At 33.7% G+C, this 45,093-nt stretch carries 48 protein-coding genes and 1 pseudogene; 24 read left to right on the top strand and 25 right to left on the bottom strand.

Annotated elements, in window-relative coordinates; translation table 11 throughout:
* The first annotated feature begins 462 nt into the window (after positions 1 to 462).
* Entirely contained in the window at positions 463 to 627 is a 165-nt protein-coding gene (locus AAEO57_RS19975) for a hypothetical protein (protein ID WP_341694797.1), read from the top strand.
* A gap of 339 nt (positions 628 to 966) precedes the next feature.
* On the opposite strand, the gene hemN is transcribed toward AAEO57_RS19975, so the two are convergent.
* The 8 genes from hemN to prfB all read right to left on the bottom strand — a co-directional run bounded on the left by hemN (position 967) and on the right by prfB (position 8,782).
* Positions 967 to 2,331: an oxygen-independent coproporphyrinogen III oxidase gene (hemN, locus tag AAEO57_RS19970; protein WP_341694796.1), complete on the bottom strand. Its 1,365-nt coding sequence runs from the start codon at positions 2,329 to 2,331 to the stop codon at positions 967 to 969.
* Between the two features lie 136 nt (positions 2,332 to 2,467).
* The gene (locus AAEO57_RS19965) at positions 2,468 to 2,938 is read right to left on the bottom strand and encodes a hypothetical protein (RefSeq protein ID WP_341694795.1); all 471 of its coding nucleotides are present in this window, start codon (positions 2,936 to 2,938) and stop codon (positions 2,468 to 2,470) included.
* A 108-nt stretch (positions 2,939 to 3,046) separates the two neighbouring features.
* A complete protein-coding gene (locus tag AAEO57_RS19960; protein ID WP_341694794.1) occupies positions 3,047 to 3,394 on the bottom strand; it encodes a hypothetical protein in 348 nt (115 codons plus the stop codon).
* Positions 3,395 to 3,509: 115 nt separating this feature from the next.
* Complete coding sequence (locus AAEO57_RS19955) at positions 3,510 to 3,932, bottom strand: DoxX family protein (RefSeq protein WP_341694793.1); 423 nt, start codon at positions 3,930 to 3,932, stop codon at positions 3,510 to 3,512.
* Between the two features lie 120 nt (positions 3,933 to 4,052).
* Complete coding sequence (locus AAEO57_RS19950; RefSeq protein ID WP_341694792.1) at positions 4,053 to 5,681, bottom strand: acyl-CoA carboxylase subunit beta; 1,629 nt, start codon at positions 5,679 to 5,681, stop codon at positions 4,053 to 4,055.
* Between the two features lie 136 nt (positions 5,682 to 5,817).
* Positions 5,818 to 6,816: a UDP-3-O-(3-hydroxymyristoyl)glucosamine N-acyltransferase gene (lpxD, locus tag AAEO57_RS19945; RefSeq protein ID WP_341694791.1), complete on the bottom strand. Its 999-nt coding sequence runs from the start codon at positions 6,814 to 6,816 to the stop codon at positions 5,818 to 5,820.
* Positions 6,817 to 7,149: 333 nt separating this feature from the next.
* Positions 7,150 to 7,596 (bottom strand): peptide-methionine (R)-S-oxide reductase MsrB, encoded by a 447-nt coding sequence (gene msrB, locus AAEO57_RS19940; RefSeq protein WP_341694790.1) that lies wholly within the window; start codon positions 7,594 to 7,596, stop codon positions 7,150 to 7,152.
* Positions 7,597 to 7,683: 87 nt separating this feature from the next.
* A protein-coding gene (gene prfB, locus AAEO57_RS19935) for a peptide chain release factor 2 (RefSeq protein ID WP_341694789.1) occupies positions 7,684 to 8,782 on the bottom strand; the annotation gives its coding sequence in 2 pieces (ribosomal slippage) (positions 7,684 to 8,718 and positions 8,720 to 8,782; 1,098 coding nt in all).
* A gap of 151 nt (positions 8,783 to 8,933) precedes the next feature.
* Here prfB and AAEO57_RS19930 point away from each other — a divergent pair.
* Entirely contained in the window at positions 8,934 to 9,953 is a 1,020-nt protein-coding gene (locus AAEO57_RS19930; protein WP_341694788.1) for a threonine aldolase family protein, read from the top strand.
* Positions 9,954 to 10,044: 91 nt separating this feature from the next.
* On the opposite strand, the gene AAEO57_RS19925 is transcribed toward AAEO57_RS19930, so the two are convergent.
* On the bottom strand, positions 10,045 to 10,365 hold the full coding sequence (locus tag AAEO57_RS19925; RefSeq protein WP_341694787.1) for a YbaB/EbfC family nucleoid-associated protein: 321 nt from the start codon (positions 10,363 to 10,365) through the stop codon (positions 10,045 to 10,047).
* Between the two features lie 147 nt (positions 10,366 to 10,512).
* On the opposite strand from AAEO57_RS19925, the gene AAEO57_RS19920 reads away from it, so the two are divergent.
* Positions 10,513 to 12,573: a S9 family peptidase gene (locus AAEO57_RS19920; protein WP_341694786.1), complete on the top strand. Its 2,061-nt coding sequence runs from the start codon at positions 10,513 to 10,515 to the stop codon at positions 12,571 to 12,573.
* Positions 12,574 to 12,643: 70 nt separating this feature from the next.
* Positions 12,644 to 13,684 carry a cysteate synthase gene (gene capA / locus AAEO57_RS19915; protein ID WP_341694785.1) on the top strand — a complete coding sequence of 347 codons (1,041 nt, stop codon included), beginning with the start codon at positions 12,644 to 12,646 and terminating at the stop codon, positions 13,682 to 13,684.
* 64 nt (positions 13,685 to 13,748) lie between these two features.
* Here the strand turns inward: capA and AAEO57_RS19910 are convergent, their stop codons facing one another.
* The 4 genes from AAEO57_RS19910 to AAEO57_RS19895 all read right to left on the bottom strand — a co-directional run bounded on the left by AAEO57_RS19910 (position 13,749) and on the right by AAEO57_RS19895 (position 16,239).
* Positions 13,749 to 14,399, bottom strand: coding sequence for a response regulator (locus AAEO57_RS19910; RefSeq protein ID WP_341694784.1), 651 nt, complete (start codon positions 14,397 to 14,399; stop codon positions 13,749 to 13,751).
* Positions 14,389 to 15,048, bottom strand: coding sequence for a sensor histidine kinase (locus tag AAEO57_RS19905; RefSeq protein WP_341694783.1), 660 nt, complete (start codon positions 15,046 to 15,048; stop codon positions 14,389 to 14,391). Before AAEO57_RS19905 ends, AAEO57_RS19910 begins: the two co-directional genes overlap by 11 nt.
* Before the next feature lie 98 nt (positions 15,049 to 15,146).
* Positions 15,147 to 15,794 carry a hypothetical protein gene (locus AAEO57_RS19900; protein ID WP_341694782.1) on the bottom strand — a complete coding sequence of 216 codons (648 nt, stop codon included), beginning with the start codon at positions 15,792 to 15,794 and terminating at the stop codon, positions 15,147 to 15,149.
* 7 nt (positions 15,795 to 15,801) lie between these two features.
* Complete coding sequence (locus tag AAEO57_RS19895; RefSeq protein WP_341694781.1) at positions 15,802 to 16,239, bottom strand: hypothetical protein; 438 nt, start codon at positions 16,237 to 16,239, stop codon at positions 15,802 to 15,804.
* 267 nt (positions 16,240 to 16,506) lie between these two features.
* Here AAEO57_RS19895 and AAEO57_RS19890 point away from each other — a divergent pair, with 267 nt between their 5' ends.
* From AAEO57_RS19890 to AAEO57_RS19870, 5 genes are all read left to right on the top strand, one after another.
* The gene (locus tag AAEO57_RS19890; RefSeq protein WP_341694780.1) at positions 16,507 to 17,370 is read left to right on the top strand and encodes a hypothetical protein; all 864 of its coding nucleotides are present in this window, start codon (positions 16,507 to 16,509) and stop codon (positions 17,368 to 17,370) included.
* A gap of 19 nt (positions 17,371 to 17,389) precedes the next feature.
* Positions 17,390 to 17,794 (top strand): hypothetical protein, encoded by a 405-nt coding sequence (locus tag AAEO57_RS19885; RefSeq protein WP_341694779.1) that lies wholly within the window; start codon positions 17,390 to 17,392, stop codon positions 17,792 to 17,794.
* A gap of 18 nt (positions 17,795 to 17,812) precedes the next feature.
* Positions 17,813 to 18,532, top strand: a complete 720-nt coding sequence (locus tag AAEO57_RS19880; RefSeq protein ID WP_341694778.1) for a hypothetical protein — start codon at positions 17,813 to 17,815, stop codon at positions 18,530 to 18,532.
* A 63-nt stretch (positions 18,533 to 18,595) separates the two neighbouring features.
* Positions 18,596 to 18,937: a hypothetical protein gene (locus AAEO57_RS19875; protein ID WP_341694777.1), complete on the top strand. Its 342-nt coding sequence runs from the start codon at positions 18,596 to 18,598 to the stop codon at positions 18,935 to 18,937.
* 10 nt (positions 18,938 to 18,947) lie between these two features.
* The gene (locus AAEO57_RS19870) at positions 18,948 to 20,621 is read left to right on the top strand and encodes a S8 family serine peptidase (RefSeq protein ID WP_341694776.1); all 1,674 of its coding nucleotides are present in this window, start codon (positions 18,948 to 18,950) and stop codon (positions 20,619 to 20,621) included.
* Between the two features lie 45 nt (positions 20,622 to 20,666).
* On the opposite strand, the pseudogene AAEO57_RS19865 reads toward AAEO57_RS19870, so the two are convergent.
* The 4 genes and pseudogenes from AAEO57_RS19865 to AAEO57_RS19850 all read right to left on the bottom strand — a co-directional run.
* Positions 20,667 to 21,056, bottom strand: a pseudogene (locus tag AAEO57_RS19865) (peroxiredoxin family protein); the annotation flags it as partial.
* 18 nt (positions 21,057 to 21,074) lie between these two features.
* Positions 21,075 to 21,836: a DUF4369 domain-containing protein gene (locus AAEO57_RS19860; RefSeq protein WP_341694775.1), complete on the bottom strand. Its 762-nt coding sequence runs from the start codon at positions 21,834 to 21,836 to the stop codon at positions 21,075 to 21,077.
* Positions 21,837 to 22,097: 261 nt separating this feature from the next.
* On the bottom strand, positions 22,098 to 22,538 hold the full coding sequence (locus AAEO57_RS19855; RefSeq protein WP_341694774.1) for a KTSC domain-containing protein: 441 nt from the start codon (positions 22,536 to 22,538) through the stop codon (positions 22,098 to 22,100).
* Between the two features lie 187 nt (positions 22,539 to 22,725).
* Positions 22,726 to 22,971: a hypothetical protein gene (locus tag AAEO57_RS19850; RefSeq protein WP_341694773.1), complete on the bottom strand. Its 246-nt coding sequence runs from the start codon at positions 22,969 to 22,971 to the stop codon at positions 22,726 to 22,728.
* Positions 22,972 to 23,052: 81 nt separating this feature from the next.
* On the opposite strand from AAEO57_RS19850, the gene AAEO57_RS19845 reads away from it, so the two are divergent.
* The 10 genes from AAEO57_RS19845 (at position 23,053) to AAEO57_RS19800 (ending at position 31,426) form a co-directional block, all read left to right on the top strand.
* Entirely contained in the window at positions 23,053 to 23,595 is a 543-nt protein-coding gene (locus tag AAEO57_RS19845; RefSeq protein ID WP_341694772.1) for a hypothetical protein, read from the top strand.
* On the top strand, positions 23,595 to 23,741 hold the full coding sequence (locus AAEO57_RS19840; protein WP_008467810.1) for a hypothetical protein: 147 nt from the start codon (positions 23,595 to 23,597) through the stop codon (positions 23,739 to 23,741). The genes AAEO57_RS19845 and AAEO57_RS19840 overlap by 1 nt, the downstream gene beginning before the upstream one ends.
* 94 nt (positions 23,742 to 23,835) lie before the next feature.
* On the top strand, positions 23,836 to 24,069 hold the full coding sequence (locus tag AAEO57_RS19835; RefSeq protein WP_423972156.1) for a hypothetical protein: 234 nt from the start codon (positions 23,836 to 23,838) through the stop codon (positions 24,067 to 24,069).
* On the top strand, positions 24,041 to 24,439 hold the full coding sequence (locus AAEO57_RS19830) for a YchJ family protein (RefSeq protein WP_341694770.1): 399 nt from the start codon (positions 24,041 to 24,043) through the stop codon (positions 24,437 to 24,439). Before AAEO57_RS19835 ends, AAEO57_RS19830 begins: the two co-directional genes overlap by 29 nt.
* Before the next feature lie 107 nt (positions 24,440 to 24,546).
* A complete protein-coding gene (locus AAEO57_RS19825; protein ID WP_341694769.1) occupies positions 24,547 to 25,665 on the top strand; it encodes a vWA domain-containing protein in 1,119 nt (372 codons plus the stop codon).
* Positions 25,666 to 25,824: 159 nt separating this feature from the next.
* Positions 25,825 to 27,288 carry an AAA family ATPase gene (locus AAEO57_RS19820; RefSeq protein WP_341694768.1) on the top strand — a complete coding sequence of 488 codons (1,464 nt, stop codon included), beginning with the start codon at positions 25,825 to 25,827 and terminating at the stop codon, positions 27,286 to 27,288.
* Between the two features lie 104 nt (positions 27,289 to 27,392).
* Complete coding sequence (locus tag AAEO57_RS19815; protein ID WP_341694767.1) at positions 27,393 to 28,067, top strand: response regulator transcription factor; 675 nt, start codon at positions 27,393 to 27,395, stop codon at positions 28,065 to 28,067.
* A gap of 1 nt (position 28,068) precedes the next feature.
* On the top strand, positions 28,069 to 29,472 hold the full coding sequence (locus AAEO57_RS19810) for an ATP-binding protein (RefSeq protein WP_341694766.1): 1,404 nt from the start codon (positions 28,069 to 28,071) through the stop codon (positions 29,470 to 29,472).
* A gap of 77 nt (positions 29,473 to 29,549) precedes the next feature.
* Positions 29,550 to 30,269, top strand: a complete 720-nt coding sequence (locus AAEO57_RS19805; protein ID WP_341694765.1) for an adenine nucleotide alpha hydrolase family protein — start codon at positions 29,550 to 29,552, stop codon at positions 30,267 to 30,269.
* 209 nt (positions 30,270 to 30,478) lie between these two features.
* Positions 30,479 to 31,426 carry a bestrophin family protein gene (locus AAEO57_RS19800; RefSeq protein WP_341694764.1) on the top strand — a complete coding sequence of 316 codons (948 nt, stop codon included), beginning with the start codon at positions 30,479 to 30,481 and terminating at the stop codon, positions 31,424 to 31,426.
* An 86-nt stretch (positions 31,427 to 31,512) separates the two neighbouring features.
* On the opposite strand, the gene AAEO57_RS19795 is transcribed toward AAEO57_RS19800, so the two are convergent.
* Positions 31,513 to 32,940, bottom strand: coding sequence for an aminotransferase-like domain-containing protein (locus AAEO57_RS19795; RefSeq protein WP_341694763.1), 1,428 nt, complete (start codon positions 32,938 to 32,940; stop codon positions 31,513 to 31,515).
* Positions 32,941 to 33,041: 101 nt separating this feature from the next.
* Here AAEO57_RS19795 and AAEO57_RS19790 point away from each other — a divergent pair, with 101 nt between their 5' ends.
* From AAEO57_RS19790 to AAEO57_RS19775, 4 genes are all read left to right on the top strand, one after another.
* On the top strand, positions 33,042 to 33,953 hold the full coding sequence (locus AAEO57_RS19790; RefSeq protein WP_341694762.1) for an EamA family transporter: 912 nt from the start codon (positions 33,042 to 33,044) through the stop codon (positions 33,951 to 33,953).
* A 96-nt stretch (positions 33,954 to 34,049) separates the two neighbouring features.
* A complete protein-coding gene (locus tag AAEO57_RS19785) occupies positions 34,050 to 34,904 on the top strand; it encodes an EamA family transporter (RefSeq protein ID WP_341694761.1) in 855 nt (284 codons plus the stop codon).
* A gap of 469 nt (positions 34,905 to 35,373) precedes the next feature.
* On the top strand, positions 35,374 to 36,660 hold the full coding sequence (locus tag AAEO57_RS19780; RefSeq protein WP_341694760.1) for a Glu/Leu/Phe/Val family dehydrogenase: 1,287 nt from the start codon (positions 35,374 to 35,376) through the stop codon (positions 36,658 to 36,660).
* Between the two features lie 147 nt (positions 36,661 to 36,807).
* Positions 36,808 to 38,031 (top strand): sterol desaturase family protein, encoded by a 1,224-nt coding sequence (locus AAEO57_RS19775; protein WP_341694759.1) that lies wholly within the window; start codon positions 36,808 to 36,810, stop codon positions 38,029 to 38,031.
* A 171-nt stretch (positions 38,032 to 38,202) separates the two neighbouring features.
* Here the strand turns inward: AAEO57_RS19775 and AAEO57_RS19770 are convergent, their stop codons facing one another.
* The 4 genes from AAEO57_RS19770 to AAEO57_RS19755 form a co-directional block, all read right to left on the bottom strand.
* Positions 38,203 to 39,102, bottom strand: a complete 900-nt coding sequence (locus AAEO57_RS19770; RefSeq protein ID WP_341694758.1) for a hypothetical protein — start codon at positions 39,100 to 39,102, stop codon at positions 38,203 to 38,205.
* Positions 39,103 to 39,239: 137 nt separating this feature from the next.
* The gene (locus AAEO57_RS19765) at positions 39,240 to 39,674 is read right to left on the bottom strand and encodes a DUF6526 family protein (RefSeq protein ID WP_341694757.1); all 435 of its coding nucleotides are present in this window, start codon (positions 39,672 to 39,674) and stop codon (positions 39,240 to 39,242) included.
* A 73-nt stretch (positions 39,675 to 39,747) separates the two neighbouring features.
* Positions 39,748 to 40,335: a DUF4142 domain-containing protein gene (locus AAEO57_RS19760; RefSeq protein WP_341694756.1), complete on the bottom strand. Its 588-nt coding sequence runs from the start codon at positions 40,333 to 40,335 to the stop codon at positions 39,748 to 39,750.
* A gap of 86 nt (positions 40,336 to 40,421) precedes the next feature.
* A complete protein-coding gene (locus AAEO57_RS19755) occupies positions 40,422 to 40,916 on the bottom strand; it encodes a DNA-deoxyinosine glycosylase (protein ID WP_341694755.1) in 495 nt (164 codons plus the stop codon).
* Positions 40,917 to 41,069: 153 nt separating this feature from the next.
* Between AAEO57_RS19755 and AAEO57_RS19750 the strand changes: the two genes are divergently transcribed.
* Entirely contained in the window at positions 41,070 to 42,095 is a 1,026-nt protein-coding gene (locus AAEO57_RS19750; protein WP_341694754.1) for a helix-turn-helix domain-containing protein, read from the top strand.
* A 611-nt stretch (positions 42,096 to 42,706) separates the two neighbouring features.
* On the opposite strand, the gene AAEO57_RS19745 is transcribed toward AAEO57_RS19750, so the two are convergent.
* The 3 genes from AAEO57_RS19745 to AAEO57_RS19735 form a co-directional block, all read right to left on the bottom strand.
* Complete coding sequence (locus AAEO57_RS19745; protein ID WP_341694753.1) at positions 42,707 to 43,108, bottom strand: hypothetical protein; 402 nt, start codon at positions 43,106 to 43,108, stop codon at positions 42,707 to 42,709.
* Positions 43,109 to 43,305: 197 nt separating this feature from the next.
* Entirely contained in the window at positions 43,306 to 44,088 is a 783-nt protein-coding gene (locus tag AAEO57_RS19740) for a hypothetical protein (RefSeq protein ID WP_341694752.1), read from the bottom strand.
* Between the two features lie 100 nt (positions 44,089 to 44,188).
* Positions 44,189 to 44,749 carry a hypothetical protein gene (locus tag AAEO57_RS19735; protein WP_341694751.1) on the bottom strand — a complete coding sequence of 187 codons (561 nt, stop codon included), beginning with the start codon at positions 44,747 to 44,749 and terminating at the stop codon, positions 44,189 to 44,191.
* Positions 44,750 to 45,093: the final 344 nt, after the last annotated feature.

Here is a 45,093-nt window from a genome sequence, read left to right as displayed (position 1 = left end):
CTTTTTTTTGAAAACAAAACTTTACTAAAAAAATAAACCTCCTTTAAATCGCTTTAAAAGAGGTCTCTTTTTATGTTTTTTTTTATAAAGTTTATTTTTTAAGGAGGGTTGTGCAACAGCTACGTGTGTTGGCGGTTCGGCTTTTCTTTTTTATTCAGTTTTCTTTATGCGATTAGCGATGTCACTTATTCTTTTTGATTGTACTGAAAGTATAATACTTAAAATTAAAATGCTACCTAGATAAAGTGAAATACCGTTTGCCCTATATTCATTGTAAAATAATTGTCCTGGTGAAGAATAATTTGTGAAGTAAAAAATAACTTCTCCCCAAATAAATACAAATAGAAAGTAAGCTAAACATTGTAAAAATTTTGATATTTTAATAAGTTGACTTATTTCATTCATATAAAGTGGTTTATAATTCCGCGACGTCAAAGCGAATTAAAATTAAAAAATTAAGTTATGTTAGAAAATACAAGTTCAGAAAAACTTCAAAGTAAAGCATTACAATTCGCCAAACTTTTAAACGGTTTGTCAATTACAGATGCTAGATATATTATTCTTTTTATCTCGCAAAACTTAGACAGACAATCTATAGTTGCTTTTGAAGCACGTCCAATTGACTAATTTCCGAAGCTATTGTAGACCAAGGCAGTTGAGATATAAAAACAATATGGTTTCCATCTTCATCTTTTACGTCCATTGTAATTTTAGTTCCAATCGTGGAATCTTCAATAAGTGCAATATTATTTATGTTAATAGTTTTGTTTCCTGTAGTTGTTTGTACGTCGTAAAATTTAGATTCTTTCATATTTATTTTTTAACTGTTAATTCTCGCTTTCGTTTCGGTTCTATCAAACTGACGGCTAACTTGTTTCGTCTTATATTTTTCCAAATATAATCTTTTTCGGTTTAAATTACCTGTAACATAAAATATCCATTCATAGTAAAAACAACCATTTCTTTTTAAACCGTCATCGAAAACAAATTAGTCTCCGGTGATTTTCTTTTTAAATGCAAATCAAAAGCCATACAGATATTGCGTACAAATGGTCTTCCGGCTTCTGTAATGCTGATTTTATTGTTTTCAATTACAATTAACTGATCTCTTTCCATTTCGTTTAAAGACATCAAAACATCCGGAAGTTCTTTAAAATATAAAAAATCTGCACTCCAGGAAGTTTCAAGAGTGCAGGTCAAATTAAGGATGTGTTTTCTAATAATCAGGTCTTCATTATTTAAAATATGACCTTTCACGACCGGAAGCTGGTCTGCGTCTATCAATTGATAATATTCTTCAAGATTCTTATTGTTTTGTGCAAAACTGTACCAGCTGTCGCTAATAGAAGATACGCCTAAACCAATCATCAATTGTGTTTTGGAGGCGCTGTAACCCATAAAATTTCTATGTAATTCTTTATTATGTGCAGCTTTATACAAACTATCAGAGGCTAAAGCAAAATGATCCATACCAATTTCATGATAGCCATATTTTGAAAGTAATTTTTTTCCGGTTTCGTATAGTTCTCTTTTTTCGGCATCTTTTGGTAAGTCCTCGTCGTTAAAACCGCGCTGTCCGTTTCCTTTAATCCACGGCACATGTGCATAACTGTAAAAAGCCAGTCGGTCCGGTTTTAAGGAATTTGTTTTTTCAACAGTGTCAATAACATTTTCTATGGTCTGAAAAGGCAGTCCGAATATGATATCATGTCCGATAGAAGTGTAACCAATTTCTTTTGCCCAGAAAGTAACCTTGGCTACATTATGAAACGGCTGATTGCGATGAATCGCTTTTTGTACTTTTTCGGCATAATCCTGAACGCCAAAACTTACCCTGCGAAAGCCTAAATCATAGAGTTTTTTTAGCTGTTCGTAAGTTGTATTGTTGGGATGACCTTCAAAACTGAATTCGTAATTTTCAGCTTTCTCGGCTAAATTAAAAATGCCGTTTATGAGGTTCTCTAAATTGTTTACAGAGAAAAAAGTAGGGGTTCCGCCTCCCAGATGAATTTCTTTTATAATGGGCCTTTCAGAAAGTAAATTGCAATACAGACTCCATTCTTTTAAAACAGCCTGAATGTATTTTTCTTCGACAGAATGGTTTTTTGTAATTCGTTTATTGCACCCGCAAAAAGTACACATGCTTTCACAAAAAGGTAAATGGATGTACAAACTGATTCCATTTTTTGAGTTGCTTTCTGCGAATGATTTTTGGAGTGATTCTATCCATTTTTGCTGGGTAAAATCGTTTTCATTCCAATAAGGAACAGTTGGATAACTCGTGTATCTTGGTCCCGGAACATTGTATTTTTGAATCAGTGAAATTTCCATAAAAAACAATTTAGGAATCAAAATTACTTTATCACTTTAAAAATTAAAATGATAAATATCATATTACCCATTAAAAAAAAGAGACTCATTTACGAGCCTCTTTTCTGAATTAAATAACTAACTAACGTGAAATGAATCAAATGGAATCCTGAATAATTTTAAGCCATTTTTTTGCAAACTGATGATCCTGATAAGCGCTTATCTGCTTGATGCGATCATCATCGAAATCATAGAATGGTATGGTAATTTTTTTTGAACTTTCTTTTTCCTGAAACTCAAAATCTATTTTAAGAATAGTGTCAGAGTTTCCTTCAGTAGTTAAAACCAGTTTACAGGACGAAACGCTTTTTAAATCGACATAAATCGATTCCTGTTGTTTCGGATTGAAATTCATCAGGATAAACTTTCTATTTTTGGAGTCAATAGTAAGTGTTTTATTGTTTTGAGATTCTGTCAAATCAAAATGCTCAGGATTGTTTGGATTGAATTTCTTTTTGATATTCAGTATTTTAGATTTGTTTGCAGCGCTTGATCGTGCAGAAAAATAAATAGGAATGGCTACTATGATCGCAATCACAATACCTATTATAGTGATACTTGTTTCCATGATTTTTAAATTTGGTAAATAATATGAAATTGTAAACAGTTTTCAGGAAGAAAACAGTTCAGTAGTTACGGAAAAGAATTCTTTCCGCCCAAAATTTCATAGATTTATCTACCAAAAAAAGTGGAAGGCATAGAGCAGTAATGCTATTTTTTTGCTCTGAATAGAAAATTGACGCGTTAAGTCAAATGATGTTTTGATACTTTTATGCTGCGGAAGAATAGGCAGTAAAGAGTCGAACCATTTAATAATTACAGGATAATCTGTTTTGATGCTGGCAGCAAATTGATAACTACCCTGAGGCTGAATAAAGGCTGATGAATCGGCAATGTCTTTAGAGAAATTGCTGTCCGTCTTTTGGTTTTCAGTTTTTTGTACAGGAAGGTCGTATGCCTGAGAGGCAAAAATTCCCATCATCAAAAGTGATACAAAAATAACGGTTTTACGAATCCAGTCCATGGCGGCGAATATAGTTCATAAAACACAATTAAGAAAATTTAAATTGCTAATTACTTCTTAAAAAAACGTTTTTTATAATTTATCCCCAACTTAATGAGTTGGGGATAAATCTATCTTATTGCTGCATTTTGAAGTAATAGTCTGCAGAATGTTTTCCTCCTCCATAGAATAAAAAGAAGATACAAAGTAATAATACAATTATAGCCAGAATCAGGCTTTCGGAGTGCATACGTCCCATAAAATTGATAAGTACGGCACCAAATAATACAGGCAACTGCGCAGCAATTGCCCAACGGGTCAACAGGCCAAAGACAATCATTATTCCGCCAATCATGTGAGCAGGGGCGATGTAATGCAAAAGAAACATTCCGCCTCCATACTGATCAATAGGAGAAATCAAATCATGCAGGTACTGAGCATTCGTGACAAACGAAACGCCTTTCATAAATAAAAAAACACCCAAAACAATACGTACTAAATCCAATGGTAAATAAGTGTGCGCATTCGCCCATTTATTCAAACTTTTTACATTTTCCATGATGCTACCGGATTAAAAATTATATACTAAGTTACTAATTTTTAATCAGATATTTATTTTTAATAGCCTGAAAATAAGTTTTTTACTTTTTATTTAACGTCTTGTTGAGAATTCCTAAATCTAAACCTGAATCACTCCTAAGTTAAATTGTTTCTCAATAGGAGCGTGATTCGCAGCTTCGATTCCAAGCGAAATCCAATTTCGGGTCTCTAACGGATCAATGATTGCATCTGTCCACAACCTTGAAGCGGCGTAGTAGGGTGAAGTCTGCTCGTCGTAGCGTGCTTTTATTTTGTTGAATAGTTCTGTTTCTTTGGCTTCGTCTACTATTTCTCCTTTCGCTTTAAGCGAAGAAGCCTCAATTTGTGCCAATACTTTTGCAGCCTGCGTTCCTCCCATTACGGCAAGTTCTGCACTTGGCCAGGCAAAAATTAATCGGGGATCATAAGCTTTTCCGCACATGGCATAGTTTCCTGCTCCATAAGAATTTCCGATAATAACAGTAAATTTTGGCACAACAGAGTTACTTACGGCATTTACCATTTTGGCGCCATCTTTAATGATTCCGCCATGTTCAGACTTTGAACCCACCATAAATCCGGTAACGTCTTGTAAAAAAACCAACGGAATTTTTTTCTGATTGCAGTTGGCAATAAAACGAGTGGCTTTATCCGCACTGTCTGAATAAATAACGCCTCCAAACTGCATTTCACCTTTTTTGGTTTTTACGACTTTTCTTTGGTTGGCAACAATCCCGACAGCCCAGCCGTCAATTCGTGCATAACCTGTAATTAGAGATTGTCCGTAACCTTCTTTATAAGCTTCAAATTCAGAATTGTCTACTAAACGTTTGATGATTTCCATCATATCATATTGTTCGGTTCTGGCTTTTGGAAGGATTCCATAAATTTCATTAGGATCTAAAGCAGGTTTTTCAGCTTTGATTCTGCTGAAACCAGCTTTATCAAAATCACCAATTTTGTCTACAATATTTTTGATTTTATCTAAAGCGTCTTTATCATCTTTAGCTTTATAATCGGTCACACCTGAAATTTCGCAATGTGTAGTTGCACCGCCTAAAGATTCATTATCAATGGTTTCACCAATTGCAGCTTTTACCAGATAACTTCCTGCAAGAAAAATACTTCCTGTTTTGTCTACAATTAAAGCTTCGTCGCTCATAATTGGCAGATAAGCACCACCGGCAACGCAGCTACCCATTACGGCAGCGATTTGAGTAATACCCATACTGCTCATTTGAGCGTTGTTTCTAAAAATACGTCCGAAATGTTCTTTATCCGGAAAAATTTCATCCTGCATTGGCAGATAAACTCCCGCGCTGTCCACAAGATAAATGATCGGAAGTCTGTTTTCTATTGCGATTTCCTGAGCACGAAGGTTTTTCTTTCCTGTGATAGGAAACCAGGCTCCGGCTTTTACAGTAGCGTCATTGGCAACCACAATACATTGTTTTCCTTTAATGTAACCAATTTTAACGACAACACCTCCTGAGGGACATCCGCCGTGCTCCTGATACATTCCTTCGCCGGCAAATCCTCCAATTTCAATACTTTTAGAATTTTCATCCAATAAATAAGCGATTCTTTCACGCGCCGTCATTTTACCTTCAGAGTGTAACTTTGCGATTCTTTTTTCACCCCCGCCTAATTTTACTTTGGCAAATTTTTGTTTTAATTCAGAAAGTAAAAGTTTATTGTGATCTTCGTTTTTATTGAAGTTTAAATCCATGATGTAGTATTGATTTTGAAAAATAGTGTTGGCTAATTTACAAAATAGAAGTTAATTTCGAAGCGTTATAAATTGCCGTAAACAAAAAAAACAGAAGTTTTCAGCTTCTGTTTCTTACTATTAATAGATGATTAAATTATTTTTTGGATTCACAAACCATTCGTTTCAAAATAGCCCATTGTTTTAATGCATCCCGAGCCTCAACAGCGGGGTATCCTAGCATGGTTTTTCCGGCTGCAATATCACCTGTAACCCCTGATCCGGCACCAATTACAGCTCCGTCTCCAATCGTAGTGTGGTCTTTTATAGAAGCGCTTCCGCCAATAATAACGCCATTACCTAATGTTACAGAACCTGCTAAACCACTGTTTCCTGCCATAATACAGAACTTTCCGAGTTTGCTGTTATGTCCAATTTGAACTAAATTATCAATTTTACAGCCATCTCCCAGAATTGTTGAGCTGAATTTTCCACGGTCAACGCAGGAATTTGCCCCAATTTCAACTCCGTTTCCAATGATTACATTTCCAATTTGTGGAATTTTTACCAGCCCTTTTTCGCTGCATGGACGAAATCCAAAACCATCGGCACCAATTGTCGCATTTGGGTGAATAATACAATCGTTCCCAATATGACAACGCTCACGAACTACGGTTCCCGACCAGATAATGGTGTTTTTACCAATAGTACATTCGTCTAAAATTGTAACGTTAGGGTAGATAGTAACATTGGCACCAATTTCAACTTTTGGACCAATGTAACAGCCGGCACCTATTTTTGCGCCTTCAGCAATAATTGCAGTTTCATCAATCGTTGCTGTTTTATGGATGTTTGTGTGGAATATTGGAGTAGGCGGAGCAAAAAGAGCCAGAATTTGAGACATGGCCAAATCGGCATTTTTTACTTTAATGAAAGCACGATTCTCCCCTGGTTCAATTGAAATATCTTCATTAACGACTGCTACTGAAGCATTTGATGCTGACCAGTATTTTTCGTATTTTTTATTTCCTATAAATGAAATTTCCGAAGTTGTTGCTTTTTCTAATTGTTCGGTTGCTGTTATACTTTGAGAAGTAGAGCCGTATATTACGCCATTAATCACTTCATTAATTTCTTGAATTGAATAGGATTTCATTGAATATTTAATTGGACTTAGAGTTAATTTTTGCCAAATAAAATGAATTAGATTTTAATTACCTAATTAAATTTTCAGGTTTCTTAATAAAAATTAAAAATAAAAGCCTAAATATTGAAAAATTAACATTTTGACTATTAATTTTTTAAAACTTGTTTAAATATTTGAAGGTGTACTTATTGTGTTTTAAGGAGAATTATCTTAAAGTTATATGAGTGTGAATATTTTTTTTTATTGTTAAGTACAGACTTACATTTGTTTTGTTAATTGATTTATTTTGTGAAGATTAAAAAAAAGCGATTCCCTTTTTTAGAAGGAAATCGCTTAGTATAATTATTCTTTGATTTTGGATAACGAAACAGCATTGATACAATATCTTAAACCACTGGGTGGAGGTCCATCCGGAAAAACATGTCCTAAATGTGCATCGCATACATTACAGGTTACTTCTACACGAATCATTCCGTATGATTTATCGGCATGATATCCAATCGCATTTTCTTTGATTGGCTGAGTAAAAGAAGGCCATCCGGTTCCTGATTCAAATTTTTCAGAGGCATCAAAAAGCAGCGTGCCACAGCATTTACATTCGTAGATTCCCGGGTCAAATAAACTGCAAAGTTCGGAACTAAATGATCTTTCGGTACCTTTTAAACGTGTTACCTGAAATTCTTCAGGCGTTAGAAACTGTTTCCATTCTTCCTCCGTTTTCTCAACTCGTTTTTCAGGAGTTGGATTTCCTTTATTTGTAAAATGAATTACATCGGCCCATTTTATCATAACTAATTTTTTTAAGTTTTCAGTCTCAGTTCAGTCTCAGTATTCAGTCTCAGTTAACTGAAAACTGCGACTGAATACAGTCAATTCCTATTCTTCCTCTTTCTGTCCCATCATCATCAGATAGGCTTTGAGGAAAGGATCAATATTTCCGTTCATTACACCATCAACATCGCTGGTTTCGTAACCTGTACGGACATCTTTTACTAATTTATAAGGTTGCATTACGTAATTACGAATTTGCGAACCCCATTCAATTTTCATTTTTCCGGCTTCAATATCAGCACGTTGTGCCTGTTGCTTTTTTAACTCAATTTCATACAATTGAGAACGAAGCATTTGCATAGCGCGCTGTCTGTTGTCTTGCTGCGAACGAGTTTCAGAACATTGAATCTGAATTCCGGTTGGTTTGTGAACCAATTGGACTTTCGTTTCAACTTTGTTTACGTTCTGCCCTCCGGCACCGCTGGAACGAGAAGTTGTGATCTCAATATCCGCAGGATTAATATCAATTTCAATACTGTCATCGACAAGAGGATAGACATAAACAGACACAAATGAAGTATGGCGTTTTGCATTACTATCAAAAGGCGAAATACGAACTAAGCGGTGTACGCCATTTTCTCCTTTTAAATATCCAAAAGAATAATCTCCTTCAAATTCTAAAGTTACGGTTTTAATTCCGGCTACATCGCCTTCCTGAAAGTTAAGTTCTTTGATTTTGTAACCATAACTTTCTCCCCACATCATGTACATACGCATCAGCATTCCGGCCCAGTCACAGCTTTCAGTTCCGCCAGCTCCTGCAGTTATTTGAACTACAGCGCTCAAACTGTCGCCCTCGTCAGAAAGCATGTTTTTGAACTCAATATTTTCTATATGAGACTGAGTTACATCATATTGTTCGTCGAGCTCGTCTACAGAAAGTTCTCCTTCTTTATAAAAATCATAAGCAAGCTGCAATTCGTCTGTAAGAGAGACAGCTTTATCATAATCTTCAATCCATTTTTTCTTGTTACGAAGATTTTTTACAATATTTTCAGCTTCTTTTGGATTGTTCCAAAAGTCTGGTGCAAAAGTTTTTTCTTCTTCGTTTGCAATTTCGATTAGCTTGGCATCAACGTCAAAGATACCTCCTCAACGCACCAAGGCGCTCCACAATACCTTTTACTTGTTCGGCTGTTGTCATAAATTAATTACTAAGTTTTATATGTTTTTTAGAATTATTACGTTAATTTGGTTCTGTAGAAATTCGCAAGTTAAAATTATTAAAACAGGCAAGTAATAACTAACAGTAATACGTAATTTTGCGTACAAAAATAAGATATAGTTTTTAGAATATGGAAATAAATTTAATTAGCGACACCATTACTAAGCCTAGCTACGAAATGTTACAGTATATGTTCAACGCTCATGTTGGCGATGATGTATACAGACAGGATCCGACGGTTATCGAGTTAGAGACCAGAGTGGCTGAGTTTTTTGGTATGGAAGCTGGACTTTTTTTCCCCTCTGGAACTATGGCGAACCAAACCGCTATTAAATTACACACACAACCCGGAGAACAATTAATTGCAGATAAATACGCTCATATTTATCACTATGAAGGCGGTGGAGTTTCTTTTAACAGCGGAGTTTCATGCTGTTTGTTAGATGGAGACCGAGGTATGATAAATGCGGCTCAGGTGGCTGCAGCAATCAATGATCCGGAGTTTTATCACACTCCGTTAACGAGTTTAGTTTGTGTTGAAAATACTACGAATAAAGGTGGTGGAGCCTGTTATGAATTAGAAGATTTAAGAGAAATAAAAAAAGTTTGTGAAGCTAATAATTTGAAGTTTCATCTGGATGGAGCCAGAATTTGGAATGCATTGGTAGCAAAAAGACAAAATCCGAAAGAATTTGGAGCTATTTTCGATACTATTTCGGTTTGTTTATCAAAAGGATTAGGTGCTCCAATAGGCTCTATTTTGCTTGGAACCAAAGTAGATATTCACAGAGCGTTAAGAATCAGGAAGATACTGGGTGGGGGAATGCGTCAGGTTGGTTATTTGGCAGCAGCAGGTTTATATGCGTTGGCACACAATATTGAGCGAATGGCCGAAGATCATAGAAGAGCTAAGGAAATTGCAACAGTTTTAAAAACAAAGTCTTGGGTGGCTGCTATTGAGCCTGTAGAAACTAATATTTTGATTTTTTCATTGGCCGAAGGTTACAGCGATCAGTTGTTGATTGAAAAGTTAAAACAGAAAAATATACTTATAAGTTCATTAGGACACAATAAACTTCGAATTGTTACACATTTGGATTATAAAGAAGTGATGCATACTTATGTAATTGACACGCTTCAGAAGTTCTAAGTAGTTTTCTGTTTCAGGTTTATTTTGTTTCAAGTTTCAGGTTTTGTATCAGTGATTAACTTGAAACTTGAAACTTGAAACAAAAAAAAAATTACTTAAAAAGATTATCCATTCCCGGAATCATTGGCATATCCATTTTTGCAACTGCGTCAAGTTCTTGCTCGTTTATGCTTGTTGCTTTTTCGATAGCTTTATTTAGGGTTACGATTAAATAATCTTCCAGTTGTTCTTTGTCTTCTAACAAAGAATCATCAATAGAAACTGTTTTTATTTTTCGGCTGGCAGTAATAGTAACTTTCAATAATCCGTCAGTGCTTTGTTCATCAATTAAAACAGTATCCAAACGCTTTTTTGTATCTTCAATTTTTTGTTGGGTTTCTTTAAGTTTACCCATCATTCCCATTAAATCCATTTTTTGTTTCTTTTTTAAATTATTTCATACAAAATTAGTATATTGCTATAGGATTACAATAAAATATTTTATGAAAAAATTAATTTTCGTTCTGTTGTGATTATACTATTTTTGCCTTTCTTATTAAAACTAATGCTTAATTAATCAATGCAAAAAGATATAGTAGCTCCAAAAGCAAAAGAAATTCCTAAATCATTAAAAAAACATAAAGAAACCCGAATCGATAATTATTTTTGGCTTAACGATCGTGAGAATCCTGAAGTTATTGATTATCTCAACAAGGAAAATGATTACTATGAGAAGATGACTGAGCATACCAATGCGCTACAAGACTCTTTGTACGAGGAAATGAAAGCCAGAATTAAAGAAGATGATTCGTCTGTCCCTTATTTTTATAATGGATATTTTTATATCACACGTTTTGAAACCGGGCAGGATTATCCTATTTTTTCCAGAAAAAAAGGAAGTCTTTCAGCAGATGAGGAAATCATGTTTGATTGCAATGAAATGGCAAAAGGGCATGCTTACTTTAAATTAGGTGGTCTGAGCATAAGTCCTGATAATAAATTTGCGAGTTTTGGAACTGATGTTGTAGGAAGGAGAATTTATACCATTCAGGTTAAAAATTTGGAAACAGGAGAAATTTTAGCTGATAAAATCGAAAATGCAACCGGAGGATCAGTTTGGGCAAATGACAATAAGACCATTTTTTATGTCAGACAAGATGAGGTTACATTACGTTCTGATAAAGTATTCAGACATAAATTAAATACAGATTCAACAGCAGACGTTTTAGTTTTTAATGAAACAGACGATACGTTTAATGTTTCAATTAGTAAAGAAAAATCAAGGAAATATATTGTCATCGGTTCAGGAAGTACTTTGACAACAGAGTACAGAATTCTGAATTCGGACAATCCGGATGGTGAATTTGAAGTATTTCAGACAAGAGTTCGTGGTTTAGAATATAGTATTTCACACTACGATGATTCGTTTTATATTTTGACGAATAAGGACAAGGCAACAAACTTCAAGTTGATGAAAACACCGGAAAACAGAACAGAGAAAAAATTCTGGAAAGATCTGATTCCGCATCGTGAAGATGTTTTACTGGAAGATATTGAAATCTTCAAAAATTATTTAGTTATTGAAGAGCGTTCAAACGGTCTGAATCATATCAGAATTATGTCCTGGAGTGGTGAGGAAGATTATTATTTGCCTTTTGGAAGCGAAACTTATAATGCCTATACCACAACAAATATTGATTTTGATACCGATATATTGCGTTACAGTTATCAGTCGCTGGCAACGCCGTCTTCTGTAATTGATTTTAATATGAAGACTAAAACGAAAGAAATCTTAAAAGAACAGGAGGTTTTAGGAGGCAAATTTGATAAAGAGAATTATATTGAAGAGCGTATATGGGCTACAGCAAGAGATGGGGTAAAAGTGCCTGTTTCTATGGTTTACAGAAAAGGACTGGAGAAAAACGGAAAAAATCCTTTACTGCTTTATGCTTACGGATCTTATGGAATTACGATGGATACGTATTTTTCGTCTACGAGGCTTTCGCTTTTAGACCGCGGTTTTGTGTATGCGATTGCCCATATTAGGGGAGGTGAGGACTTAGGAAGACAATGGTATGAAGACGGAAAACTGTTAAAAAAGAAAAATACCTTTACAGATTTCATCGATTGCTCTAAATTTGTAATAAACGAGAAATATACTTCTGAAGATCATTTGTATGCAGAAGGAGGATCAGCCGGCGGACTTTTGATGGGAGTGATTGTAAATGAAGCTCCTCAGTTGTACAATGGTATTATAGCTCAGGTTCCGTTTGTAGATGTTGTGACAACAATGCTGGATGACAGTATACCTCTGACAACAGGAGAATATGATGAGTGGGGAAACCCAAACAATAAAAAATATTATGATTATATGTTATCGTATTCACCTTATGATAATATAAAAGAACAAAAATATCCTAACATGTATGTCTCAACAGGATTGCACGATTCGCAGGTGCAATATTGGGAGCCTGCAAAATGGGTGGCCAAACTTAGAAGTTTAAAAACAAATGATTCTTTATTGTTTTTGAATACTAACATGGATGCTGGTCATGGTGGGGCTTCGGGACGTTTTCAGGCTTTAAAAGACTTAGCGAAGGAATTTAGTTTTTTATTAGATTTAGAGAAAATTAAAAGCTAATTAGAAATTTTTTGTTAAATTTGCAACGTATCAGGGTAATTTAAAAATACCTTCGATTAACTATTTTTTTATGAAAGAAGAAATAAATGCTTATAATAACGTTTTAGAATTAATTGGCAACACACCGCTTATTAAACTAAATAAAGTCACCGAAGGGTTAGAAGGAAATTTCTACGCAAAGGTAGAAGCTTTTAATCCGGGACATTCGTCAAAAGATAGAATAGCATTATATATCCTTGAAGAAGCGGAGAAAAGAGGAATTTTATCTCCAGGTGATACCATAATTGAAACGACGTCAGGTAATACAGGTTTCAGTTTGGCTATGGTAAGTATTATAAAAGGTTACAACTGTATACTGGCAGTAAGTTCAAAATCTTCGAAAGATAAAATTGACATGTTGAGGAGTTTAGGAGCAAAAGTGTATGTTTGTCCGGCTCATGTTTCTGCAGACGACGAAAGATCTTATTATAATGTAGCAAAACGTTTACACGAAGAAACAAAAGGTTCAGTTTATATCAATCAGTATTTTAATCAATTGAATATTGATGCCCACTACAATACTACAGGTCCTGAAATCTGGCAGCAGACAAAAGGAAAAATAACGCATCTTATTGCCTGTAGCGGAACAGGAGGAACGATCTCAGGAACTGCAAAATTCTTAAAAGAACAAAATCCAAATATTAAAATCTTAGGGGTTGATGCTTTTGGATCGGTTTTGAAAAAATACCACGAAACAAGAGAATTTGATACTAAGGAAATTTACCCCTACCGTATTGAAGGTTTAGGTAAAAACTTAATTCCGTCTGCAACTGATTTCGATATTATCGATAAGTTCATGAAAGTTACAGATGAGGAAAGTGCCCATACAGCCAGGGAGATCACCCGTAAAGAAGGTTTGTTTGTAGGTTATACTTCAGGAGCTGTGATGCAGGCTATCAAACAATATGCAGAGGAAGGTGAGTTTACCAAGGACAGTAATATAATTGCTATTTTTCCAGATCATGGTTCACGTTATATGAGTAAAGTATTTAGCGATGACTGGATGAATGAACAAGGATTCTTCGATAGTGTTAATGAAGAAGAAGCTCAAAAAATTGAATTTGTAAAATAATTTATTTTAAATATATAAAAAAAACCTGTTTAGAAATAAACAGGTTTTTTGTTTTAGTTTGCCACTATACTAAAATGATTTTGTTTTTGACAGCGTATAAAACCAATCCAATTCGGGTTTTGATTTCCAGTTTGTCAAATAAACATTCCCGGTATCCGTCAATTGTTTTTGGACTTAAACACATTTCTGAAGCAATCTCTTTATATGTTTTTTCGCTGCAGGCATGTTTTATAAAAGTGATTTCTCTTTCTTTTAAATTAATTTTTTTAGAATCATCATTAGCTTTTTTGACCAACATTCCGGAAACTAATTCTGTAAAATAAAACCCTTTTTCAATTACAGAAATAATGGCATCTTTAAAAATTTCGGGCGAAGTATCTTTTAGTAAATAACCTTTTGCTCCGTTAGTTATCATTTTGATAATGATCTCTTCGTCATCGTTTACTGAAAGGGCAATTACTTTTAGATCTGGTCTGTTTTCTTTTATCCATTTCATAGTGCTTACACCATCCAATACAGGCATGTTGACATCTAATAGAATCAAATCGATTTCTGCGCTTGTATTTTCTTGTAAATAGGAAATGAATACTTTACCATTTGCAAAATGATTGGTAACCTCGAAATCTTTAAAACTGTTGATTAAAAGCTCTAAGGATTGTGAAAAAAGCTGATGATCATCTACAATAATAATTTTATTTTTAGTGTTAGGTTTCATTGTTTTCGGTTAAGGGATATTCTAAAGTTACGGTAGTTCCTGATGAATCTGATTCCATTATTAAGGCTGCCCCAATTAGTTTGGCTCTTAATTTCATGTTGTTTAAACCCAGTCCGGAATTTAGCTGAGCTGTATCATAGCCAATTCCGAAATCTTTCATTTTTAATCGAAAAAGGGAGTCAGTGGTATTAATATTTACTTCAAATAAGTCACTGTGTGAATGCTTAAGACTGTTGTGCAGCGCTTCCTGAAAAATTCTATAAATAAATAAATCGTGTTCTTTGCTGATCTGAGGTATTTCTCCTGTAAGAGTATAGTTGTACTGGATGCTTTTTAATTTTTTTATACGCTCAAGATCTTGTTTTATGGCTTCGATGAAATTGCTCTGCAGTAAATTATCCTTATTGATTATGCGGGATAAAATTCGTATCTCGTCTAATGATTTGGCTAATATTTCTTTAAGGTCATTCAGTTCATTGACTAAAACAGGCTGACCTGCATTAATATACCTGTTGAGCTGCATGATACCAACAGAAATAATCTGACCTATATTATCGTGAAGTTCTTTGCTGATTTCACTTAAGGTCTGATCCTTAATTTCAATCCTGGTTTTAACCAATTCAGACTGAAAATACATCTCTGATTCCATTTTCTCAACCATGTAATTGTTTTTCTTCTTTAAAAAATAAAAGAATATAACAAGCAGGGTTATTAGTAAAGTTAAAAAAACAATACTTAACGAAATGACTAATAGTTGTATTTCTTTTCGCTCCATAAAAATCCGATAATATAGCAGCTGTGTGCCAATGCATTTAAAATGAACACTACCAGACTAAAAATGGATTCGTCATGTTTAATCAAAATCCAGTTTAAAGCAAGCATAAAGGGCAGAAATGGTACATGAAAAACTAAAATTCCTAATATGTACCAAAAAAAAACCGATTTTTTAAAATTTAATATTTTGTCTGAATTAAAAATTTCTACTAAATACAAGCAGGATAATATCATAATTAAAAGGACTCCAATGGCAAAACTGTAAGTGTATGAATGGTTTAGATCTTCTTTAAAATATAAAGTATTTAGAAAAAATGATACAATAAAAAGTATAAAACTTAATAACCCTACTTTTCGATGATTTGGCTTTGATAAAATACTCCTTATAAGTAATATATAGGCGGAAAAACTGACCAGCATATAAAAATTAAATACATAATAATTTAAGATGCCTGTCCATGCAGTAAAATAATATCCCACTTTTTCTATTACAGCAGAAAACCATATCAAAATTACTAAAAATTTAGCTTTCTTGACAGGAAGTTTATGCCATGAAATCAAACCAATGATTCCTGAAGCCAGAGCTAAGTAGACAGTATAAAATCTTAAAAATTCAAACATGATTTTTCTAATATGTTAGTTTTGGCGGATTACCGATACTTCCATAATTCATTGGTTCAAGACCTGGTATTTCTTCATCTGCGCTTTCACGAACTAAAGCAAGAGGTTGTATATTGTTTGTTGTTGCAGGTATTTTGACTCTTTTTCCTGTAGCTGTTAAAAAAATGGTCGATAAACCTGCTTTTTCAGCATATTTTTTTTCATCAGGATACACACCAAAGTAAAATCGTATTCCGTTTACATTATATCCTTTCTTTTCTCCTTTTGCTTTTGCGTAATCAATATAATTTTCGAGTTCCTCTATAGAAAACCAAACGGCATTTGCATCTTCTTTTTGGATGTATTTCGAAATTATTCTTGCCCGGTATTTCATAAAATTCAAATGTAATTCCTTAGCAAATTTTTTTGTGATTAACTGACTCGGTCTTTCAGATTTCTTTTCCATTTTTTTAATTGTTAATTGGTTATGTTGTTGTTAAATAGTGATTTGTGTAAATCAATGAAGCAAAATTATTTTAAATTCTTACAAAAACAAAGGGGAAATACACCCTTTTTTTGTAGGGTAAATTTATTTAAAAAAATGGGTGCAAAGACGGTTTTGTAAGAAAATAAATAAAATGAATTTTACATCGTTCATTTGGTGCACAAAATGAACAGGTGAAATCTGAAAAACCTGTTAAAAGAGTAAGAGCTAATTATAATACTAAAAATTATGAGTTTATATCATGAAGTTTTTCAAGGAGAATCATTCAGCGAAGACAATTATTTTGAAGCTGTAAGATATGTTTTAGGGCCTGAATATTCAAATTTGAGCGAAAACGAATTAGAGGATGTTCTATTATCAAAAGTAGATCAAATGACTGAAAGTGAGGCAGAAGGGTTTTGGTCAAGTTTAGGAAATGTGGCAAGTAATATTGGTTCCGGAGTTTTGCGTGGTGTTTCTGCAGTGGCTCCAATAGTAGGCACTGCTGTCGGAACTTATTTTGGTGCTCCGCAAATTGGTGGTGCAGTAGGAGGTTTAGTAAGTAATCTGGCAGGAGCGGGAAGCGCTGCATTAGACAATAGCCGCCAGCCGCAACGAAGACCTGTATCGCCACAGCCACAGCGCAGACCGGCTAATAATACACCCAGACGCAGACCGGCACCTTCACCAGTAAGTCAGGCCTGGAATAGTGCTACCCGATATGTGGCAGATGCGGGCAGGGCAGCACTTCCTGCAATTCAGCAATATGTACAGGATAATCCGGTGCAGTTACGCCCTCAGGCAGCACAGGATATCAATAGAATACAGGGATTGTACAATCAATTAGGAGGTGTAATTAATAACCCACAATTTCAGGCAGGTCAGGCACAACAAAGTTTAGGAACTGCAAGTCCGGGGTCTCCTATCGAAAGCCATTCATTTGCCGAATTGATAGAAAGTGTGAACTATCTGACTGAAAACATTCTGTATGAATATTATAACGGTGGATTGATCCCAACAGAGGATTACTATGTAGATCAATATGGTCAGTTTGTGGGTACAAATACTCCTAACAGAATTAATAGACTTGAAAACTCTATTGCTAGTTTATAAAATTTAAAAAAATTATACAATGGATGCTTATTTGGAATATTTGAAAGAACATAATCCTGAAATGGCTAAATATTTTGAGATTATGCAGCCCATGATGGAAAAAAAAGAACCGGAAGAAGAAAAAGAAATTCCAAAAATTGATTTAGAACTTGAAGAAAAAATCAGGAAAATAAAAAAGATAAATCATAAACTTTTTACCATTATAGAAGGGTTAAAATTTCAGTTGGAATTCGAATTAAATCAAAACGATGATTTAGCAAAAGCCATTGGTGCCTGTTCAGAATGTTTTGGCGAAAATAGTGATTGTTCTGAATGTTTTGGCACAGGAAAGCCGGGCAATAATATTCCAGATTTTATTCTTTTTAATAGATATATCCAGCCTGCAATCCAAAAATATAACAAACATTATTTCAATAAAAATTAACCATTAATATTTAAAATTATGAATTATTTCGAAAGTTATTTAGATGAAGATTTATTAAATGAAGACTATTACAACGAAGATCTTTTAGGTGAAGATTTGTTAGAAAGTTATGACGAAAGCTTTGATGAAGCGGCTAAAAGAAGAAGACCTTCTATAAAAGGAATTAGACCAAATGTAAGTTCGGCTGTAAAACAAAGATCTAATTTCGGGAAAGCTTTAAGCGGAAGAGCAAATGATTATGCAACCAAAAGCGAATTGAAAAAATCTTTGGATGCGATTTCAAGTCAGGTAAATGAGTTGAAAAAAACATCATTGGCAACTAATAAAACCTTGGTTGCATTAGATCAGAAGCATACAGAACTGGCAAAAATTGATGCCCGTAAAGGCGAAAACCAAACCAAGGTTTTAAAGAATATGCAAATGATGAGTATGATGGGGTCTTTGCTTAACCAGCCGAAACTGAATATGGAAAACTTACAGGTAACATCTGTTGGAGAAGGAATAAATGCAGTTCATACTGTGACATCAAAAGATGGTAAAAATCCAATAGAAGTTGACCAGACGATGTCTTTATTGTTGCCTATGATGACTACGATGGGTGATTCTGGTTCCGGAAAATCAGATAACATGAATATGATGCTGCCTATGATATTACTGATTAATGAGCAAAATAAGGATAAGAAGTCAGATTCAAATACAATGCTTCCTATTGTCATGATGATGATGATGAATAAGTAAATCTATAAAAGGGCGATTGATACGCAATTGCCCTTTTGTTTATTAACCTTTAAAATAAAAAAGATGAATCCATTTAATTTATTAATCAGCTATGTGATAGCAAATAGCAGAGCGAGCTTTTATAATGTTCAGGGAAATCAGGAAATAACGAATACAGCGCTTTTGACTGGTATGATTTCAGAAAATCCAATACTCAGCTATTTGATTATCGAAAATAAAGCCAGAAGTGAGGGTGATAAATTTACAGGTAAAAAGGTTGCTGTTAAAGAAATAGGAAACAATGTTGCAAGAAAGGATTCTGAAACGTCTTCTCTCAAAACAGGAAATAGTGAGACTTCAAATGTATTAACATTAGAGGGTATTAAAAATGAAGATGCTACGAATGATGTAGAATTGAAATCTTAAAACATAATTGATGGATCCAAGACTTAAAGTTATATTATATGGTAATCCTGACGAAGAATTATCATTACTGATGCGTTTAGAAAAGGAAAAAGAGTATCCTGATCACTGTAAAATCATTTCAGAATTTGGAAGTATTGTAAGTATTAGGACCCAACGTCGTTTTTTATGTCCTATTTATAACAGTAAAAAAGTAAAAAGCCTCAAAGCGCCTAGTGTTATTCCTGTTAATGACGATATTGAACTTAATCCGGAGGTACAGATTTTGGATAAGAAAAATGAGGTTTTAAGCGATACAGTTTCAAAAGTGGTGTTTGGAATTATTGATTTTGGTTTTGATTTTACTCATCCTGATTTTATTAACAATGGCAAGACACGTTTTGAAAAAATATGGGTGCAGTCTGATCGATATGATGGCAATGAATTTGGATACGGAAGAATAATTAATCAGGCACAAATCAATGAAGCTTTGGCAGACGAGTTTCCGTTTAAGAAGCTGGGATATCATCCGGGGAAATCTGATTTGTTTGGTAGCGGAACTCACGGAACCCATGTGCTTGGAATTGCCTGTGGGAATGGTGCAGTCGCTCCCAAAAGCTTTGCTCCGAACGCTTCTATCATAGCAGTTGATATGGGGACTAATTATGTAAACGGATCCAATTTATCGCTTGGAGATTCGGTAAAAGGATGTGACGGGTTGTATTTTATTGTTAAACAAGCGGTTGAGCGGCCATTGGTAATAAACATGAGTCTGGGAGGTCATGGAGATGCACACATGGGACTAACCTTGTTTGAACAAGTTATAGATTATATTGTGACTAATAGAAAAGGAACGGCAATAGTACAAAGTACAGGGAATTATCATCAGGCAAATGCGCATACATACGGTGATATTAAACAGAATCAGAAAATTAAAATTCCGTGGATGTTTAAAAAACATGACCGGACTCCAAATGAAATGGAAATCTGGTATCATGGCGAGGATGTTCTGAGTGTGAACATTTATGATGATGATCAAAAAATATTATTATCGTCAACACCTTTTAAAGATGAATTGATTATAAAAGGAAAAGAGGAGATTGGTATTTGCCTGCACAGATGCAAAGAACCCAATACAGGAAAAAACCAAATAAATATTTTAGTTAATGGAAGGCTGAATTCTAAATTCTGGACAGTTGAACTAATTGGAAAAACCGTTAAAAATGGACGATACCATTGTTATATTGAACGGGATGACGGAGGACAATCGATTTTTTTGCCTGCAGTTGCCAACAAGACACACACAACTAATTCCATTTGTAATTCAAAATACAGTATTGTAGTTGGGGCGTATAATCAAAATGATGATGCAAAAACAATTTTGGCTTTTAGTAGTTCAGGACCAACAGCCGATGGGCGTATGAAGCCAGAACTTGTGGCACCGGGTTTTAAAATAAAATCATCCTGTTCTTCATCAGGCAGGGAAAACAGGGCGTCAAATAAGCTGACTTCTAAAAGTGGAAGTAGTATGGCGGCGCCTTATGTGGCGTCTTTAGTAATGAAAATATTAGAGAAAGAGCCTGATTTAGATATTATTTCGATCAGAAGAAAACTTTTTAAAGCCTGTGACGCAGCTTCATTTAACGGGAATAATTTAGAGATTTTTAGAGCCGGACACGGTTACATCAATCCGGATAAATTAGTGTAAGGCAAGTAAAATAAAAAACTCCGGATCAATCCGGAGTTTTTGTTATTATTTTTTTGCTAAAAGCTCAATGATTTTCGCTCTCAATTCTGGTCCTCTTAAATCCTGCGCAACAACTTTTCCTGACGAATCAAGTATAAAGGTTGCAGGGATAGATTCTACATTATATTGTTTTGCAATTGGTTCTTCCCAATATTTTAAGTTGGAAACATGTGTCCAGCTAAGATTGTCTTTTGCTATGGCTTCTTTCCAGGCCGATGCTTCCTTGTCAAGAGACACTCCAACGATATTCAATCCTTTCGAATGAAATTCTTTGTAGATTGCCACAACATTCGGATTTTCTTTTCGGCATGGTCCACACCATGACGCCCAGAAGTCTACAATTGTTACTTTTCCTAAACTTTCTTTAAGCGATATTACTTTGCCTTCAGGGTTAGGAGCTGAAAAATCTGCTCTTCATTTAGGACTTCCAACCGGAGCTGCTCCTGCACCTACTGCAGGCAATTTCATCTGGCCGATTTTTTCTTTAATGCTTTTTCCAGGTTTTGTATTTTTCAAAGACTCATCCAAAGAGTTGTATAAAGCTTCTGTTTTTTTGAAATCAGCAGATGGATCATTGATTAAACTTTGGATAATTAAAGCAGAAATGAATGATTTAGGGTGTGTTTCAGCATAAGCTGTATATTTCTTTTTAGATTCTGCCTGAACTTCAGTTTGGATAACTGTGTATTCTTTCATTAAACTATTGATAACTGCTGTGTCTTGTTTTTGTTGAGCAGCTTGCATAGTCTGAGTGTTTTTTTTCTGGAAATCCATTAATTTTTTCTGAACTTTTACAAGATCTTCGTTGAATTTAACGTATTCATCATTGCTGTAAGTTCCTGCAATTTTAGATTTGTGGATACTGTCTTTATCTACTTCGATTTTAATTTCACCAGTTTCTAAGATAAATGGAACCTGACCTTGTACGTCCTGAACAAGTAAAATATGAAAAGCAGGTTCAGTAACTTTTCCTTTTATTTCAAATTTTCCGTTTTCAACTTTTACAGTATCTAGAGCTACCGGAGCCATTGTTACAGGGTCTTGCCCCTGAAGGATAATTGTTTTTCCATTAGCAATACCTTTTGCAGTTCCGGTAATAAGGTATTCACCGTCTTTAACCTTGCTGCATGAAATTATCGCTAAAGAAGCTGTAAGTAAAAAAAATACTTTTTTCATTATAAAAAATTAATTAGTTAATTGATTTGCGCAACAAAAGTATTTAAAAATATAAAACATCAACTATTTTGCAGCCTAAAATTTTGTTATAGTTTTTTTTAGCTCAAAAGGCTTGTATGTAAGGCTTTATCGTTTTTTAAGTACTGATAAAACAAATTATTGTGTCGTTATTCAGAATCAGATTAAACAATTTGGTGTTTTATAGGTATAAAAAAAGCATCCTGGTGTCAGAATGCTTTAAAAAATATGTATAATGTAATTTTATTCCTGATTTGTTTTCTTTCTCCAGGTAAAAGAGTTTAAAATATGTCTTTTTGCAAATCTTGCAGGAGAATCTGCATTTACCATTTTCACGTAAGTTGCTTTTGGAACACTTATGTATTCGTAAACGCTTCCGTTAGAAAAATCAATAATTAAACGACCTTCAACAAATTTATAATCTGTGATAGAACAAGTTGAAATTGTTTCTGTGTACTCAGGTAAATTAAGTTTGATTGTATCAGGGTGAATACTTACTAAAAAGTGGTAAGCTTCAATAATTGTTTTACTTTTTTCTTCAGCAGCTTTAAGACCAGCGTCATCTCCTACGAATTTATCAGGATGAGATTCTTTCATCGCATTACGATAAATTGTTTTTAAATCTTTTAATTCTGCAGTTTTCTCTACGTTTAGTAACTTACGGTATTCAACTATTTTTTTCATAAATAAAAGGTAACTACTTGTCTATTAGTTTGAAATCGATATTAATTAGTTCAAATCGATAAATTTTTTGCAAAGGTACACTTTTTTTTAACTTTTCAGTTTTGATCGAAAAAATATTCCTTATGAATTATAAATAACTTTATTAAACGCAAATAATAAAAACTCATAATTCATAATAAAAGTTGTTTTATTCCGGCTTATGATTCGCTTTATCGAAGTTTCTTGATTTTTTAGGATATTTATCGTAGCTGATGTCGCTTGGATTTTCAATAACAGATTTTATCGTAATCCAATCTCCAACCTCAAATTTGGCTTGAACCATTTTATAGTCTAAAAGATATTCTCCACAGAAGTAATTATTATTTTCATCTTTTTCGATAATACCCGTAAAAACTCCTTTTTGCGGCATTTTTTGTTGTGAATCTTTAGACATGATTTTTTATTTTGAAATTAAGAGGCAAAGGTAAGCAATTAATGTTTTAGGGAGTTCAGTGCAATCTGAGTATATTTGCACATGCAGAAAAATTTTAAGCCACACCCTAATTCTTTTAAAAATACGTTTTGTGCTTTTAACGAAGTTCTTCCAGATTCAATTAAAGGATTAAAAAAACAATTTGAAAGCAAAGCTGGAAGTACGTATTATTATACAGAAGAAGGAATGTACCGGGTTTCGAATCATTGGGGTAGATTAGCCAATAGTAAATGGCGCTTAATTGCCCGTAATCCTGAAACTGAATCGAAGACTAAAATTGGTTTTGCAAAGTGGGAAGAGTTTTATCCAGACAATGCCGAAGAAAAACTGTATTATATAAAAGCTGATTTCGAAAATAATTTGGCCAATTATGAGCACAAAAATAATCCCGAATATGACGGAAAAGCAATTTTAAGAACGAGTTTTGAAACAGCAAAAAGATTAAAACAGATTAGAAACCTGCAGCAGCTTACCAATTGGGCAAAACATTTTGATTATGACCATATTGATGATTTGAGAAAACAAATCATCAGCGAATTGATTTTTACTGAAAAAACGTTAGAACAAATTAAAAGAGAAGTGTAATGGGACGTAATAACGAAAAGAACATTAAAAAACACAATGATAAATTGCATAAAGCACAAGCGAAAGCCAAACAAGCTGAAATTGCCCGTAAAGAAAAATTAAAAGAAATCGTGAAGAAATTCAACGAAAGTAAAAACGAAGAGTAAATAATAGTTTCAGGTTTTAGGTTTCATGTTCCAAGTTATCGTTGCGAACGTGAAACCTAAAACCTGAAACGTGAAACGTGAAACAAAACAACTAATGGATAGTAAATTCGAAACCCTAAAAGCAAACGTGCAGGAAATCATTGATTTGATTGCAGCTAAAAACGACAGAGAAGCAAATAACAAATTATTAGAAGTAAGCGAAACACTTGACGAAATGATTGATTTTGCTGAAGAAGATGAAGAAGTTCGCGAAATAACTCGTTATCAGGTTTTACTAAATCAGCTTCATGTTAAAATTAATGGAGAAGAACCTGTTGATGGAGAATAAAAAATGCTTCTGTGATACAGGACTGCTTTTTGAAAATTGTTGTGGTTTATATTTAAGCGGTAATCAAAAAGCGCCTTCCGCATTAGCTTTAATGCGTTCCAGATATGCTGCGTATGCGACTCATAATGCAGATTATTTAATGGAAACCACTTATGTTTCAGAACGAAAATATTATTCGAAAACTGAAATTTTAAGATGGGCAGTTTCTAATAAATGGCAGAAACTAGAAATTTTGAGTTTTTCTGAAAACACAGTCGAATTCAAAGCTTTCTTTTTAGATTCTGATAATAAACCACAAGTTCATTACGAATTTTCTACTTTTAAATTCGAAAAAGGAGCTTGGTATTATTTGGATGGAAAGTTTGAATAATTATTATATCTAACACTGTTAGTTCTGATATTTGGTTAGATATTTTAACTAAAAATTAATAAAAGATTCGTTTTTCATAATTCTAAAAAAACGTAATTTTAAAAATTATGAAAAACGAATTTAAAAAAGGCTTTTATTTTAAGACTTACGAAGCTCCTTTTCAGTCTCCGTTTGACAAACTTTTTACGATTTTTAAAGAGTTAATCACCCATACTTCAGGTGATTTTGACGAAGCAATTAGCTGGCTTCGGGAGCTGGACAAAGAGTACAAACTTACCGACGAAAATTACACGATCGATGATTTTATCGAAGACCTGAAGAAAAAGGGGTACATAAAAGATGAAGTAAAAGGCGATGGAAGTTCTGGTTTTGGCATTACGGCAAAAACCGAAAGAGCAATCAGACAACAAGCTTTAGATCAGATTTTCGGAAACCTGAAAAAATCTGGTACTGGAAACCATAAAACAAAACATGCCGGAAATGGCGATGAACATACCGGAGAATTCCGTGAATTTAATTTTGGCGATAGCTTAGAAAGAATTTCCTTAACCGAAAGTCTTCGAAATGCTCAAGTTAATAACGGTGTCGAAAGTTTTATGCTGACCGAAAATGATTTGGTAGTAGAAGATGCTCAATACAAAGCACAAATGAGTACCGTTCTGATGATTGATATTAGTCACAGTATGATTTTGTACGGAGAAGACCGAATTACGCCTGCTAAAAAAGTAGCCATGGCTTTGGCGGAATTAATCACAACAAGATACCCTAAAGATACATTGGATATATTGGTTTTTGGAAACGATGCCTGGACAATTCCAATCAAAGATTTACCTTATTTACAAGTTGGACCGTATCATACCAATACAGTTGCGGGTTTGCAATTGGCGATGGATATTCTTCGCAGAAAGCGTAATACCAACAAACAGATTTTCATGATTACCGACGGAAAGCCAAGCTGTGTTCGCGAACGTGATGGTTCTTATTATATGAATAGTAACGGTTTGGATGAATACATTGTCGATAAATGTTACACTCAGGCGCAGCAGGCAAGAAAACTCCACATTCCAATTACGACTTTTATGATTGCCCGAGATCCGTATTTACAGCGTTTTGTGAATCAGTTTACAGAAGCCAATCAGGGAAAAGCATTTTATACCGGACTAAAAGGTTTGGGTGAAATGATTTTTGAGGATTATGAAGCGAATAGGAAAAAAAGAATTAAATAAAGATTCTAAGTCGCTAAGATTATGAGGGACTAAGGTTTCTTATAATAATTGATAAAACCAACACATATCGTAGAGAAGTACCGCATTGTGCCTACGTAAATAGGAATAAATACATTGAATTTTTAAATCATTTAATCTTTCAATTTTTAAATATAAAACATGGAAATAAATATTATAAAGACATTGGGTCAATTAAAAGCCACTGGATATAAAAGTAGAAGCATAAAAGAGGAACTGCGCAATAATCTTCGTGAAAAAATCAAATCGGGAAAACCTGTTTTTGAAGGCGTTCACGGATTTGAAAACACGGTAATTCCAGAGTTAGAACGTGCGATTTTATCTCGTCACAACATTAACTTATTAGGACTTCGCGGACAGGCGAAAACACGTTTGGCGCGTAAAATGGTTGAATTATTAGACGAATATATTCCGTTTGTGGAAGGTTCTGAAATCAATGATGATCCGTTAAATCCTATTTCTCGTTTTGCTAAAGATTTAATTACAGAAAAAGGAGATGAAACCCCAATTTCCTGGTTGCATAGAAGCGATCGTTTCTTTGAAAAACTGGCAACGCCAGACGTAACCGTTGCCGATTTGATTGGAGATGTTGACCCAATAAAGGCAGCGAACTTGAAATTGTCTTATGCAGACGACCGAGTAATTCATTTCGGAATGATTCCGAGAGCGAATCGCTGTATTTTTGTGATAAACGAATTACCCGATTTACAAGCAAGAATTCAGGTAGCCTTATTCAATATTTTGCAGGAAGGGGATATTCAGATTAGAGGTTTCAAATTGAGAATGCCTTTAGATATGCAATTTGTTTTTACGGCAAATCCAGAAGATTACACCAATAGAGGAAGTATTGTAACGCCTTTAAAAGACAGAATTGGTTCTCAGATCCTGACGCATTATCCAGAAAGTATTGAGATTGCGAGAATAATTACAGAGCAGGAATCTAAATTAGACCAAAATCAGACCGATGTGGTTTATGTTCCGGGTTTAGCGAGAGATATTTTGGAGCAAATTAGTTTTGAAGCCCGTGAAAGTGAATACATTGATAACAAAAGCGGTGTAAGCGCCAGAATGAGCATTACGGCTTTTGAAAACTTAATTAGTACAGCCGAACGTCGTGCTTTGATTTCTGGGGTTGATAACACTTCGTTACGTTTGTCTGATTTTATCGGGATTATTCCGGCCATTACAGGAAAAGTAGAATTGGTTTACGAAGGAGAGCAGGAGGGAGCAGATGTTGTGGCTGAAAGTCTTATTGGTTCTGCCATTCGAACATTGTTTCCTCAGTATTTTCCAAAAATCGAAAAATTAGAAAGACCAGACGAAAAAACTCCCTATTCTGATGTTGTAGAATGGTTTTTTGCAGAAAGTGGCTTCGAATTATTAGACGATGCTTCAGACGCAGCATACAAAAGTATTTTAGACGAAGTAACTCCGCTAGATGAATTATTAAAAAAATACCAGCCTCAATTGGTAAAAGAAGATGTATATTTTATGAAAGAATTCATTCTTTGGGGCTTGGTTGAATATAAAAAGCTAAGCAAAGACCGTTTTGCAACCGGACACCAGTTTAAAGATATGTACGGAAGTTATATCAGTAAGTTATAATTTCGTCCTGATTTTATCTAACCTGACAGGTTTTCTGCTTGTCGGGTTTTTCATTCTTTTAATAAAGCTTTTCTCCTTATTTTTGCAAATTACACATTTATATAATGAAATTACTCATAGTCGAAGACGAACCAAATCTACTTTCTATTTTACGCAAAGGATTCGCTGAAAACAATAATGATGTCAGCGTGGCTCTTGATGGTAAAACGGCACTGGAAATGATTCATAATTATACTTTTGATGTAGTCATTTTGGATGTAATGTTACCCGATATTAACGGAATTGAAATCTGCAGAAGACTGCGTGCCGCCAAAAATTTCGTTCCGATTCTGCTATTAACCGCTCTTGGAACTTCAGAAAATATCGTAACAGGACTCAACGCAGGTGCTGATGATTATCTGGTAAAACCATTTAAATTCGGTGAACTCGATGCAAGGGTAAATGCTTTAAACCGAAGAGCCAATCAGGAGACAGAAAAAGTCGATACGATCGTCATTGGCGACCTCGAAATAAACGGTAAAGCCAAAACGGTAAAACGGGACGGAGAATCAATTATTTTGACAGCCAAAGAGTTTAAATTATTGTATTATTTAGCCAGAAATACAGGCAGAATTGTTTCAAGAGATCAGATTCTGGACAACGTCTGGGACATCAATTTTGACATGAACACCAATGTTGTGGATGTTTATATCACGTATTTAAGAAAAAAAATAGACAAACCTTATAAAACCAAACTTATTCACACCATGAAAGGTTTAGGTTACGTTATACAGCCATAAAATGGATATCAGAAAAAGGATTACTTTTACTTATGTAGCACTTTCTACCTTCAGTACTTTGTTATTGAGTGTTATAGTATTCGTTTTATTTAGGGAAAACAATCGTTATCATTTCCTGAAAAGGCTTGATGACAGATCAAAAATTGTGGCTTCTATCCATTTTCAGCACGATCCTGAAAAAATAAAATATTATAGTAATTTAAAGAAAAACGGACTCGAAGAACTTATAGAAGAGGAAGAATATGTTCTTAAAATAAATAGCGCCAATAGTTTTGACTACAACACAAAGCTGAATCTCCCGAACGAATTTTATTCTAATATTCTCCAGACCGGGAAAGACTATTTTGAAATTAACAGTAAATATTATCTGGGTCAGGTTTTTACAGAAAGAAACCAAAAATACATTGTAATCGTTGGAGCACGTGACCGAAGAGGAAAAACGACAACGGTTTATATTGTAAAAATATTAGTTTTTGGCGGAATCGGATTTATATTTTTGGCTTTCATATTAGGCCGGTTTTTAGCAAAACGTGTCATTAATCCTGTAGCCAGAATTACCAAAGAAGTAAACAGAATCAGTGCTTCAAACCTTCATAACAGATTACCGGAAGTTAAAAATTCAGATGAAATTTCAGATCTGACAGCAACTTTTAATGATATGCTCGACCGACTCGAAACCTCTTTTGAAATACAGGCGAACTTTATCAATAACGCTTCACATGAATTAAAAACACCTATTACAACCATAATTGCCGAGGCTGAAATTATGCTTTTGAAAGAGCGTGAGAAAGAAGAATATGTACAGTCTTTAGAAAATATATACAGTCAGGCATCAAAATTAGGAAACTTAACCGAAAGTTTGCTTAAACTAACCCAAACGGGTTATGATGGCAATAAGCAGGTTTTGGATATTGCCCGAATCGATGAATTATTGCTGGAAGTAAAATCAGATCTGGATAAAATTTATCCGGACAACCGTGTCAGTATCAAACTTAATTTTGCTCCGGAAGACTCTAATCTGCTGCTAATTGCGTGTAATAAACCACTTTTGGAACTGGCAATCAACAATATTATAACCAATGGTGTAAAGTATTCAGATAATAATGAAGTTTTTGTAACGCTCTCTGCAAATAATGAGTCAATTAAAATTTCGATAAACGATATAGGAATAGGGATTCCGCCAGAAGATATTCCGCATTTATATGAGCCTTTCTTCAGAGGAAAAATTGCGGCTAAATATATCGGTTACGGTTTAGGGCTTCCACTGGCTTCTAAGATCATTCGTATGCACGATGGAGAAATACAAGTACAGTCGGAACAAAACAAAGGAACAATTGTAACTATCATTTTCAAAAAATCTAATCTTAAAAAGAGTAATATTAAAAATTCTAATGTTGAATCTTAGAAAATTCTAATTTAAGATTAAGACCCTTCTAATTATCAAGGAGTTATTTTGTCTGTATAAACTAAAAGATTATGCACATGAAAAATTTCCTGATTCCTACGACTTTAAAAGATGATACGATTTCTGCTGTAAAATCGGCAATAAGCCAGGCAAAAAAATCAGATTGTGAGATTGTTTTGATGATGGTTTCTGAGACACCAGACTCTTTTTCATCATCTAATTTTTTACGCGAAATGCGAGCCGGCCTTACTAAAAGCCAGGAAGAAGTTTTAGAAACCTGCAGGTATATGATTGATTATACCAAAAACTGCAAAATTAGAATTCACAACCAATACGGGCTTTCATTACCTGTTTTTAGAAGGATTGTAGAAACTTTTTCGGTAAAATTAATTATTCTGCCGCACTCGTACAAACAGGAAACCAAGCGTATTCATCAATATTTGGTTCAATTGGCGGGCAATCAAAAATGTCCGATTCTGCATTTGGGCAACGAACAATTCAAAGAAGATTTTACGAAAGCACTTTATATTGAAAACAGTAGTGCCAATATGCACATAAAAGATGTTCAGCAATTTCTAAATGAAAACTTCTCGTATGAAATTGTAAGCAAAACTTCAAAAACGGATGATAATTACGAAAATATAACTCCTTTGTCTGAAGCAATTTCTAAATACGGCATCGACTTATTGGTAGAAACCCGTAAAGGAGAGAAAATCAAATTCAAAAAAATAAAAAAACAGAATATTAATGAGAAACTGGGTCTTCCGGTACTCTCATTGTACGAAGAGCTGGTTTAGATTAGTCCTTAGTAATTAGTCCTTAGTAATTAGTAATTAGTTTACGTTGCTTTATAAGGCCTGCTATTAGGATTTAAGTTTTACTAAGTTTTTCGCTGAATCTAATTTTTTCAAAAGAAAGGATAAAAATATTATTCTATTTAACAAACTAAGAACTCATCACAAGTTACTAAGGACTAGCCAAATAATATTAATTTAAAACCGAAAATATGTTATTAAAGAAAAGAATACCAATGAAGTACGTTCTCGGGAAAATTAAAGTTGAAATTGTTCTCGTATTAGCTTACACAATATTATTTGAAATTTTTCACCATTATTTCATCAATCTTCCCGTAGATATTCCCATTGCGATACCAACCATGATTGGAACTATTATTTCCTTATTATTGGCTTTTAAGTCCAATCAGGCTTATGACAGATGGTGGGAAGCACGAATTGTGTGGGGAGCTGTGGTAAACGATTCCAGAACATTGATACGTCAGGTTTTGACGTTTTACAAAGACCCGGATTTTTCTGTTGAAGCTAATGAATTCAAAGAGAATTTTGCTAAAAGGCAAATTGCATGGTGTTATAGTTTAGGGCAGGCACTTCGAAATAAAGATGCTATAAAACCACTAACCGGTTTGATGAGTGAAGAGGAAATCAAATACGTCAAAAATCATCAAAACGTACCAAATGCTATTTTAATGCTTCATGCGCGTGATCTCAGAAATGCTAAAAATGAGAAGCGTATTAATATGTATCAGCAGGTTGAAATCGATAATACACTGTCGAGATTATGTGACGAAATGGGTAAATGTGAGCGAATTAAAAACACAATTTTTCCAACCACTTACAGCATGTACATTAGATTGACATTGTGTTTGTTCATTTTATTACTGCCTTTTGGACTCACTAGTGTTTTAAGCTGGTTTGCTATTCCATTGATTACCGCTATCGGAGCTGCATTCTTTTTGATAGAGAGAATGGCGATTCATTTGCAGGATCCTTTTGAAAACAGACCAACAGATACGCCTGTAACAACCATTGCAAATACAATCGAAAAAAATATTAGGCAGATGCTGAATGAATATCAAAGCGAATTTGATATTCTAAAAGAGTTTGATTTAGAAAACGAGCCGAAAAAAGTGGACAGCAACGCTTATTTTGTTTTATAGATTAAAGTTAATTTTGGTATTTTAATTGTTGACCGGACAGTGAGTAGTTGTACTGTCCGGTTTTTTTTCAGGTTTAAAGTAGAATATTATAAAGTTTGCTGTGCAGCCAGTTTACCTAATGTTTGTATGGATTGACGTAATTCATTTGTCCAGGGCAAACCAAAACTCAGACGCATGCAGTTTGAAAACTGATTCTGGAAAGAAAAAATTCGGCCCGGTGCAATACTGATATTGTGTTTCATGGCCAAATGGTAAAATTCGGCAGTATCTATTTTTTTATCCAGTTCTATCCAAAGAAAAAAACCGCCCTGAGGCTGACTTACTTTTGTGCCTTTCGGGAAAGATTCTAAAATCGTGTTGATGTAATTATTGCAGTTTTGATTCAGTATCTGACGAATTTTCCGAAGATGATTTTCATACCGTCCGTTTTTCAGAAAATCACCTACAACCTCATGTGTTATGGTAGGAGAGGAGATGGTGTGGTATAATTTTGTCCGTAAAATTTCTTTTTTAAATTTCCCCGGAATAACCCAGCCAGCACGATAACCCGGTGCCAAAGTTTTAGAAACCGAACTACAGCTCATCACAATACCGCTTTCATCATACGTTTTGCAGTTTGTGGGTCTGGCTGAACCAAAGTATAAATCGCCGTGAATATCATCTTCGATAAGCGGGATATTATGAAATTCCATTAAGCGAACAGTTTCCTCTTTATGTTCATTAGGCATCATACTTCCCGATGGATTACTAAAATTACTCATCAAAACACAAGCTTTTACTTTTTTGGTTGAAATCGCTTTTTTTAAAGCTTCCAGTTCTATTCCGGTTGTCATATTGGTCGGCAATTCCATGACATACAACCCCAAAGATTTGGCCAGTTGTAATATTCCAAAATAGGCCGGACTTTCAGTAACAATGGTATCTCCCGGTTTGGTTACTGCCATTAGGCAATTCGAAATAGCACTTACACAGCCCGGAGTGGTGATGATGTCGTCTTCTGTGAGTGATCCGCCCCAGGCAAAAGACCAGCGGGCAATTTCTTTTCTAAAATTTACATTTCCCTGCATTTCCTCATAACTGGTACCGCTATTAGGAAGCTGACGCATCGCCTGAACCATTCCTTTATTCAGTTTGGCAATCGGAAGAAGTTCATTTGAAGGAAAACCCAGCGAAAGCATCGTAACATTTTTATCAGTCATATTACCGTAAACCAAATCGATTAAATCTTCCCGTTCAATATTTTGAGTGGTCAGAATAGGAGAGCTGGAACTTGGCTCAGGAGCAATTCGGGCAGAGATGTTACTTACATAATATCCCGATTGAGGGCGTGATTCGATTAGCGATCTGCTTTCGACTTCATAGTATGCTTTGCTCACCGTACTCATGCTGTAGCCGGTTTCTGCACATACTTCTCTGATCGAAGGTAATTTGTCTCCAACGTTTAAAAGCCCAGATTTTATTTGCTTTTCAATAAGATCGGCAAACTGTAAATAGAGGTAATTTGGATTTCGCATAAAAAAAACTGTTCTGCTGCAATTTACAAAAACTGTATCTGTATTGCTGTTTTATTTTTAAGAAATTTGCTTCTTCTGATATAACCCTAAAAAAGAAACCCGTGAAAACTACAAAATATTATCTGGCTGCCATTACAGCTTACATAACCTGGGGTTTTTTTAGCCTTGTGCTAAAACCAATACACGAATATGCTTCACTGGATATTTTATTTTATCGTGTCTTTAGCTGTAGTATTTTAATGCTGTTGATTTCGTTTTTATTTATGCGAAAAAAAATAAACGAGACAATTGAAGTTTTCAGAGCTTTACCGCCTTCTAAAAGAAGAAATACAGTTTTACTGAATATTGGCGGAAGCTTTTTTCTAATGCTGAACTGGTTTACTTTTATTTATGTAATGAATCATGTTAGTGTAAAAGCTACTTCTCTGGCTTATTTGGTTTGTCCTATTTTAACCACATTGCTGGCTTATTTTATCCTGCATGAAAAACTGAGCAAAACACAATGGCTGGCAGTTGGTTTAAGTATTTCGGGCTGTTTGTTATTATCGTATGCTGATATTATGGATATGTTTTTTAGTATCATCATTGGATTAACGTACGCTTCTTATCTTGTTAGTCAGCGTGTCAATAAAGGGTTTGACAAATTTATAATACTCACATTTCATATCACTTTAGCAGCTTTGTTGCTAGTGCCATTTTATCCTGCATACAGCGGTCCCATACCTACAGAGTTTACTTTTTATTTTTGTATTGAAACAATTGCCATATTTTTTACAATCATACCATTATTCCTCAACTTATATGCGCTATCCGGAATCAATTCTTCAACTGTTGGAATGTTGCTGAATATCAATCCGATGATTGCATTTGGACTGGCTTGTTTTGTTTATAAAGAAAAAATTACGGCATTGCAGATTTTAGCGTATGTTATTATTTTTATGGCTGTACTGGTTTTTAACTCGCATCATTTATTTGCTATGAAGCATAAAAATGTTCTTTCAGCCAAAAGCTAAAGACCAAAAAAATAAAATTACCCGGAAGGTTTAATTAACTCTCCGGGCTTTTTTTTGAATGATTTTTAAACGCTATTTTTACAGTAAAAAAGTTGTATGTTGTTTCTTATCCTAAGTATTATCTGCAGTGTAACAGTAGGTATAATTTTTAAAATAACCCGTAACTATAATTGCAATCCGGGTCAGATCATCACTTTCAATTATGTATTTGCAATCCTGTTCTGTTATTTTGTTTTCAGTCCTGATCTGACGAAAATTTCAGCAAACGCTCCATGGAATATTTATCTGGCTGTTGGTATTTTGTTACCTGTTGTCTTTTTGTTTCTGGCAGCTTCTATCAGCCACATGGGAATAGTAAAAACAGATGCTGCACAAAGATTATCTCTGTTTATTCCGATACTGGCAGCCTGGTTTATTTTTAAGGAAGAATTCAATACCTATAAAATAATAGGTCTTGCGATTGGTTTTTTGGCACTTTTACTTATTTTAAGAAAACCATCAGAAAATGAACAGAACAAGTGGATATACCCGGCAATTGTTTTAGTAGGGTTTGGTATAATTGATATTCTTTTTAAACAAATTGCAATTTTTAGCAATATTCCATATACGACTTCTTTATTCGTTGTATTTTATATCGCTTTGCTGGTTTCATTGGTTAACGCTGTTTATAATGCTAAAGTAAAAAAAGTAAAGTTTGAGCTTCAGAATATACTTTTCGGAGGATTGGTAGGACTTTTTAATTTCGGAAATATCTTGTTTTATCTAAAAGCGCATAAAGCATTTTCTGAAAACCCATCTACCGTTTTTGCCGGAATGAACATGGGGGTCATTGTTTTGGGAAGTCTCGTTGGGCTGCTTTTTTTTAAAGAAAAATTATCCAAAATCAACTTTTTTGGGATCATTTTAGCTTTAATAGCTATAATTTTCATTTTTTTATCTCAAATTCTTTAAAATTTATTTCAGTATAAATGCTTGTTTTACAAGGGTTTTGTAAATAAGTTTAATTTATTTTAAAATAAACTCTACAAATTCTATAGAATTTATAAAATATATTTATAAATTTGCCTTAACAATGAAAAACTATAATCGAAATATGATGTCTTTCAGATGCAGCTTCACGATGTGCTGCATGTTGAATCATGTCCTGAAATGGCGTTAATAGAGAAAGTACTTGTTAGTTATTTTTTTTTTTTAGCCTTTCATCACCCATGAAAGGCTTTTTTTAGAATTTATTCAAAACCCAGATATGAGATCAAATAAATACACCGATACAATGATGCAGGGCATTCTTATGAAGATTCCTTGTTGTAGTTGCCGTAATGAGTTACCTAAAATGTAAAAACGCTTTTGTAATGTACAAAAGACTTTAAAATATAAAATTTCAAAATCAATTGAATAAAAATCTTAAAACCAAAAAATTATGAGCCTACAAATAATTAAACAGAATCCTTTTCAGTCCATGATTGATCGTTTTAATATCGCAGCAGATATTTTAAACCTGGAAGAATCAATCAGACAGAAATTACAAAAACCTGAAAAACAAATTGTGGTCAATTTTTCAATCACACTTGATAATGGTACAACTAAAAATTTTGAAGGATACCGCGTTATTCATAACACGGCATTAGGACCATCAAAAGGCGGAATCCGTTATGATACGGGTGTAAACCTTGATGAGGTAAAAGCACTGGCAGCGTGGATGACATGGAAATCTGCTGTAACAGGAATTCCGTTTGGAGGAGCAAAAGGCGGAATTATTTGCGACCCAAGAGAACATTCTAAAACAGAATTAGAGAAAATTACCAGAGCTTATACAAAAGCATTAGCCGATATTTTTGGGCCAGAAAAAGACGTTCCTGCACCGGACATGGGAACAGGTCCTGACGAAATGGGCTGGTTAATGGATGAGTTTTCTTTGGTTCACGGCAAGACGATTCATGCTGTGGTAACAGGTAAACATCTACATTCAGGAGGTTCTTTAGGAAGGGTAGAAGCTACAGGAAGAGGAGTTAGTATTATTACACTTCTGGCGCTTCAAAGATTAAAACTGAGACCGGCAAGATCTTCAGTGGCGATTCAGGGATTTGGAAATGTGGGATTGCATTCGGCTTTATTTTTATATGAAAAAGGATTAAAAGTGGTGGCTGTAAGCGATGTTTCAGAAGCTTTCTACAATCCTGAAGGGCTCAATATTCCCGAACTGATTTTGTACTACAACCTGAATAATAAAAGTATCAAAGGATATCCAAATTCGGTAGCCATCAAACATGAGGAATTATTACTTCTTGATGTCGATGTACTAATTCCGGCTGCAAAAGAAGATGTGATTACACAGAAAAATGCGGCTGATATCAAAGCAAAAATTATTGTAGAAGGTGCCAACGGACCGGTTTCTTCTGATGCGGATAAAATATTACATAATAATAATGTTCTGGTAGTTCCCGATATTCTGGCGAATGCAGGCGGAGTAACAGTTTCTTATTTCGAATGGCTTCAAAATTCGCTTTTGGAGTCCTGGAGAATTCACCAGATAAACAAACGCTTAGAAGACATACTTGAAAAAGGTTTCGAAACGGTTTTCAGAATTGCAGATAAACACAAAGTTACACCACGTATTGCAGCCTATATAATTGCTCTGCAAAAAGTGGCAGATACACAATCTCTGAAAGAAGTAAAAATAGAAGCTCCAAAATTTAAACAGAACTAAATATCAGATAATTCTAGAAAAATATTTTCATTGATTGCAATCGTTTGACAATTTTAGATGTGGTCAATTAATGAAAATATCTTTTTCTTTAGTCTTATATTGAATTGAAAATAAGTTTTTTATCGGTCAAAAAAAAGATTTTTAAAAATGGAACATATTAATTTTCTTGCGTTCGCTATGCCTGCGTTTTTCATTTTTTTATTCTTAGAATATAAGTTGATACAGCGCAAAAACAAACCTGAGATTTTTAATTACGAAAGCTCAGTTTCAAATATCAGTATTGGTATTGCAGAAAGGCTGATTAATCTTTTTGTAGCTGCAAGTTTCTATCAGTTGTATTATTTTATTTACAACAATTACAGGCTTTTGGATATCGAGAGCAATGTTTTTGTATGGATTGCTTTAATTCTTGCAACCGATTTTGTCTGGTATTGGTACCACAGACTTGGTCATGAAATTAATTTTTTTTGGGCGGCACATATTGTACATCATCACAGCGAAGAGTTTAATTTTACCGCAGCAGCAAGGATTACCACTTTTCAGGCCGTTATACGTACTGGTTTTTGGTGTATTCTTCCTTTTATAGGTTTCCATCCTTCTATGGTTATTACGATGCTGATTGTTCATGGCGCTTATTCTTTTTTTACCCATACTCAGCTTGTCGGAAAAATAAAATGGCTGGAATATGTTTTTGTAACGCCTTCAATTCATGGGGTACATCATGCTTCTGACGAAAAATATCTGGATAAAAATTACGGAGATATGTTTACGTTTTGGGACCGTATTTTTGGCACTTTTCAGGAGGAGGAAGAGAAACCAAAATACGGTTTAACCCATCCGTTAAAAAGCTATAGTTTTATGTGGCAGCATTTTCATTACTATTTTGAAATTTATGAATTGTGGAGACGTTCCAAGGGGTTTAAGGCCAGATGGAAAGCTGTTTTTGGAAGCCCAGCCGATATGGATCAGGACATTAGACCTATATTAGAAAAACGTTTTCTGCAGGACAAAAGCAATCCGCATCCGAGGCTTCGATTCAGGAATTATCTCTATATTCAGTTAGGAATCTGCACGTTATTTTTAACTGGTTTTACTTATTATTTTGAATTGCTGGATCTTTTTGATAAAGTTTTTGTGCTGTCTTTTATACTCATCACATTAGTAAATTGCGGTGCTTTATTAGAACAGCGAAAGTGGATGTACTATCTGGAATATGGCAGAATATTTATTATAACCACCTATTTTTTATACGAAGAAGATTTAACTACATTTTTCTTTATTCCGCTGGCGATTATGATTTTTGCAGAGCAATTATTTTCGTTGAGCAAACATTATCAAAATGTAGTGCTTCAGCTGGAAACTTTAGAATAATAAAAAATGATATTTTGAAAATTTCTGTTTTGCCAGAATTAATAAATGTTTTAGTATTTTTTAGTTTAAAAATGAGTTAGTTTGAGTTAAGTTTATAGTTAGTTAGAGCAAACAAGCCCGATACTTTGAATATCGGGCTTGTTTATTTTTTATAAAGATAAAATTCGGAGTTTACTTTTTATAAAGTTTAACATGTTTTCCAAATGCCCAGGCAAGGGTAAGGGTAGGGCCGTTATAACCCCATTTAAAGTATCCGTTTGTTCTTTCTTTTTCTACATCAACCCTGATGTTTAAACCGGTATATCCTGCTGTTATACTGAAATTTTTATAGACATTATACAAAACAGATAAATTATAGCTTAACAATTTACCATCAACATCATTGATTTTAATTGCAAAATAATTGATGTTGGCATAAAGACCAACTTTTTTACCCAATACAAATTCTCCCCAAAGCCCTATATCCGGCAATGGAGCCGTAAAATCAAAATTATCTCTGTATTCCAGTTGGGCAGTTGCTCCTTCTAATCTCATACCCACATCTCCAAACAATACGTGAGCCCCGATAAGTACCCCAATTTCGTATTTTGGTTTTGATATAAAGGCATAACCATAAGTAATTCGGGCGATATGATTGTCCATAAATGCAGAAACGGTGGCGTTTACCGGATAAGTATGATCGCCAAACTCAATATCTTTTTCCAGTCTTTTGGTAGAGGTTCTGTTTAGATAAAAATATTCTGCACCTAGTCTTGATCTTCTGGAAATTCGCCATTCAAAAGTACCAGTAAAAGACTCGCTGCTTTTGTTGAAACCGAGATCTTTTTCAAAATCAATCGAATTTCCAAAATCACCATCATTACTTCCTACCTTAACTTCAGTATTATTTACAGGAAAAAAGGCTCCGGCTGTAAATTTGAAACGTCTAGCATGCCAGGGCAGATCTTCCGGGATATTTTGTTCATCTTGTACTGGAGCCAAAGTATCCTTGACTGGTGCTTCGGCAACGACTTGTGCATGTAATGTAATGCAGGTAAATAAAACTATCAACAAACAAAATAATTTTTTCATAAGACTTGTTTTAGATTTAATTGATAAAATTTTAACAATTAAAGTTAGCGAAAAAAACAATCGTTTTTATTTTTATTGTTTTATTTTTTGTTTAATATGGTTTGATTATCAGTGAAATATGTACTTTGTAATTGTTTTTATACCCTGTTGTAATCACCTTTCCAGTGGTTAATGGCCTGTTTGATGTCTTCTCCGGATAAATTTTCAACCAGCGCACGCTGCATTAAAGGCAACAATTCTGCATCTGAAGCAAATCGCAACGCAAAAATCTGATCTTCAGTATATTTATATTCAATGGCTTCGAAAGGGCTTCCGGTAAGCACAAAGTATCGGTATCTAAATTCTGCCTTAATAATTCTGTTCTGTAAAATTAAAGCGTAATGTTGGCGCAGCATATAAGCCAGCCAGAATAAGTATACGAAAATTGCAGTTATAAAACCCCAAACTAGTTTTTCTGCTGAAGTAATGGTAAAATAAACTGATATTCCTAAAAAAACGATTAAAATAGGATAATATACAAAATGATGTGCCGGATAGAACCGGACATGATTTTTATAAGACTGTTTCTTCATGATTGTTTTTTTTAATGTAAAAAAAAGCTACCCTAATAAATAGAATAGCTTTCTAAATAACCTGTATCAATGATTATTTTTTATCTAAATCCTGTTTCAGCTGTTTTGCATGCTGAAGATGTGCCGTCAGTGAAGCAACATTTTTAGATGCCCAGGCTTTAATTTCTTCATCATTTGCATTTTCTGATGCTTTGGTAAATTTATCAATTGCTTTTTCATGACCATCGATCATTTTATCAACGAAATTTTTATCAAAATCAACTCCTGTTTTTTCATTTAGTTTATCGTATTCATCCTGACCTTCTTCAGTAAGTGAAGCGGGTAATGAAAAATTTCGTTTATCAGCAACAGCCTTAACCTCTGCAGCTAGTTTTGTATGTTCATCAACTAGCATTTTACCAAATTTTTTAATTTCTGGATTGGTACTTTTTGTTTGTGCAAGTTTCCCTATTTCGATTTCAGCCAAATTGATTTCTGTAGCGTCAACTAAAAATTCAGAATCATCTTCTTTCGTATCTATACTGTCAAATTTAGCTTCGTTTTGTTCTTCGGCAACTTCTTTTGGATCTTCTTGTTTTGTTTCGTTTTTACAGGAATTTAAACTCAATAATAAAATTCCTGTTCCTAAAATGATTTTGCTTGCTAAAAGTATTTTTTTCATGATTTAAAAGTTTAAAAGTTATAATCATAAAATTATTTAAACATGAGCATGAAATCTTACAGTTTGAATTAATAATGTTATATCATTCAAACTTTTAGCAAATCTCTAATTACTTTCCATTCTTTTAATTTCGAATCAAATGTTTTGCTCGCATTGGCAGGACTGGTAGAAGGCATAGTGATGAACTGATAATCCATATTTTCTAAGGTCACATGTTTTTTAAAAAAAGCAGCAGCCTTCTGACCATTAAATACAATGGTTTTAATATTTGGATGGAGTTTTAAAAATTGTTCAAAATCATTTGTAATTTCATTTTTGATTGCGCTGTCAAGACTTCCGACTCTTTCACAATATTGCAAAACATCCCACAAGGCAATTTTGTTTTTGAGCAAAAGAGCCTTTTTTATCTCATAATCATCAGAGAACTCATCTTCCAGAATTTCAAACATAAAGCGCCAGAAGTTATTTCGTGCATGACCATAATATTGTTGTATTTCGAGTGATTTTGTACCCGGCATAGTTCCTAAAATCAAAATGACGGCTTCAGGTGACGCTATAGGCTTGAAAGAAAAACTTTTCATGGTAAAAGAATAGATTAGAAGTAATTATAAAACAAATCTCAAAAATTATATAACATAAAGCGAGTGTTTTAAACGAATTTTGGAATACAGATTAATCGTATAAATCTGAGTTTTTGTTCAGCCTGTAAAAATAATTTTAAATCACGAAATAAAATGAAATTAGTAACTATACATAAAGATAAGATTAAAAATATATTTGAAGAACTGACGCAAAGTTTTGGAGGAAAAATAATTTTTGATTCAGACGAGTATGCTTTAGAGGTTTCTAATGATTTTGCTAAAGGCACCATTGTAGGATCTTCTTATAGTGATTCGGTTTCCAGCCTTCAGTTTGAAATGACTTTTTCAGAAGACGTAAGGCTCAGTATCGAAAACCCGAATATTTCACCGGTTTATTTTGCTTATTGTTCTAAAGGCAGTTTATCGCACAGTTTTGGAATTACAGGTGTAGAAAGAAAACTAAAAAAATTCCAGACCGCCATTGTTTCTTCAAGACAGGATGAAGAGAATATTTTGTATTTCGAAAAAAACATCAATACAAAACTCACACTCATTGTCGTAGGAACTCAAAACTCAGGTACAGACAATCATGATTCTCTAAATTATAAGGTAAGGGAAACTTTTTTTGAAAAGAATTCAGAATATAACTTTTTCTATGTAGGCTCTTATAATTTAAAAATAGCCGAAAAAATTGAAGAGTTAAGCGCTGTTACAGAGACCGGAATAGTTCGTAATTTATTAAAAGAAGGGATTTTAAAAATTATTCTCGCCATGGAAATCCAGCAGCATTCTGATGATATGAATAATTCTCTGAAAGAAACAAATTGCCTTACCTTAAAGGAAATGGAAGAAATAAAAAAACTTTCAGATCTGATAAAAGAAAATCCGGAAGAGCAGTTTACCATTAAATCTCTAAGTAAAAAATCAGGTTTATCGCCAAACAAACTGCAGGAAGGTTTTAAAATGATTCATGACAGAACGGTAAACGATTTTATCACTCACATGCGAATCTTAAAAGCCGAAATTTTGATTAAAAACAGCGATTTGAATATCTCAGAAATAGTGTATTGCATTGGTTTTACAAGCAGAAGTTATTTTTCTAAAATCTTCAAACAAAAATTCAACTGCAGTCCAAAAGAATATAAATTCAACCAAAACGTACTGGCGATTACCGCATAATTTAAGAACTCTGAGATGCTAAGGTTTATTTTATTGATTATTTAGTTTTTTTTGATAACAGGCTAATTTTAGTTTGAAATCCTTAGTATCTCAGTATTTTTATGATTTTGAGTTGTTCGAATTTAAGAAACTATTGACTTTAAAAGTCACACGTAAGGATTCATCCGGAATCATTGATGATTTACATTTTTCAGTTTTATAAATATATTCAGGTTGTGTATTAATTGTGTCTGTTTCACTCTCCTAATTATATTCTTTTTAGACAATTATTGAATTATAATTTAACTCAATTGTTTCATTTTCAATTTTGTGTTTTCCGCTGTAAAAAGGATCTCCATCTAGATAATAATCAACACAAACGAAATTTTCATTATCTAAAAATAAATAATTGCTGCTGCAACAATTGCATACTCCTAATGTTCCTCCATCTTTTGAGTTAATACCAGAAGCGGTGAATCTAAGGCAAAATGAGTGTAATTTATGTTGGAAGCACTTTTCAACAAGCCGTTGGAACGCAATTTTATACTCGAAAATAACTGAGATATACCCCTCTCAAAAGTAGTGAATAACTTTACGATGCTTTACATAGGAGTGGCTGTTGTAAGCAGTTTTTATTCTTTTATTGGATTTCTATATTCAGTTTGAATTTCAGTAGGTGAATCACTAAATTCAATAGCTTTTAATTCAGTTTTTAAACTCAAAAGTGTTTCTACCATAAACTTATCTAAATCGGATGGAATTTCCATTTTACTATCTCTAAATTGCTTAATTAAAACACCCAAATAATCTAAAATTGTTTTTTGTCCGTCAGCATCCAGAAACATTTCTTGAAGCCAATAATCCATTGTAGTCATTTTTATTTTTCCGTCAACACCTTTTTCCCATAAAGCGATTTGTTCAGGATTCAACCAATTCCATTTTTTTATTCGTACAAAATATTTCTCTTTATCATAGTATGATTTAATAAAGTCAAATTCAGGTAAATCTTTTTTCTTTTTTAAAAAACTAAACATATTAAATTCAGATTGATTTTGGTTTTTCTAAAATTGCTTACAACGTTCTGGCACTACGGGTTTGGGATTAAATTAAGCTCTATTTTCGGATTTGCCACCCGAGCGATAGCGAACAGGCGAAGCAAATCATCCAAAATACAAAACCATCTTTCCATTAAGTCAAATGCCCAAATCCGTTGTAGCTGTTGGCGGTAGTTTTATATAGTTTGTCGATATACTTCTTCGTCAATATTTAGTTCTTCGTCACTTAATAATCCTAATTTTAAAAGCTCAGACATCCCTTGGCTAGAATAAATTCCAATTGCGTAATAGTCTGATGGAATAAAGTGAGTGTGGTAAAAATTAATGCTATATTTTTTTCTGATTTTCTTTGATATTTCTTCAAAATCTGACGAGTAATATTTTCCGTCAGGCAAGTCAGTAAAATTTATCTTGTTTAATATGAGGAATTTACTAATTAAATCTTTGTAATTAGACTCCTTATTCATTAAAATTGATTTTGTAAATTTTTCTTGAAATAGAATTCTGATATCTTTATTTATTGGAATTATCCCTTTATCTGTGGTTAAAGAAATACCGTAATTATTGTACTGCTTCTCTTCATATGCGTATATCTCTTCTTCAGATATCAGATTGTCATTCAAAATTTCTAAGGGTATAATTTCTGAAATATCATCACTTATTTTTATAGGGTATCTAGTTTTGGGATATGTTCCACTGTAAAAGACACCCTTTTTGTTTTCAACTGTTGAACCATAAAGTAATACTCCGTTATATCTTCCGACAATTGCGAATGGAAAAAAATCAAAACCATAAAAATTATTGTTTGAATGAAAATCAGTCAATAAATTATCGTCACTGTTAATTTCATCAATTGTCAAAAATTTGATTGGGCCAAAATTGTATAAAAATAAATACTGTTTACCAACAGCTTTAATTTTTTCCCATATAGTTAAATATTCTTTAGGTATGCTTTTCATTTGTTTCTAAGTTTATTTCTGAGTTTGGATAAATTGCTACCAAAGTCTTGGTAATCATCGGGTTTGGGACTAAATTAAGCCCTATTTTCGGATCACTTTTTTAAAATTTTATACTATCCCTTTTGCATGAATACCTTGAAAGTTCTATAGGAGTATATTTTTCTTGTTTTAATTTTACATTTGACATATCATATTGGCCGTCATCTGTTTTTTTTACTCCAACAGCAATATACGGATTTGTATTTAAATAGATAATTTTAAATACCTTATCTGTTTTTTTACAAATGGGACAAATTACTTTACCCTTTAAATTAAGTTTGTATTTTACTGGCAGTGAAAAAGCTAGATTTAAGGAGTCAGTTTGGATATTTACCATTCTTTTTAAAAATATCGTATCATTCCCAATTCCAGCACAATAAAAATCAATTTTATTATTTGTTTTTGGTATAAATATTAATTTGAATTTACCAAAAGTGTCTGTTATTGTTTCAACTAAGATAAGGTTGTTAGTTTTTACCAAAATTTTCAATCGAGAAACATTGATTTCAGATTTTTTAGGTTTCAATTCACCATAAATTTTCACTGAATTTTGACCGTATGTAAAGCTTAGTAGAATTATAGCAATTAAAATTGGACTTATAAACTTTAGTAGTATTTTCATTAAATATTTATTCTTCTCTTTCAGTTAAAGTGTTGCACAACGTTCTGGGACTACCGCAGTTTTGGGACTAAATTAAGCCCTATTTTCGGATTTGCCAAATCTTCAAAGTACAAGACAACTTCAAATTAAACCTATTAACCAAATTGCTTGTAACATGTGTGCTTGTTGCACAACTGTTCAAATATATAAAAAACGTTGTTTAAAAATATGATTTTTGGTACTTTTAAGTATGCAAGGAAGAAAGGAACTCAGCCCAAAAATATTGTATCAGGTACAACTTCAGGATCTGATTGCAGAAGATAATTTTTACAGATTACTCGACAAATCCATCGATTTTCATTTTT

The sequence above is a fragment of the Flavobacterium calami genome (genome assembly GCF_038290035.1).
In the GTDB taxonomy this organism is placed as follows: domain Bacteria; phylum Bacteroidota; class Bacteroidia; order Flavobacteriales; family Flavobacteriaceae; genus Flavobacterium; species Flavobacterium calami.
Note: the sequence above shows the minus strand (reverse complement) of the source record. Positions and strands in the feature narration are given on the sequence as shown.

Excerpts from the sequence above, each read along its gene's own strand:
- AAEO57_RS19975 (WP_341694797.1), top strand. The coding sequence starts at position 463 with ATGTTAGAAAATACAAGTTCAGAAAAACTTCAAAGTAAAGCATTACAA.
- hemN (WP_341694796.1), bottom strand. The coding sequence starts at position 2,331 with ATGGAAATTTCACTGATTCAAAAATACAATGTTCCGGGACCAAGATAC.
- AAEO57_RS19965 (WP_341694795.1), bottom strand. The coding sequence starts at position 2,938 with ATGGAAACAAGTATCACTATAATAGGTATTGTGATTGCGATCATAGTA.
- AAEO57_RS19960 (WP_341694794.1), bottom strand. The coding sequence starts at position 3,394 with ATGGACTGGATTCGTAAAACCGTTATTTTTGTATCACTTTTGATGATG.
- AAEO57_RS19955 (WP_341694793.1), bottom strand. The coding sequence starts at position 3,932 with ATGGAAAATGTAAAAAGTTTGAATAAATGGGCGAATGCGCACACTTAT.
- AAEO57_RS19950 (WP_341694792.1), bottom strand. The coding sequence starts at position 5,681 with ATGGATTTAAACTTCAATAAAAACGAAGATCACAATAAACTTTTACTT.
- lpxD (WP_341694791.1), bottom strand. The coding sequence starts at position 6,816 with ATGAAATCCTATTCAATTCAAGAAATTAATGAAGTGATTAATGGCGTA.
- msrB (WP_341694790.1), bottom strand. The coding sequence starts at position 7,596 with ATGATAAAATGGGCCGATGTAATTCATTTTACAAATAAAGGAAATCCA.
- AAEO57_RS19930 (WP_341694788.1), top strand. The coding sequence starts at position 8,934 with ATGGAAATAAATTTAATTAGCGACACCATTACTAAGCCTAGCTACGAA.
- AAEO57_RS19925 (WP_341694787.1), bottom strand. The coding sequence starts at position 10,365 with ATGGATTTAATGGGAATGATGGGTAAACTTAAAGAAACCCAACAAAAA.
- AAEO57_RS19920 (WP_341694786.1), top strand. The coding sequence starts at position 10,513 with ATGCAAAAAGATATAGTAGCTCCAAAAGCAAAAGAAATTCCTAAATCA.
- capA (WP_341694785.1), top strand. The coding sequence starts at position 12,644 with ATGAAAGAAGAAATAAATGCTTATAATAACGTTTTAGAATTAATTGGC.
- AAEO57_RS19910 (WP_341694784.1), bottom strand. The coding sequence starts at position 14,399 with ATGAAACCTAACACTAAAAATAAAATTATTATTGTAGATGATCATCAG.
- AAEO57_RS19905 (WP_341694783.1), bottom strand. The coding sequence starts at position 15,048 with ATGGAATCAGAGATGTATTTTCAGTCTGAATTGGTTAAAACCAGGATT.
- AAEO57_RS19900 (WP_341694782.1), bottom strand. The coding sequence starts at position 15,794 with ATGTTTGAATTTTTAAGATTTTATACTGTCTACTTAGCTCTGGCTTCA.
- AAEO57_RS19895 (WP_341694781.1), bottom strand. The coding sequence starts at position 16,239 with ATGGAAAAGAAATCTGAAAGACCGAGTCAGTTAATCACAAAAAAATTT.
- AAEO57_RS19890 (WP_341694780.1), top strand. The coding sequence starts at position 16,507 with ATGAGTTTATATCATGAAGTTTTTCAAGGAGAATCATTCAGCGAAGAC.
- AAEO57_RS19885 (WP_341694779.1), top strand. The coding sequence starts at position 17,390 with ATGGATGCTTATTTGGAATATTTGAAAGAACATAATCCTGAAATGGCT.
- AAEO57_RS19880 (WP_341694778.1), top strand. The coding sequence starts at position 17,813 with ATGAATTATTTCGAAAGTTATTTAGATGAAGATTTATTAAATGAAGAC.
- AAEO57_RS19875 (WP_341694777.1), top strand. The coding sequence starts at position 18,596 with ATGAATCCATTTAATTTATTAATCAGCTATGTGATAGCAAATAGCAGA.
- AAEO57_RS19870 (WP_341694776.1), top strand. The coding sequence starts at position 18,948 with ATGGATCCAAGACTTAAAGTTATATTATATGGTAATCCTGACGAAGAA.
- AAEO57_RS19860 (WP_341694775.1), bottom strand. The coding sequence starts at position 21,836 with ATGAAAAAAGTATTTTTTTTACTTACAGCTTCTTTAGCGATAATTTCA.
- AAEO57_RS19855 (WP_341694774.1), bottom strand. The coding sequence starts at position 22,538 with ATGAAAAAAATAGTTGAATACCGTAAGTTACTAAACGTAGAGAAAACT.
- AAEO57_RS19850 (WP_341694773.1), bottom strand. The coding sequence starts at position 22,971 with ATGTCTAAAGATTCACAACAAAAAATGCCGCAAAAAGGAGTTTTTACG.
- AAEO57_RS19845 (WP_341694772.1), top strand. The coding sequence starts at position 23,053 with ATGCAGAAAAATTTTAAGCCACACCCTAATTCTTTTAAAAATACGTTT.
- AAEO57_RS19840 (WP_008467810.1), top strand. The coding sequence starts at position 23,595 with ATGGGACGTAATAACGAAAAGAACATTAAAAAACACAATGATAAATTG.
- AAEO57_RS19835 (WP_423972156.1), top strand. The coding sequence starts at position 23,836 with ATGGATAGTAAATTCGAAACCCTAAAAGCAAACGTGCAGGAAATCATT.
- AAEO57_RS19830 (WP_341694770.1), top strand. The coding sequence starts at position 24,041 with ATGGAGAAGAACCTGTTGATGGAGAATAAAAAATGCTTCTGTGATACA.
- AAEO57_RS19825 (WP_341694769.1), top strand. The coding sequence starts at position 24,547 with ATGAAAAACGAATTTAAAAAAGGCTTTTATTTTAAGACTTACGAAGCT.
- AAEO57_RS19820 (WP_341694768.1), top strand. The coding sequence starts at position 25,825 with ATGGAAATAAATATTATAAAGACATTGGGTCAATTAAAAGCCACTGGA.
- AAEO57_RS19815 (WP_341694767.1), top strand. The coding sequence starts at position 27,393 with ATGAAATTACTCATAGTCGAAGACGAACCAAATCTACTTTCTATTTTA.
- AAEO57_RS19810 (WP_341694766.1), top strand. The coding sequence starts at position 28,069 with ATGGATATCAGAAAAAGGATTACTTTTACTTATGTAGCACTTTCTACC.
- AAEO57_RS19805 (WP_341694765.1), top strand. The coding sequence starts at position 29,550 with ATGAAAAATTTCCTGATTCCTACGACTTTAAAAGATGATACGATTTCT.
- AAEO57_RS19800 (WP_341694764.1), top strand. The coding sequence starts at position 30,479 with ATGTTATTAAAGAAAAGAATACCAATGAAGTACGTTCTCGGGAAAATT.
- AAEO57_RS19795 (WP_341694763.1), bottom strand. The coding sequence starts at position 32,940 with ATGCGAAATCCAAATTACCTCTATTTACAGTTTGCCGATCTTATTGAA.
- AAEO57_RS19785 (WP_341694761.1), top strand. The coding sequence starts at position 34,050 with ATGTTGTTTCTTATCCTAAGTATTATCTGCAGTGTAACAGTAGGTATA.
- AAEO57_RS19780 (WP_341694760.1), top strand. The coding sequence starts at position 35,374 with ATGAGCCTACAAATAATTAAACAGAATCCTTTTCAGTCCATGATTGAT.
- AAEO57_RS19775 (WP_341694759.1), top strand. The coding sequence starts at position 36,808 with ATGGAACATATTAATTTTCTTGCGTTCGCTATGCCTGCGTTTTTCATT.
- AAEO57_RS19770 (WP_341694758.1), bottom strand. The coding sequence starts at position 39,102 with ATGAAAAAATTATTTTGTTTGTTGATAGTTTTATTTACCTGCATTACA.
- AAEO57_RS19765 (WP_341694757.1), bottom strand. The coding sequence starts at position 39,674 with ATGAAGAAACAGTCTTATAAAAATCATGTCCGGTTCTATCCGGCACAT.
- AAEO57_RS19760 (WP_341694756.1), bottom strand. The coding sequence starts at position 40,335 with ATGAAAAAAATACTTTTAGCAAGCAAAATCATTTTAGGAACAGGAATT.
- AAEO57_RS19755 (WP_341694755.1), bottom strand. The coding sequence starts at position 40,916 with ATGAAAAGTTTTTCTTTCAAGCCTATAGCGTCACCTGAAGCCGTCATT.
- AAEO57_RS19750 (WP_341694754.1), top strand. The coding sequence starts at position 41,070 with ATGAAATTAGTAACTATACATAAAGATAAGATTAAAAATATATTTGAA.
- AAEO57_RS19745 (WP_341694753.1), bottom strand. The coding sequence starts at position 43,108 with ATGTTTAGTTTTTTAAAAAAGAAAAAAGATTTACCTGAATTTGACTTT.
- AAEO57_RS19740 (WP_341694752.1), bottom strand. The coding sequence starts at position 44,088 with ATGAAAAGCATACCTAAAGAATATTTAACTATATGGGAAAAAATTAAA.
- AAEO57_RS19735 (WP_341694751.1), bottom strand. The coding sequence starts at position 44,749 with ATGAAAATACTACTAAAGTTTATAAGTCCAATTTTAATTGCTATAATT.